Annotated in this window: 62 protein-coding genes and 1 tRNA gene (1 of these 63 only partly in view); 28 read left to right on the plus strand and 35 right to left on the minus strand. The window is 60.6% G+C overall.

Annotation, left to right across the window (positions count from 1 at the left end; translation table 11 throughout):
* Positions 1–249: 249 nt before the first annotated feature.
* Positions 250–954 carry a 6-phosphogluconolactonase gene (gene pgl / locus ABNU55_RS12420; RefSeq protein WP_290754706.1) on the plus strand — a complete coding sequence of 235 codons (705 nt, stop codon included), beginning with the start codon at positions 250–252 and terminating at the stop codon, positions 952–954.
* 13 nt (positions 955–967) lie between these two features.
* Complete coding sequence (pgi, locus tag ABNU55_RS12425; protein ID WP_290754704.1) at positions 968–2515, plus strand: glucose-6-phosphate isomerase; 1548 nt, start codon at positions 968–970, stop codon at positions 2513–2515.
* Positions 2516–2541: 26 nt separating this feature from the next.
* Here pgi and nusG read toward each other — a convergent pair whose 3' ends face one another.
* The 4 genes from nusG to ABNU55_RS12445 all read right to left on the minus strand — a co-directional run bounded on the left by nusG (position 2542) and on the right by ABNU55_RS12445 (position 4667).
* Positions 2542–3087, minus strand: coding sequence for a transcription termination/antitermination protein NusG (gene nusG, locus ABNU55_RS12430; RefSeq protein WP_290754701.1), 546 nt, complete (start codon positions 3085–3087; stop codon positions 2542–2544).
* Between the two features lie 24 nt (positions 3088–3111).
* On the minus strand, positions 3112–3327 hold the full coding sequence (gene secE / locus ABNU55_RS12435; protein WP_119377900.1) for a preprotein translocase subunit SecE: 216 nt from the start codon (positions 3325–3327) through the stop codon (positions 3112–3114).
* 142 nt (positions 3328–3469) lie between these two features.
* Positions 3470–4348 carry an SMP-30/gluconolactonase/LRE family protein gene (locus ABNU55_RS12440; RefSeq protein WP_290754698.1) on the minus strand — a complete coding sequence of 293 codons (879 nt, stop codon included), beginning with the start codon at positions 4346–4348 and terminating at the stop codon, positions 3470–3472.
* A gap of 145 nt (positions 4349–4493) precedes the next feature.
* Positions 4494–4667: a DUF1328 domain-containing protein gene (locus tag ABNU55_RS12445; RefSeq protein ID WP_018146859.1), complete on the minus strand. Its 174-nt coding sequence runs from the start codon at positions 4665–4667 to the stop codon at positions 4494–4496.
* A gap of 145 nt (positions 4668–4812) precedes the next feature.
* Here ABNU55_RS12445 and ABNU55_RS12450 point away from each other — a divergent pair, with 145 nt between their 5' ends.
* A complete protein-coding gene (locus ABNU55_RS12450; RefSeq protein ID WP_290754695.1) occupies positions 4813–4956 on the plus strand; it encodes an entericidin A/B family lipoprotein in 144 nt (47 codons plus the stop codon).
* Positions 4957–5112: 156 nt separating this feature from the next.
* Here ABNU55_RS12450 and ABNU55_RS12455 read toward each other — a convergent pair whose 3' ends face one another.
* A complete protein-coding gene (locus ABNU55_RS12455) occupies positions 5113–5370 on the minus strand; it encodes a hypothetical protein (RefSeq protein WP_290754693.1) in 258 nt (85 codons plus the stop codon).
* A 101-nt stretch (positions 5371–5471) separates the two neighbouring features.
* On the opposite strand from ABNU55_RS12455, the gene ABNU55_RS12460 reads away from it, so the two are divergent.
* Genes ABNU55_RS12460 through ABNU55_RS12470 form a run of 3 tightly spaced genes read left to right on the plus strand, consistent with a single transcriptional unit; the run spans position 5472 to position 7395 of the window.
* Positions 5472–5738: a Rho termination factor N-terminal domain-containing protein gene (locus tag ABNU55_RS12460; protein WP_290754691.1), complete on the plus strand. Its 267-nt coding sequence runs from the start codon at positions 5472–5474 to the stop codon at positions 5736–5738.
* Positions 5735–6589, plus strand: a complete 855-nt coding sequence (locus ABNU55_RS12465; protein ID WP_290754689.1) for a diacylglycerol kinase family protein — start codon at positions 5735–5737, stop codon at positions 6587–6589. The genes ABNU55_RS12460 and ABNU55_RS12465 overlap by 4 nt, the downstream gene beginning before the upstream one ends.
* On the plus strand, positions 6589–7395 hold the full coding sequence (locus tag ABNU55_RS12470) for a metallophosphoesterase (RefSeq protein ID WP_290754687.1): 807 nt from the start codon (positions 6589–6591) through the stop codon (positions 7393–7395). Before ABNU55_RS12465 ends, ABNU55_RS12470 begins: the two co-directional genes overlap by 1 nt.
* Here ABNU55_RS12470 and ABNU55_RS12475 read toward each other — a convergent pair.
* The 3 genes from ABNU55_RS12475 to ABNU55_RS12485 are packed head-to-tail and all read right to left on the minus strand — an operon-like array spanning position 7392 to position 9875.
* Complete coding sequence (locus ABNU55_RS12475) at positions 7392–9050, minus strand: sensor histidine kinase (protein WP_290754685.1); 1659 nt, start codon at positions 9048–9050, stop codon at positions 7392–7394. The two genes, ABNU55_RS12470 and ABNU55_RS12475, sit on opposite strands and share 4 nt — an antisense overlap.
* A 43-nt stretch (positions 9051–9093) precedes the next feature.
* Positions 9094–9696: a sigma-70 family RNA polymerase sigma factor gene (locus ABNU55_RS12480; protein ID WP_290754683.1), complete on the minus strand. Its 603-nt coding sequence runs from the start codon at positions 9694–9696 to the stop codon at positions 9094–9096.
* Between the two features lie 8 nt (positions 9697–9704).
* Complete coding sequence (locus ABNU55_RS12485; protein ID WP_290754681.1) at positions 9705–9875, minus strand: NepR family anti-sigma factor; 171 nt, start codon at positions 9873–9875, stop codon at positions 9705–9707.
* A gap of 168 nt (positions 9876–10043) precedes the next feature.
* Between ABNU55_RS12485 and ABNU55_RS12490 the strand changes: the two genes are divergently transcribed.
* Both ABNU55_RS12490 and ABNU55_RS12495 read left to right on the plus strand, forming a co-directional pair.
* Positions 10044–10835, plus strand: a complete 792-nt coding sequence (locus ABNU55_RS12490; RefSeq protein WP_290754679.1) for a response regulator — start codon at positions 10044–10046, stop codon at positions 10833–10835.
* 39 nt (positions 10836–10874) lie between these two features.
* Positions 10875–12101 (plus strand): Glu/Leu/Phe/Val dehydrogenase, encoded by a 1227-nt coding sequence (locus ABNU55_RS12495; protein WP_290758364.1) that lies wholly within the window; start codon positions 10875–10877, stop codon positions 12099–12101.
* 167 nt (positions 12102–12268) lie between these two features.
* On the opposite strand, the gene ABNU55_RS12500 is transcribed toward ABNU55_RS12495, so the two are convergent.
* Positions 12269–12664, minus strand: a complete 396-nt coding sequence (locus ABNU55_RS12500) for a hypothetical protein (protein ID WP_290753744.1) — start codon at positions 12662–12664, stop codon at positions 12269–12271.
* A gap of 93 nt (positions 12665–12757) precedes the next feature.
* Entirely contained in the window at positions 12758–13534 is a 777-nt protein-coding gene (locus ABNU55_RS12505; protein ID WP_290753747.1) for a Crp/Fnr family transcriptional regulator, read from the minus strand.
* 130 nt (positions 13535–13664) lie between these two features.
* Between ABNU55_RS12505 and ABNU55_RS12510 the strand changes: the two genes are divergently transcribed.
* The 4 genes from ABNU55_RS12510 (at position 13665) to ABNU55_RS12525 (ending at position 15584) form a co-directional block, all read left to right on the plus strand.
* Positions 13665–13997, plus strand: a complete 333-nt coding sequence (locus ABNU55_RS12510; protein ID WP_290753749.1) for a hypothetical protein — start codon at positions 13665–13667, stop codon at positions 13995–13997.
* Between the two features lie 12 nt (positions 13998–14009).
* Positions 14010–14408 carry a hypothetical protein gene (locus ABNU55_RS12515; protein ID WP_290753752.1) on the plus strand — a complete coding sequence of 133 codons (399 nt, stop codon included), beginning with the start codon at positions 14010–14012 and terminating at the stop codon, positions 14406–14408.
* Between the two features lie 63 nt (positions 14409–14471).
* Positions 14472–15128 carry a hypothetical protein gene (locus tag ABNU55_RS12520; RefSeq protein ID WP_290753755.1) on the plus strand — a complete coding sequence of 219 codons (657 nt, stop codon included), beginning with the start codon at positions 14472–14474 and terminating at the stop codon, positions 15126–15128.
* A gap of 120 nt (positions 15129–15248) precedes the next feature.
* Entirely contained in the window at positions 15249–15584 is a 336-nt protein-coding gene (locus tag ABNU55_RS12525) for a hypothetical protein (RefSeq protein WP_290753758.1), read from the plus strand.
* A gap of 16 nt (positions 15585–15600) precedes the next feature.
* On the opposite strand, the gene ABNU55_RS12530 is transcribed toward ABNU55_RS12525, so the two are convergent.
* The 5 genes from ABNU55_RS12530 to ABNU55_RS12550 form a co-directional block, all read right to left on the minus strand.
* Positions 15601–15687: transfer RNA gene (locus ABNU55_RS12530), tRNA-Leu, on the minus strand.
* A 45-nt stretch (positions 15688–15732) separates the two neighbouring features.
* Positions 15733–16947: an acetyl-CoA C-acetyltransferase gene (locus tag ABNU55_RS12535; RefSeq protein WP_290753761.1), complete on the minus strand. Its 1215-nt coding sequence runs from the start codon at positions 16945–16947 to the stop codon at positions 15733–15735.
* Positions 16948–17034: 87 nt separating this feature from the next.
* Positions 17035–17568, minus strand: coding sequence for a hypothetical protein (locus tag ABNU55_RS12540; protein WP_290753765.1), 534 nt, complete (start codon positions 17566–17568; stop codon positions 17035–17037).
* A gap of 37 nt (positions 17569–17605) precedes the next feature.
* Positions 17606–17944, minus strand: a complete 339-nt coding sequence (locus tag ABNU55_RS12545) for a hypothetical protein (protein WP_290753768.1) — start codon at positions 17942–17944, stop codon at positions 17606–17608.
* A gap of 89 nt (positions 17945–18033) precedes the next feature.
* Positions 18034–18810, minus strand: a complete 777-nt coding sequence (locus ABNU55_RS12550) for an enoyl-CoA hydratase (protein WP_290753771.1) — start codon at positions 18808–18810, stop codon at positions 18034–18036.
* 81 nt (positions 18811–18891) lie between these two features.
* On the opposite strand from ABNU55_RS12550, the gene ABNU55_RS12555 reads away from it, so the two are divergent.
* On the plus strand, positions 18892–20577 hold the full coding sequence (locus tag ABNU55_RS12555; protein WP_290753774.1) for an FAD-dependent oxidoreductase: 1686 nt from the start codon (positions 18892–18894) through the stop codon (positions 20575–20577).
* Here ABNU55_RS12555 and ABNU55_RS12560 read toward each other — a convergent pair.
* The 3 genes from ABNU55_RS12560 to ABNU55_RS12570 are packed head-to-tail and all read right to left on the minus strand — an operon-like array spanning position 20564 to position 23162.
* The gene (locus tag ABNU55_RS12560; protein ID WP_290753777.1) at positions 20564–21055 is read right to left on the minus strand and encodes a hypothetical protein; all 492 of its coding nucleotides are present in this window, start codon (positions 21053–21055) and stop codon (positions 20564–20566) included. The two genes, ABNU55_RS12555 and ABNU55_RS12560, sit on opposite strands and share 14 nt — an antisense overlap.
* A complete protein-coding gene (locus tag ABNU55_RS12565) occupies positions 21052–21819 on the minus strand; it encodes a molybdopterin-binding protein (RefSeq protein WP_290753780.1) in 768 nt (255 codons plus the stop codon). The genes ABNU55_RS12560 and ABNU55_RS12565 overlap by 4 nt, the downstream gene beginning before the upstream one ends.
* Before the next feature lie 11 nt (positions 21820–21830).
* Positions 21831–23162, minus strand: coding sequence for a serine hydrolase domain-containing protein (locus tag ABNU55_RS12570; protein WP_290753783.1), 1332 nt, complete (start codon positions 23160–23162; stop codon positions 21831–21833).
* Positions 23163–23317: 155 nt separating this feature from the next.
* On the opposite strand from ABNU55_RS12570, the gene ABNU55_RS12575 reads away from it, so the two are divergent.
* The 7 genes from ABNU55_RS12575 to ABNU55_RS12605 all read left to right on the plus strand — a co-directional run bounded on the left by ABNU55_RS12575 (position 23318) and on the right by ABNU55_RS12605 (position 29602).
* The gene (locus tag ABNU55_RS12575) at positions 23318–23752 is read left to right on the plus strand and encodes an OsmC family protein (protein ID WP_290753786.1); all 435 of its coding nucleotides are present in this window, start codon (positions 23318–23320) and stop codon (positions 23750–23752) included.
* 134 nt (positions 23753–23886) lie between these two features.
* Positions 23887–24102, plus strand: a complete 216-nt coding sequence (locus tag ABNU55_RS12580) for a hypothetical protein (protein WP_290753788.1) — start codon at positions 23887–23889, stop codon at positions 24100–24102.
* A gap of 92 nt (positions 24103–24194) precedes the next feature.
* Positions 24195–25016, plus strand: a complete 822-nt coding sequence (gene map / locus ABNU55_RS12585; RefSeq protein ID WP_290753791.1) for a type I methionyl aminopeptidase — start codon at positions 24195–24197, stop codon at positions 25014–25016.
* Positions 25017–25094: 78 nt separating this feature from the next.
* The gene (gene radC / locus ABNU55_RS12590) at positions 25095–25832 is read left to right on the plus strand and encodes a DNA repair protein RadC (RefSeq protein WP_290753794.1); all 738 of its coding nucleotides are present in this window, start codon (positions 25095–25097) and stop codon (positions 25830–25832) included.
* A gap of 153 nt (positions 25833–25985) precedes the next feature.
* Positions 25986–27971: a DEAD/DEAH box helicase gene (locus tag ABNU55_RS12595; RefSeq protein WP_290753797.1), complete on the plus strand. Its 1986-nt coding sequence runs from the start codon at positions 25986–25988 to the stop codon at positions 27969–27971.
* Positions 27972–28070: 99 nt separating this feature from the next.
* Positions 28071–28541, plus strand: coding sequence for a hypothetical protein (locus ABNU55_RS12600; protein ID WP_290753800.1), 471 nt, complete (start codon positions 28071–28073; stop codon positions 28539–28541).
* 86 nt (positions 28542–28627) lie between these two features.
* On the plus strand, positions 28628–29602 hold the full coding sequence (locus ABNU55_RS12605) for a glutathione S-transferase family protein (RefSeq protein WP_290753801.1): 975 nt from the start codon (positions 28628–28630) through the stop codon (positions 29600–29602).
* Between the two features lie 79 nt (positions 29603–29681).
* Here ABNU55_RS12605 and ABNU55_RS12610 read toward each other — a convergent pair whose 3' ends face one another.
* Complete coding sequence (locus tag ABNU55_RS12610) at positions 29682–29891, minus strand: cold-shock protein (RefSeq protein ID WP_290753803.1); 210 nt, start codon at positions 29889–29891, stop codon at positions 29682–29684.
* Between the two features lie 265 nt (positions 29892–30156).
* Here ABNU55_RS12610 and ABNU55_RS12615 point away from each other — a divergent pair, with 265 nt between their 5' ends.
* The 6 genes from ABNU55_RS12615 to rnhA all read left to right on the plus strand — a co-directional run bounded on the left by ABNU55_RS12615 (position 30157) and on the right by rnhA (position 36480).
* Positions 30157–31107, plus strand: coding sequence for a cyclase family protein (locus ABNU55_RS12615; protein ID WP_290753805.1), 951 nt, complete (start codon positions 30157–30159; stop codon positions 31105–31107).
* Between the two features lie 133 nt (positions 31108–31240).
* Positions 31241–32755: an MFS transporter gene (locus ABNU55_RS12620; protein WP_290753807.1), complete on the plus strand. Its 1515-nt coding sequence runs from the start codon at positions 31241–31243 to the stop codon at positions 32753–32755.
* A gap of 193 nt (positions 32756–32948) precedes the next feature.
* Positions 32949–34436 carry an MFS transporter gene (locus ABNU55_RS12625; protein WP_290753809.1) on the plus strand — a complete coding sequence of 496 codons (1488 nt, stop codon included), beginning with the start codon at positions 32949–32951 and terminating at the stop codon, positions 34434–34436.
* Between the two features lie 9 nt (positions 34437–34445).
* Complete coding sequence (locus ABNU55_RS12630) at positions 34446–35411, plus strand: homoserine kinase (protein ID WP_290758339.1); 966 nt, start codon at positions 34446–34448, stop codon at positions 35409–35411.
* Positions 35412–35433: 22 nt separating this feature from the next.
* A complete protein-coding gene (locus ABNU55_RS12635) occupies positions 35434–35976 on the plus strand; it encodes a hypothetical protein (protein ID WP_290752954.1) in 543 nt (180 codons plus the stop codon).
* A 51-nt stretch (positions 35977–36027) separates the two neighbouring features.
* Positions 36028–36480 carry a ribonuclease HI gene (gene rnhA / locus ABNU55_RS12640; protein WP_290752956.1) on the plus strand — a complete coding sequence of 151 codons (453 nt, stop codon included), beginning with the start codon at positions 36028–36030 and terminating at the stop codon, positions 36478–36480.
* Positions 36481–36555: 75 nt separating this feature from the next.
* Here rnhA and ABNU55_RS12645 read toward each other — a convergent pair whose 3' ends face one another.
* From ABNU55_RS12645 to ABNU55_RS12655, 3 genes are all read right to left on the minus strand, one after another.
* On the minus strand, positions 36556–37551 hold the full coding sequence (locus ABNU55_RS12645) for a nitronate monooxygenase family protein (protein ID WP_290752957.1): 996 nt from the start codon (positions 37549–37551) through the stop codon (positions 36556–36558).
* A gap of 105 nt (positions 37552–37656) precedes the next feature.
* A complete protein-coding gene (locus ABNU55_RS12650; protein WP_290752960.1) occupies positions 37657–39462 on the minus strand; it encodes a tetratricopeptide repeat-containing sulfotransferase family protein in 1806 nt (601 codons plus the stop codon).
* Between the two features lie 70 nt (positions 39463–39532).
* The gene (locus ABNU55_RS12655; RefSeq protein WP_290752963.1) at positions 39533–42715 is read right to left on the minus strand and encodes a TonB-dependent receptor; all 3183 of its coding nucleotides are present in this window, start codon (positions 42713–42715) and stop codon (positions 39533–39535) included.
* Positions 42716–42913: 198 nt separating this feature from the next.
* Here ABNU55_RS12655 and ABNU55_RS12660 point away from each other — a divergent pair, with 198 nt between their 5' ends.
* Positions 42914–43642, plus strand: a complete 729-nt coding sequence (locus ABNU55_RS12660; RefSeq protein ID WP_290752965.1) for an alpha/beta hydrolase — start codon at positions 42914–42916, stop codon at positions 43640–43642.
* A 71-nt stretch (positions 43643–43713) separates the two neighbouring features.
* Positions 43714–44922, plus strand: coding sequence for an acyl-CoA dehydrogenase family protein (locus tag ABNU55_RS12665; protein ID WP_290752968.1), 1209 nt, complete (start codon positions 43714–43716; stop codon positions 44920–44922).
* A gap of 88 nt (positions 44923–45010) precedes the next feature.
* Here ABNU55_RS12665 and rplQ read toward each other — a convergent pair whose 3' ends face one another.
* The 13 genes from rplQ to rpsN all read right to left on the minus strand — a co-directional run.
* Entirely contained in the window at positions 45011–45439 is a 429-nt protein-coding gene (rplQ, locus tag ABNU55_RS12670; protein ID WP_290752970.1) for a 50S ribosomal protein L17, read from the minus strand.
* A 36-nt stretch (positions 45440–45475) separates the two neighbouring features.
* Positions 45476–46495, minus strand: coding sequence for a DNA-directed RNA polymerase subunit alpha (locus ABNU55_RS12675; RefSeq protein WP_348764393.1), 1020 nt, complete (start codon positions 46493–46495; stop codon positions 45476–45478).
* 62 nt (positions 46496–46557) lie between these two features.
* Positions 46558–46947, minus strand: coding sequence for a 30S ribosomal protein S11 (gene rpsK, locus ABNU55_RS12680; RefSeq protein WP_290752975.1), 390 nt, complete (start codon positions 46945–46947; stop codon positions 46558–46560).
* A gap of 12 nt (positions 46948–46959) precedes the next feature.
* Complete coding sequence (gene rpsM / locus ABNU55_RS12685) at positions 46960–47328, minus strand: 30S ribosomal protein S13 (RefSeq protein WP_290752978.1); 369 nt, start codon at positions 47326–47328, stop codon at positions 46960–46962.
* A gap of 137 nt (positions 47329–47465) precedes the next feature.
* Positions 47466–48035, minus strand: coding sequence for an adenylate kinase (locus ABNU55_RS12690; RefSeq protein ID WP_290758327.1), 570 nt, complete (start codon positions 48033–48035; stop codon positions 47466–47468).
* Complete coding sequence (gene secY, locus ABNU55_RS12695; protein WP_348764391.1) at positions 48032–49402, minus strand: preprotein translocase subunit SecY; 1371 nt, start codon at positions 49400–49402, stop codon at positions 48032–48034. Before secY ends, ABNU55_RS12690 begins: the two co-directional genes overlap by 4 nt.
* Positions 49403–49488: 86 nt before the next feature.
* Entirely contained in the window at positions 49489–49968 is a 480-nt protein-coding gene (gene rplO, locus ABNU55_RS12700) for a 50S ribosomal protein L15 (protein ID WP_290752983.1), read from the minus strand.
* A gap of 44 nt (positions 49969–50012) precedes the next feature.
* Positions 50013–50207 (minus strand): 50S ribosomal protein L30, encoded by a 195-nt coding sequence (gene rpmD / locus ABNU55_RS12705; protein WP_290752986.1) that lies wholly within the window; start codon positions 50205–50207, stop codon positions 50013–50015.
* A gap of 20 nt (positions 50208–50227) precedes the next feature.
* Entirely contained in the window at positions 50228–50821 is a 594-nt protein-coding gene (rpsE, locus tag ABNU55_RS12710; RefSeq protein WP_290752987.1) for a 30S ribosomal protein S5, read from the minus strand.
* A 9-nt stretch (positions 50822–50830) separates the two neighbouring features.
* Positions 50831–51193 (minus strand): 50S ribosomal protein L18, encoded by a 363-nt coding sequence (gene rplR, locus ABNU55_RS12715; protein ID WP_290752989.1) that lies wholly within the window; start codon positions 51191–51193, stop codon positions 50831–50833.
* Between the two features lie 4 nt (positions 51194–51197).
* A complete protein-coding gene (rplF, locus tag ABNU55_RS12720) occupies positions 51198–51809 on the minus strand; it encodes a 50S ribosomal protein L6 (protein ID WP_290752991.1) in 612 nt (203 codons plus the stop codon).
* Between the two features lie 17 nt (positions 51810–51826).
* On the minus strand, positions 51827–52222 hold the full coding sequence (gene rpsH / locus ABNU55_RS12725) for a 30S ribosomal protein S8 (protein ID WP_290752993.1): 396 nt from the start codon (positions 52220–52222) through the stop codon (positions 51827–51829).
* A gap of 16 nt (positions 52223–52238) precedes the next feature.
* Positions 52239–52371, minus strand: the final stretch of a protein-coding gene (rpsN, locus tag ABNU55_RS12730; RefSeq protein WP_290752995.1) for a 30S ribosomal protein S14. 173 nt of this gene lie beyond the right edge of the window; 133 of the gene's 306 nt are visible here — the last part of the coding sequence; its start codon lies off the right edge, out of view; the stop codon is at positions 52239–52241.

A 52371-nucleotide genomic window follows, 5' to 3' on the forward strand; every position in this document is an offset into this window, starting at 1 on the left:
CGATCGTGCCGATGTTTACGTGCGGCTTGTTCCGCGCAAACTTCTCTTTGGCCATAACGCGGCCTCCTCTCGCTACTGTCCGGCCCGCCGGACGGGTTTCAGGTTCCTTGTGCCAGCGGGCCTTTGATTCCCGTTGAAGCGGGCGACATACACACGCGCGCGCGTGCTTTCAAGCACCCATGACAATTCCAACGCAGGCGGACCGCTTGGCTCTTGACAGGGATGGGGCTTGGGGTCTCCCTGCGCCCAATGAGCCAGACAACCGCCTTCCACACTTTCGGCACCCCGGAGACGCTGCAGACCGATGCGGCGCACTGGATAGAGACCCGCCTCGCCGATGCCCTGGCGCGCCGGGGCGAGGCCAGCCTGATCTGTTCGGGCGGCTCCACGCCGGGGCCGGTCTATCAGCAGCTTTCCGAGCTCGATCTCGACTGGTCCCGCGTCAGTGTCGGCCTCGCCGATGAGCGCTGGGTGCCCGCCGATCACGACGCCTCGAATGAACGGCTGGTGCGTGAGACCCTGCTTCAGAACCAGGCCGCCGAGGCGAAATTCGTTTCCATGAAGACCTCTCATGCCTCGCCATTCGATGCGCAGGAAGAGGTCGATGCCCTCTACCGGCCGCTAACCTCGCCTGTCGATGTCATGGTGCTCGGCATGGGCGCCGACGGCCATACCCTGTCCTGGTTTGCCGATGCCGAGGGGATCGACACCGCCCTCGACCCGGAAAATCCGCTCAATGTCGCTGCCATCGACGCGCCGAAGACCAAGATCACAGGCGAACATACGCTGCGAATGACCCTCACCCTGCCCGTAGTGGCGCGGGCCCGCTACATCCTTCTCCTCCTCAATGGCGAGAAGAAGCGCGCCGTCTATGAGCGCCAGGACCGCTCCCATCCGGTTACGCTGATGCGCAAGGCAGCCGGCGACGCGCTCACCATCTTCTCCAGTTCCTGAAACAAGGCCTGACATGACCCTCACCGACCACGCCGAACGGCTGCGCGCCCTGCCTTTTCGGACGATACTGAGCATCCGGGCCGCGACAAAGCCGCTGTCGGCTGCCGGATGGACTGTGGACCTGTCGCGTCACTATCTCGACACGGACGCCACCGCCGCCCTCTTCGCTCTGGCTGAGAGGCATGATCTCAAGGGCGCGCTCGCCTCCCTGTTCGATGGCGAAAAGGTAAACACGTCAGAGGACCGCGCCGCCCTGCACTGGGCCCTGCGCGCCGCCCACCCCGAAACCGAAGAGGCCCAGCAGGTGCGCCAGTCCGTGCTCGCGGCTGAAACCCTTGCCCAGGAAATCGCCTGGGCCACCCGCAAGGGCGCCAGCGGGGAGCGTTTCGACACCATCGTCCATATCGGCATTGGCGGCTCCGATTTCGGCCCCCGCCTGATCGCCGACGCCTTTGAGGACAAGCGCCGCGACGATATCGACCTTCGCTACTGCGCCAATCTTGACCCGCTGGACCTCGACCTCGCCCTCAGCGGCCTCGACCCTGCGCGCACCTTCGTTGTCGGCGTTTCCAAATCTTTCGGGACAGAGGAAACGCTCTACAATCTTGGCCGGGCCCGCGACTGGGTCCGCGCTGGCGTCGGCAAGGACTGGGCAAAACACTTCGCCCTCGTCACCGCCAACCCGGCCCGCGCGACCGACTGGCTGGACGGCGCAGAAGGTCTGCTCCTCGACCTGCCCGAATCGATTGGCGGACGGTTTTCTATCTGGTCTGCGGGATCGCTCGCCTGCTCCATCGCCCTGCAAAGCGATGTCATGGAAGACTTCCGCGCCGGCGCGGAAGCCATGGACAAGCATGTCGAGAGAGCCGACATCGCAGACAATCTCGCCATCCGGCTCGCCCTGCTCGACTACTGGAACGCTTCTGTCCTTGGCTTCGGGGCGCGCGCGCTGCTCGCTTATTCCCGCCGCCTGCGACTGCTGCCGGCCTATCTCCAGCAGCTTGAGATGGAATCGAATGGCAAGAGCGTGCGCCCGGATGGGCACGCCGTCTCAGAAGCCACAGCGCCGCTCCTCTGGGGCGGTGAAGGCACCATCGGCCAGCATTCCTATCACCAGTGGCTGCATCAGAGCCCATCCATGGTACCGGCTGAATTCATAATCGCTCCGGGCGCCACCGATGAGCTGGACGGCGTCACGGGCCTGACCGCGCATGCGCTAGCCCAGGCCGAAGTCCTCGCCAATGGGCGCTCCCTTGCCGATGTGCAGGCAGACGAACCGCACCTGCCGCTCGAAATCGCTGCGCAGAAAGTTCACGCAGGCGGGCGGCCGTCGACCATCATGCACGCGCCGCGCCTGACGCCATACCGTCTCGGCAGCCTCATCGCCCTGTTCGAGCACCGCACCTACCTCGCGGGCAAGCTCTGGGGGCTCAACAGCTTCGACCAGTGGGGTGTGGAGCGCGGCAAGACGATGGCGGGCAAGCTGAAGCCGGCCCTGCGCGGTGAGCGTCAGGTAAGCGACGCCATTACCGCCAAGCTGATTGCCCAGATACGGTCCTGACGCCTGATTTTACCGGGAAAGGCCCCTCAGGTGATCTTGTCGACCTGAGAATATTCGAGGTCGACCGGCGTCGCGCGCCCGAAGATGGACACCGACACTTTCAGGCGGCCTGCCGCCTCGTCGACTTCTTCCACGCCGCCTTCAAAGCCCTGGAACGCGCCTTCATTGACGCGCACCTGCTCACCGATCTCGAAGGAGATCTGCGGACGCGGACGTTCGGCTGCCGGCTCATCAGCCGTGCCGAGGATACGGTCGACTTCACGCTGCGGGACGGGCAGCGGCTTCTTGCCGCCTTCGGCACCGAGAAAGCCTGAAACCTTCGGCGTGTCGCGCACCAGGTGATAGACATCGTCTGTCAGCTGCGCCTTCATCAGGACATAGCCCGGAAAGTAGCGCTTCTCGACGGTCTTCTTCTTGCCGCGGACAACTTCCACGACTTCCTCGGTCGGAACCTCGATCTCTTCGATCAGGTCGGAAAGGTTTTTCAGGTTCGCCTGGTCGCGAATGACTTGCGCCACCTTCTTCTCGAAGTTGGAATAGGCGTGAACGATATACCATTTGGCCTCGGCCATGGGCGGGGCACTCCTTGAAAACTGTTAGGCGCCGAGACCGGTTATCAGACCAATCAGGATGGCGATGACCTGATCGGAGAGGAACAGAAACAGGGCGACGATGATCGACATGATCACGACCATGATGGTCGCCTGCACGGTTTCCTGCGGTGACGTCCAGGTCACCTTGCGGCCTTCCGCCTCGACCTGGCGGGCGAAGGTCACAGGGTCCACGCTTTTCTTCTTGTCCTTGTCGGCCATCAATTACGTCCTGAAAGTCCGGGGATTTGTCACGGTCTCGACCGTATCGGTCAACCGCCATACTCTCCATTGCAGTGATTGTGAAGGCATGTGGGTGCAGGAAGTTCGCCGCGCAAGCAGCGAGGCCCCTCCCCGCCTGTGTCTATCGGCCCTTCCATTCGGCCACTTGAAGCCCCGCAGACGCGGTGCGGATGGCAAACAGGCTGCCGGCAAAGGGCTGCGTGTCCATCTGGAATGAGGTGAGGCCCGTTCGTGCCGTCGTGACATAGAGCGTCCTCATATCATCGCCGCCAAAACAGCAGCCCGTCGGTCGGACCGTTGGCATCGCGATCACCCGGTCGACTGCGCCGTCAGGCCTGTAGCGCACGATGCGCGCACCATCCCACTCGGCATTCCAGAGATATCCATCCCGGTCGACCGCGCTGCCATCGGGATAGCCCGCGCCCGCGCTTGTCGTGCAGAAGACACGCCGGTTGCTGAGCGCGCCGCCTTCGCCGACATCGAAGGACAGGATCTCCTGTTCGGTGGTGTCTGCCGTGTAAAAAACGTCACCAGCCGGCGAGAAACAGGCCGTGGACGGAATGATCACGGGCGGAATCTTCAGCTGCGTGATCTTCCTGCCCGTATCTATCCGGTGCCAGGTCGACCGCGCGGCCTTTTCCTCACTGTCCATCGTTGCGAACCAGAAGCTGCCATCCGGCGCGGCCCCGCCGCAGTTGATGCGCAGCGCCTTTGGATCGCCCTCGAGCCGGGCCACCTGCCGGTAATCTTCGGTCTCGATATCAAATATGCCGATTTCCAGCCCCCCGGCCATTAAGAGCTCGCCGCCCGCAATGGCGAGCGCGCTGGCCTTGATCGGCAGGTCATACCGGCGCGTATTGCCGGTCTTGGGCTTGTAGCGGTGCAGCTTCGCCCGGTTGGGATCCACCCAGAACAGCAGGCCCTCACTCGCGCTCCAGACGGGGCTCTGCCCGAGCAGGCAGCTGGTCGGGGCAACACATTGGGGATCGGTTGGCGTCATCCCTTCCCTCTAGTCGCATTCGTGGCGATTCAAAAGCCGCTGCTTTCCAAGGCGGAAGCCCTCTTCTGTGGCGGATATTCCAGACATGAAAAAAGGCGACACCGTTCTGGCATCGCCTTTTTGTCAAAAATCTGATTTGTCCTGTCTACAGGACGCTTCGGCCTCTGACTGCGCGAGCGACAAAGCTCAGCACGAGCAGTGCGAGGAAGATGAAGAAGAGGATCTGCGCGATCCCTGCGGATGCACCGGCAATACCACCAAAACCGAAGACGGCGGCGATGATCGCCAGAACGAAGAAAGTAAGTGCCCAACCGAGCATGTTGATCTCCTAATTTGTTTACCTACGGCCAAGCGCCGATGCAGGAAAAACGGAGAATAGCGCCGGTCAGTTCCGCAAATTATTTTCGGAACCCCGAAGTTTGACCAGCGTTGCATCTGGTCCGCGACTAAAAAGGATTTCAATCATGAAAAAGAACCCATTTCTGGTAGCCGGATTCAGCCTGCTCGCCCTTGCCGCCGCAGCCTGCAACACTGTTGAAGGTGCTGGCGAAGACGTCGAGGCGACCGGCGAAGCAATTGAAGACACGGCGAACGACGCAGGCGCCTGATCTTCAGCTGCCTGATCTTCAGCTCATGATAAAAATTCGATGCGCGGCCCCTTCTGGTGGCCGCGCATTTTTTTGTGCGCGTCGTTCTCGCGGTTCATCTGATTGCAGGAGGAAACAATACGCCAACCATTCCGTCCCGCTACGGACGAAAGGAGTTCAAGCGGTTTCGCTGATCTTGTTTTCGGCAGGAATGTAGGAAAGCAAATATACAGTGGGACGGATCGATACGTTTACCGCCTTGCGCTTGCCATTCCGCAGGCAGGACCAGAAGGCCACACAGCCTACTCCGATCATCGAGCAGACCACATCGAGGCGTGAGAGGCCGCCCAGACGCCTGAAGACGCTTGCGAGGTCGCCCAGCGGTCCGACCGCTGGGACATAGCTATCTGAAGAGGGGATGTCTTTCCGAACCATGTTCACCATACGCCGCCAGAAGGCGGCGGTTCCCGATCTGGAACGAAAATCATCACATGACGTTCGAATGACACAGATTTTCATTTCAGATGAAGGACATCATGGCCAAGGATCACGGTTCATCCATCAAGGATGACGAGACATATGAGGCGCTGATCGACGAGGGTTATTCGAAGTCAACGGCCGCCAGGATCGCAAACGCAAAGGCAAATTCGGACCAGAAACCATCTAAGAAGGGGGGAGAGTCCCCGCCCTATGAGGACTGGACCAAGGATGACCTTTATGACCGCGCCAGCGAACTGGACATCGAAGGGCGCTCCGACATGACGAAGGATGAGCTCATCTCAGCCCTCCGGGAGAGTCGATGAGCAACATCGCAGTCCTGATCAATCCGCGCTCCGGCAGCGTACCAGAAGACGCCGCCAGCGAGATTGAGACAGTCCTTGAGGGCCTTGGCCACACCCCGACAATTACTTTGCTGGACGGCGATGACATTGCCGGGCCCATCAAGGCGTGTCTGGAGTCATCGCCCGATCTGGTGATCGTCTGGAGCGGTGATGGCACAGTGGCCTGTACCTTTGAAAATGCAGGCCCGGACGGGCCGCCGATCCTGCCGCTCCCCGGCGGTACGATGAACCTTTTCCACAAACAGATTCATGGCGGGCCATGCGAATGGCGCGAATGCCTTGAGCGAGGCCTCTCTGACGGCGTGGAGATAGATGTGCCGGCTGGCAAAGCTGGCGACCGGACATTCTATGTCGCGGCCATGGCTGGCAATCTGACAGACCTTACAGGTCCGCGCGAAGCCATGCGCAAGGGCCACCTGATTGAAGCCATCCAGGCTCTCTCCGGTAGCGACCTGCTCGATCTGCGGACCACCATGACCTATGAGCTGGACGGCAGTGATACCGCGCCAGAGACGGGCTATGCCACGGCTGTCTCCGTATTTGTCGGGACACAGGAGGAAACCGAGCTGGAATTTGCGGTGATCGACCCCGACAACCCGATCGAGCTTGCCGCCGCCGGTTTCAGCGCCCTCTTCGATGACTGGCGCAATGCCGCCGGGGTGACGTCCGGCCATGTGCGCTCCATTACCCTCCATCATGAGCGCGGCCACGAATTGCGCGCAACGCTGGATGGGGAACCGGTTCGTCTTAAGTCGGGGACTAGGTTCACCCGTATCGCAAAAGCAGGTCGCGCGATCAGCGCGAAAGTCTGATGTCCAAAATCATCCAGATCGCCGATATTCACTTCGGCACGGAAAACCCGCGCGCGCTCGCCGCTTTCGAGGACGCGATGGACTCCATCGGGCCGGATGCCATTGCTGTCTGCGGAGACCTGACACAGCGGGGCAAGCGCGAGGAATTCGACGCCGCGCGTGAGTGGCTGGACAAGTTCGACCTGCCCCGGCTCGTCGTGGCCGGCAATCACGATACCCCGCTTCTCAACATCTATGAGCGCGTCGTCTCCCCTTTTGAGCGGCATGACCGCTATTTCGAGGATCTGAGCCAACCGGTCGTCCTGGACAACGCCCTGCTGACCGGCATCAACACCTCGCGCGGCTGGCAGACGCGTAAGAACTGGGCCGAGGGCTCAGTCAATCTGGAACAGCTGGAAGAGGCAATTTCGACCGAAAACGCGACGGAAGACAGGACCGCCTTCCTGATCTGCCACCACCCTTTCCTGTCCCCGCCCGACGCACCAATGCGCACGGCGACACGTCGCGGCAGACGGGCCAGCCGCCGCCTTGCCAAGAGCCCGTTCCGGTATCTCCTGACCGGGCATGTGCATTCCCCGTCGGTGACCGTCGTGGACCATGAGGACCATGCCTATATCGCGGTGTCCGCCGGCACACTCTCGACCCGGCTTCGCAATAATCCGGCAAGCTTCAATCTGATCGATATTTCTGGCAGGGATTGCGTGGTCACCATCTTCAACCTGCATGGCGACCGGTTCGTGCCGATGAAGCCGCACGTCCTGACACCCGACTTCGTCCGCAAGGAAACGCACGTCGAGATCGACTAGAACGTGGTCCCGGTCTTCATTTCCCGCTCAGTGGCCGGCATACGCAGCTCCACCTTGTAGCCCTTGCCAGGTTCTGAGTGAGAGCTCATCTCCGCGCGCAGCTGCTTGGCAAACGCTGTCATGAGACGCGAGCCGAGACCCGTCGAGCCTGCCGTCTTCGAATCGTCCTGCTCTTCGCCGAAGCCGTCATCGATGACGGACAGGATGATGTCGTCGCCATCTTCCTTCAGACGCACCAGGATCGTGCCGCCCTCTTCTCCGAAGGCGTATTTCATCGCGTTCGTGACGGCCTCCAGAAGGAAGAGCGCAATCGGGATGGCGTCATCGGCCGGCCGGTCGATATCGGCGATTTCCTGCTTGATGGTGACATGGATCTCATCCATGCCCAGCGCCCCGGCCAGGTGCGAAAGGAGCGCATCCAGGAAGGGCTGCATGTGAACCGTCTCCAGCCGCTCATGCTGATAGAGCGTCTGGTGAACGATCGACAGGGCATCGATGCGGTGACGGGCGGCCGAAATCACATTGCGCGCAGCCGGATCAGACACCTGACGGCGCTGCAGGTTCAGAAAGCTCGCCACGATCTGCAGATTGTTCTTCACGCGGTGATGGATTTCCTTCACCGCCGAGTCCCGCGTGGCGATGGCAGAGCGAAGCGAGCTGTCGCGTTCAGCAATCCGGTTGGCCATACGGTCAAAAGTCTGCGCGAAGGACTGGATTTCATCCGGCGCATTGTCGAACTCATTGCCGATGCGGAAATTATAATGGCCTTCCCCATAAATGAGCGCCAGACGGCGAAGGCGCGAGAGCCATTTCAGCACCAGCTTGTCGACCGCCAGCCAGGCCGCGATCAGCGCCAGCGTAAAGGAAAGCAGCGGAATCCCCACCGACTCCAGCGGCTGCAGCGTGAATTCGCTGATCATACCGGGCGAAGGCCGGGAAATGACAGCATAGATCCTGTCATCGACGATGGAGCGCACCACGACGTCCATGGCCGCTTCGCCCGGCGTCGAGAGGACAAAGAGTTCACCATCCTCATCGCCCGTCGCCCGCTCGATCCGTTCAGCATCGACGCCTGAAATCCGTGCGCTGCCGAATACGCGGCCCGCGCTGTCTGAGAGAGCAAGCTCCACATCCTCTGGCAGATTGGTGAGACGGATGGTGCGGATCAGTTCATCTGTGCGCAGCGGAAATGCCATGGCGCCGCGGAACTGTCCGTCGGGGCCTTCCACGCGCCGCATGATTGAAAACAACCAGGTCTGGCTCTGCGGCCCGAAAAACGCATCCGTGCGCACCTTGGTCTGCCCCCGGCGCAGGAGCTCAAACGCTTCGGGCTGAGCGACAGGCGTCCCCGCCTCCTGCAGGGCCGAGCATTCCGACACGCCGTCCGCATTGAAATAGACGATATTGGAAAGCTGGGGGACGCGCGGCGAGAGCGTGGCATAGACCCCGCGGCAATCGCCCCCGACGATGTCGGCCTCATAGATCTGCTGCAGCGTATCGACCGTCGAGAGAAGCTGCTCGACCTCGTCGATCGCGCGGTCGGATATCTCGATCAGCGTGTTACGCCGTTCGGCGCGGGCGTCCTGCGCGTTGAGATAGGAGCGAAACCCCGCAAAGAGCAGGATTGGAGTCAATGCGGCTGCGATCGTGATCAACAATCGCAGCCGGAGAGAGCCCCTTTTGGGTCCTGTTCTGGTTTCAGACGTCGGCGGATGATCCACTGGAGAGCTCGTCGGCCTGTTTCATGATGTCATCGAAAGCTTCGGAGGCGCGCAGCTTGCCATCCCCGGCATATCCGCCGCTGGAATTCTCGATGATTTCAGCGAGCGCCTTGCGGGCGCGGCTCACGCGGCTCTTGATCGTGCCGACCGCACATCCGCATATTTCCGCTGTTTCCTCATAGGAGAGCCCACCGGCGCCGACGAGGATCAGAGCTTCGCGCTGGTCTTCCGGCAGAACCGTCAGACCGGTGCGCAGCGCAAGAAGGTCAAGCGCAGACGAAGGATCGTCATTGGACACCAGCGTCGCCTCTGCAACTTCCGGGTCCAGCTGCTGGCGGCGCCAGCTTCGGCGTTTTTCCGAATAGAAAAGATTGCGCAGGATGGTGAAGGTCCAGGCCTTGAGATTTGTACCGCTCTGATAGCTCTCGCGCGCTTTCCACGCTTTCAGCATGGCTTCCTGCGCGAGATCGTCAGCAGCAGTGGCATTCCCGCACAGGCTGCGCGCAAAGGCACGCAGGTGCGGGATCAGCCCGGCGAGTTCTGTCTTGAACGCCTGATCGTCGAGTGTCGGCTGGGTCAATACAGTCTCTATTTCTGTTTCTTGCTGCTGTTGTCGGCCTGCTCCAGAAGGTTGAGAAACTCTTCGGGAACGGCCTCCTCTGTAACCTCGTCATAGAGGCGCCGCAGCTGGTCTCCGATTCTTTTCTGACGCAGCTTGCGGCCGCGGTCGTCGTCCGCGCCTCTTGATTGATGATCCATCGGTATGTGACTCGCTCTTTCGCTCATAAGTCCCCGGTGAGTTTGATTAAGTACGTGTAAAGCGCGTCGGAACGCAAAGTTCCACCCTCTGCAGACTTTTTTCCTGGCGGGTTGCAACTTTTGGAACGAGCACAAGTTATAGACCAAACGTAATGTGCGAGGGTTAGCATGAGTCTTGTCGAGCAATTTGGTCCACACCTGCCTTTCCTGCGGCGCTATGCGCGCGCGCTGACCGGCAGTCAGGAGAGCGGTGATTCCTATATTCGGGCGTCACTGACAGCCCTGGCCGAGGACCCAAGCCAGGTCAGCGATGAACTGCCTGCAAGACAGGCGCTGTATCGCTTCTTCCACGTAATCTGGGGCAGCACCGGCGCCCGCCTGGAACGCCCGGATGCGTCTTCCGTCACCCCCGAAACCCGCCTGCAGTCACTGGCGCCGATTGAGCGCCAGGCCTTTCTGCTGACCGCGCTGGAAGGCTTCCAGGTCAGCGAGGCGGCAACGATTCTTGGAAAGACCGTTCAACAGGTTGAAGAGCTGATCGCCAAGGCGCACAGCGACATCGAAGCCACCCTGTCGACCAAGGTTCTTATCATTGAGGATGAGCCGGTTATCGCAGCGGATCTTGAAAGCCTCGTTGAAGAGCTGGGCCATGAAGTGACCGGGAATGCGACGACCCATACAGAAGCCGTGGCCATGGCCCGCGCCAATCCGCCGGGCCTTATCCTCTGCGATATCCAGCTCGCAGACAATTCCTCCGGTATCGAAGCAGCGCATGAGATTCTCGAAGAACTCGACGTGCCGATCATCTTCATTACCGCCTTCCCGGAACGTCTGCTGACGGGTGAACGCCCGGAGCCGACCTATCTCATTCCGAAGCCGTTCCAGGAAAACACCGTCAAGGCGGCTATCGGTCAGGCGCTCTTTTTCCACCCCTCGTCAGAGTCCGTGGCCGCAGAGTAAACCCCTACCCCGCGATGAAGCTCCAGCAAGGAGATCTGAATGTCTGACTTGCTGGAGCAAGCCGTGACCCGTCTTGATCGCCTGGTCGAGGCAGACCCGGATCTCGGGGAAATCAAACGCCTTCTGTCTCTTCCTGGCGAACTGATAGAGCGCGAGCTCATGCTTCGCACAGATGAGGGAAAGACGCGTTTTGCCCGGGCATGGCGTTGCCGCTACAATGCGCTCAAGGGGCCGACAAAGGGCGGTGTGCGGTTTTCGCCCACCTCCACGGCGGATGAAGTCAATCGCCTTGGCCTTCTGATGACCCTTAAATGCGCCCTTCTCGACTTGCCGTTCGGCGGCGCCAAGGGCGCTGTGCGCATTGACGCAGGCGCTCTGTCGCGTAAGGAGCGCCGCCAGCTCGCCATCGCTTATGGCGAGCTTTTTTCCGATATCATAAGGCCGGATAATGACATCGCTGCGCCAGATGTCGCGACCACGCCCGAAGACATGGAGTATATGGTCGAGGGTCTGGAGCCGGCGCATAATAGTGGCTCGCATGGCGCGGTGACCGGCAAGCCGCTCGACAGCGGCGGTCTGAAGATCCGCCAGGGCGCTACAGGGCGCGGCGCGGTTTTCATTCTCAAACAATTACAGGACGATCTTGGTCTCGATCTGACAGATTGCCGGGTCGCCGTTCAGGGGATGGGCAAGGCGGGGCTGGAATTTGCCCGCCAGGTCTGCGCAGAAGGCGCCACACTGGTTGCGATCTCCGACAGCAAGGGCATGGTGCGCTCCGACAGCGGTCTCGATGTCGACAAGGTCGCGCGCCAGAAGAAAGACGGCGAACTGGACTATGATGACGAGTCCGATGCCCTGTTTGGGGTCGGGGCCGATATTCTCTGCCTGGCGGCCATCTCGGATGTCATTACCGAAGACAATGTAGATCAGCTCAATTGCCGGATGGTTCTGGAAATCGCCAACGCGGCAATCACTCCATCTGCCGATGCCAGGCTCGCCGAAAAAGACATCCTTGTAGGTCCGGACATCCTCTTCAATTCAGGCGGGGTCGCGGCCTCCTATCTGGAATGGCTGAGCTTCTGCAAGGGCGGGTCCGACAAGCTCGGCGATATAGAGTCCATGTGGCGGGATCGCCTGACCTCGGCGGCTGGCTCGGCCGCCGCCAGCGTGGAAGAATGTGAAGGTGACTGGCGTAAGGCCGCCCTGCTCTGTGCTCTTCGCGACCTCAACGCCATCGCCCTTGGCCAGGGACTGTTCGAAGCCTAGTCGGACGTTTTCGTTTTTCCGCTTATATCGGCGCGTGAGGTGCCGGCTGAGGCACGCCCTGTCAGTTTCCGGAACGCCTGAACCAGTCCCTTGTCTGGTTCAGCCAGTCTGATCTTTCCAAAAGCCCCCTTGAGGCGCGATGCACGTTTGCTGACCTCACCCATGGTCTAGAATCCTTCAGCGTCCAGCTTGTTGATAGCATCTACCAGCGCCTTTTCCAGGACCTGCGGTGGGCGTCCAGACATGACGGCAGCCTCGCGCGGTGTCATCTCTTCCACCAGAAGCAGGGAGATCGAGAGGCGTTCGACATAGGTGAGATTGTGGACACCGCTCGCCAGGTTTCCATCCTTTTCCATGGGCCGTCCAAGCAGGACAAGTTTGCCACGTCTGTGCACCGCATTGTCAAAGGCGTCGAAGCCCAGCCTGAAAATGTCGCTTTCACTTGCTCCGTCCGGTGGACCAAACGCTTCCGCAGCCATGTTAAAAGCGTCCCGCAGAATGGCATCTGCGGTCTTCTGGTTGCCAATGAGAACGAGCCCCATCCGCCGCAGTCTCTGCAGCAAGGACACATGTCCCGGGTCCGATATCGATGTGGTTTGCACTTTTGTTTCCGGCCTAAGCTTCCGAAAACTTAGCCCCCTCTTCGGAGCCCCGCATTAATCTGCATTAACACCGCTGGATATTTCCTGAATACCATTCTTGCCGTCCTTGCGCAGAAGGTTCAGCTTCTTCAGGTGCAGATAATCCATGTCGAAAAGCGACAGGCGCGCAAGCCGCTCGCGGTCGACAATGGTGATCTCTCCGCCCCTGCCCTCGGAGATCAGACCCGACCGGCGCATTGCCGACATGGTGCGCGAAACATGGACAGGTGTCAGTCCCAGCGCATCCGCAATATCGGCCCGCGTCAGCGGAACCGTGAGCTTTTCGACCTCCAGTCCCGTCGCACCGATATAGCGCCGGTGAAGCTCCAGCAGAAGGTGACCTATCCGCTCGCGCGCCGAGCGCCGCCCGATCCGCACAATCTGCTCGCGCAGGATGGATTCTTCCTGAACGGCCGACCACCAGAAGGCTGAGGCCAGCCGCGACGAATCCTTGAGCATGTCGACAAAAATCCCCGAAGGAATCACAGAGACGTTGCAATGCGTAATCGCGGTGACGGAGTGATCAGCCTTGAGATCGGCAAGTGACTGCAGATCAAAAACATCGCCAGGCAGCATGAAGTTGACGATCTGCCGGCGGCCGTCCTCCAGAAGCCGGTACCGGATCGCCCAGCCCTCATTCAGAATGAAGACACGGCGTGTCTCGTCACCGGCCGTGATCAGTTCATCGCCGGGCAGATAGACCTGCTCCTGGCGTTCCAGCTCATCGAAGATTATCCACGCCTCGTCATGGATGCTGACATATTGTCCAAGCCGTCTCTTGAAGACACTCATCTGTCCTGTGCACCCCCGTGCCGCAAAATCCCTCGGGAAAGCCCGGATGCCGATATTCCACCAGGATGAGGAACGATTGCAAGCCGCTGGCGTTCTTGAACTGTATTAGAATTCACGCTGGGAGTTATCAATGGCTACAAGAACTTCAACGAAAACAAATGGCACAACAGAAACCGCAGCAAAAGCAGCCGCATCCGATTACGACTCCCTCAAGGAGGACATCGCGCAGCTCCGCAACGATCTCCAGTCTCTTGCCACAAATTCTGGCAAGTACATCAAGGAGCGCTCCAGCCAGGAGTATGACCGCGGTGTCGAGCAGTCGAAAAAGTATGCGACAAAAGCTCGTGCGGAAGCTGATAATGCGCGCGATTACCTCGAAACCAAGGTCCGCGAGAACCCGCTCGCCTCGATAGGGATCGCATTCGGGACGGGTGTCCTTCTCGCTGCCCTGAAGCGTAAATAAGTCCTTCCTGTAATGGACATCGCAAAACTCAGAATAATCGCTGGCGCTGGCGCGGTCTTTTTTGGCTTCGCCGGCGTCACCACGTTGACCATCGCTGCCGTGATCGCCCTCATTCCCGTTATCGGGCTTCTATGGGCGACCGTCTGCGTGGCGAGCCTTTTTCTGTTCGTCGCCTGCATCTGCACGCTGGTTTTTCTCAAGCCGGGAAAATCGACGGAAGAGGAGCTGGACCAGTTCGAAAGCGCCACAGCCGACATGCTGGCGGAACTCCCTTTCGACATGATCCAGTCCCTTGTTGAGAAGCGCCCGCTTGCGGCAGCATCGATTGCACTGGCCGCTGGTTATTTCGTTGTATCGAACCCGGCACAGGCATCGAAAGGCTTGCAAAAGCTGATCGATGAATTGATCTAACGGGCCAATGGCCCGCTTTTTTCCGCATTCGACACGCCGGACAATCGCCGGAAGGGCCGCCCCATGTTGAGGACGGCCTTTCTTGTTGTGTCCGCACTGACGACCGGGGTCTCCCTCGGGCGCAAGGCGATCACGAGTGCCGTAAATCGCCGGAAACAGAAGATCATTCATCAGGCCGCGATCGATGCGCGCGAGCGTATTCGCGGCCACGCCGATGAGTATCTGCGCGCAAGCCTTACCGGCTTCGTCCAGTCGGTCTTCATCAAGGCCCTGCTTCTGATCCTGGTCTGGCTTGGTTTCCGTGTGGGACTCTATCCGCACAAGGTGCTGTCCGTCATCACCGTTCCCCTGCTGGCCAGCTTCATCCTGCGCGACATGATCGTAACCTTTCCCACCGCGAAGCTGGTTTTCACCAAACTGCGCGAATATGGCTGGCGCCCCCGCAAGGCCGTCGGTGAAACCGTCGCCGCCCTCGTCTTCGAACAGGTCCTCGCCGAAGCCGAAGCGTTCGAGACCGGCCGCACCACCCGCATCATCCTGTCGCTTTCGGGCCACAAGATGGATGACATGACGCGGGAGATCGCAGAGGAAGTCTCTGCCATTGCCCGCCAGACAAGCTGGCACGACCTGCGCCCCTTCGTCCTGGCAGCGGTGGCAAAATTCGCCGTTCTTTCAGGCCTGTACTCGGTATTTGTCTTCATCCTGGTCCGGACCGCCTGAGACAGCGAATCAGCCGGGCCGGACAAAGAGTGGAGACTTGGTTAAACGGCGCACAAATGGCGGAACCGGCCTCGCGAACCGGCGTTCTTTCTTCAACGTCAATTCAACCTTGTCTGACCGATGACCGCTCGTATCTTTCTGTCCGCTTCGCTTGCCGCCGCCGCCGCCGCGATTTTCGCTGCGCCAGCTTCGGCCGGTGAGCTGCACCTGACCGCCACGCAGATCGAGCAGGCCGGCGAAGCCTGCCGCGCGGGCACACCGCTCATCCCGGTCCGCAGCGATTTTGGCACAGAGACGGGCCAGTACGCCCTCCCTCTCTTTTCCGAGCGGTCCGGCCAGCCAAATTCAGCCATCATTCTCGACAGCGATACGCTTGAGACTCTGCCCGAATGCCAGGCGCAGCTGACCGGCTCCGTGCTGGGCGCGGAGCCTGCGCAGACCACCGCCATTTCCTGAATATAGACCGGAGACTTGGTGCGGGCGGCCGGGCTTGAACCGGCAAGGCCATACGGCCGAGGGATTTTAAGTCCCTTGCGTTTACCAATTTCGCCACGCCCGCACTGTCGGGAGAGCTGCCCGGCAGCCCTGCCCCTGAACGACCGGCCTAGTCTGCCACGCGCTCGAAAATTGCCGCAAGCCCCTGCCCGCCGCCGATACACATCGTCTCCAGGCCATAGCGCGCTTCGCGGCGTTCCATCTCATACAGCATCGTCGTCAGGATCCGAACGCCCGTCGCGCCCACAGGGTGGCCAAGCGAGATGCCAGAGCCATTCGGGTTCAGCCGCTCATAATCCTCATCCTTGAAGCCAAGCGCCTTGGTGCAGGCGAGCACCTGCGAGGCGAACGCCTCATTGAGCTCGATGACATCAATGTCGGAGAGTTTAAGGCCCGCACGGTCCATCGCCTTCTGGCTCGACGGCACCGGGCCAATGCCCATGACTTCCGGGCCGACACCGGCCACCGACCAGGACACAAGCCGCGCCAGCGGCTTCAGGCCGTATTTCTCGGCCGCCTCGCGCGTACAGACGATACAGGCCGCGGCGCCATCATTCTGGCCCGAGGCATTGCCCGCCGTGACCGTCGCACCCGGGTCAACCTTGCCGCGAAGGGCGCGCAGCGTGGACAGCTTCTCCACAGAGGAGTCCGGGCGCACATGTTCATCGCTCTCGACGACCGTGTCGCCCTTGCGGCCCTTCACAGTATAGGGAACGATTTCATTGGCGAACTTGCCGGATTTCTGCGCGGCCGCCGCCTTCATGTGCGAATTATAGGCAAACTCGTCCTGCGCCTCGCGCGAGATGTCATAGTCGCGCCGCAGATTCTCCGCCGTCTCGATCATGCCGCCCTCGACCGGATGATACTTGCCGCCGGCCGTATAGCGCCCGCGCGTGAGGCCGTCATGCAGCATCAGGCCGTCGCCCTTGATCTGCCAGCGCATATGGGTGGAGAAGAAGGGCGCGTTCGACATGCTTTCCGCGCCACCCGCAATCATCACATCGCTGGCGCCTGTCGCAATCTGCATAATGGCGTAGATCACGCCCTGCAGGCCGGAGCCGCAGCGGCGGTCGATCTGGATGCCGCCCGTGCCCGTGGTCAGACCTGCATCCAGCGCCACCACGCGGCCAAGCGCCGGGGCTTCCATGGACGGATAGCATTGCGCGAAAACGCAGTCCTCGACCGCTTCGGCCGGCACGCCGGTCCGCTTCATCAGCTCCGCGACAATGAAGGACGCCATGTCATGGGCCTGCTCTGATTTCAGGCTCCCACCAAAGCCGCCCACAGGCAGGCGCAGCGGCGAACAGATAACGACGTCTCTCATTTTTGATTCCTCCCGGGATTTAGAGTGCCATACAGCCAATCTGGCGGCGGCATGCAACCCGGGATCGCTTAATTGAGGTGCGCTGGATCAGCCCATCACGCGAAGACGCTCGCCGCTCACCTCGATACGGTCACTCTCTATCTGAACGAGATTTGGCGCGCCCTGGGACAGCGTTCTCACCCACACCGCCTCGATTTCGCCATTCGCGCCAGCCTGGACCACGGCCACAGATCCAAGCTCCAGGCCGGACATGGTCTCAACCCGCATACCCGCGCGGGGCCGCGAAGTCTCAGACTGTCCGCGGGTGGCGCTTGCCCCGCCCGTATAGCTCGCCCGGCGCAAATCGTCATTGAGCACATATTGCTCAGCGGCAAAGACAGGTTCGCCCGGCTGGGCGACCGGCCCGCCAAGCAGTTCGTCGGACGCCCGGTAAGCCTGCTGCAGATAGTCGCCGCCACGCGCCCGGTCGGCCGTGCTCCAGCTGCTGACTTCATAGTCGCTGGAATAGCTTCCATTGGCGACATAGGTGCCAGCTGACTGGGCGGCTGCGGTCAGCACACAAAGGCTGGCAGCACTGGCGAGGATGGAAAGACGGGCGATGCGGCGTGTACTGTCTGGCATGGCCGATCAACACCGGCCAGCGCCATCCGGTTCCCGCCTATTCCTCGTCCTCTGCAATGGCGAGGTCACCCTCGGTGATCGGGACCGGCAGACCATTGTCGATCAGCGTCTCGCGGTCGTCAGCGTTAACGGCATCGCGCAGTTTCTGCTGGCGTTGCCGCAGGCGCTCCATCGCCTCGCGGTCACGGTCGACATCGGCGCGCAGATCGTCCAGCGCCGTGCGCGGGCCGAAGCGGCCTTCAGAGGTGAAGGAGGAGTCGATCTCATCGCTATAGGCGCCGGTCGCCCCGTTTTCATTACTCGTAGCAATCTGGGCACCTGCCGGAACAGCAAGTGCGAAGGGCGCCAGGCAGGCGAGCACGAAACGATGGGACATTGGATTCTCCAGGACAGGTGTGTCCTTCCAAATTGGAGTGTCTTTCACAGTTTCCAAGATGCCGCCTGCCAATCTGCGCCGGCCTTGTCCTAGCTGTTCTGGCCGCGTCCGCGCTCGGTCACCGCCTTGCGGGCCTGCTCGACACTGTCGGCGGTCACGCTCTGGGCATGTTCGGCAGAGCGTTTGACTTCCATCTTCATCGCATCGCCAAACGTCGTGGCAAACCCGTCATCGATCAGCGCCTTGTACTTGCGCAGAAGGACCGGGTCGCAGCTTGCCATGTCATGGGCCATCTTCACCGCCGCCGGCACCAGCTCATCGGCCTTGTAGACCCGGTTGACCAGCCCCCAGCGTTCCGCCGTGTCGGCGTCGAGGAAGTTGCCGGTGAAAGACAGTTCCTTGGCCCGGCTGGTGCCGATCATACGCGGCAGTTTCTGGCTGAGGCCCCAGCCCGGCACGATACCGACGCGCGCATGCGTATCGGCAAATTTTGCATTCTCCGACGCCAGCAGCACATCGCACATCAGCGCCAGTTCGAACCCGCCAGTGATGGCAAAGCCATTGATCGCGCCGATGATCGGCCACGGAAACGCGGCGAGGCCCTTGGCAAGATCGATGTCGCCGCCATCGGCGCCAAGCGCGAAACCGGTCTGACCGGCCTCCTTGAGGTCGATGCCAGCGGTGAACGCCCGTCCCTCGCCTGTCAGGACCGCCGCCCGCACGCTGTCATCCTTCGACAGCTCTGTGAACGCCTTGACGATCTCGCTGCGCATCGCGCGGCTTAGCGCGTTCAGCGCGTCGGGGCGGTTCAGCGTGACAATGGCTACGGGGCCGTCTTTTTCGACGCGGACGATATTCTCGGACATCTGGAATTCCTCTCCATGGCGTTTGTTCTGTTTCGCGGCTAGGACTTAAACCGCACGACATCCAAACGCCAAGGCCAGACCATGGGTAAGCCACCCGCCGACGTGAATTTCACCTTCTCGGATGCTGAACTGAAAAGTCTCATGGCTTTCGGTGAGGTCCGTTTCCATGAGGCGGGTGAGCAGCTGATCGATGAAGGCGATGCGGCGGGCGACTGCCTTATCACCCTGTCGGGCCATACCAATATTCTGGTCGAAACCCCGATGGGCGAAAAACGGGTCGGCTGGATGGAGCGCGGACAGTTTGCCGGTGACATCTCCGTGCTGAGCGGCCAGGCCTCGCTGTCACGGGTCGAGATGGGCGAGGCCGGCGAAGTGCTTCACATCTCGCACAGCAACTTCCAGCGCCTTCTTGTTGAAAACTCTCATTTTTCAGACATTTTCGTTCGCACAATGACGGCCCGGCGCGTCTTTGCGCATGACTCCTCCCATGGCGCGGTCATCGTGATCGGGGATGCCCATGACCGCGATGTCTTCGTCGCCCGTGATACATTGTCGAAACATATGATCGCCCATCGCTGGCTCGATCCGGAAACCGACCCGCTGGCCAGGCGCATCATCGAGGCGCGCGATATTGACCCGGCCGACCTGCCGGTCGTCATCCGCGGACGCTCGAAGATCATGTCACGCCCCGATGTCGGAGAGCTTTCCGACGCTTTTGGCCTCGATCTTGTCCCGGACAATAGCTGCGTCGACGTCGTCGTGGTGGGCGCAGGCCCTGCGGGCCTTGCCGCCTCTGTCTATGCCGCCTCCGAAGGCCTCAGCGTCGTCACCCTCGACACCGACGGGCCGGGCGGTCAGGCCGGGACCTCGTCGAAGATCGAAAACTATCTCGGCTTTCCCATGGGCGTGTCAGGGCGTGAGCTTGCCAGCCGCGCCGCGATCCAGGCCCAGAAATTCGGCGCACGTATCGCCTCGCCCGCCACCGCCATAGACCTTTCGCGCGAGGGCAATGATTATTGCCTCTCGCTCAAGGATGGCCGCAAACTCAAATCGCGCGCCGTGGTCATCGCGACCGGCGCGCAGTACCGGCGCCTGCCGATCGAGAACCTCGAACGCTTTGAGGGGCGCGGCATCTATTATGGCGCAACGCCGATGGAAGCGCAGCTTTGCGGCGGGCAGGATGTCTGTATCGTCGGCGCAGGTAATTCGGCCGGTCAGGGCGCCGTCTTCCTCAGCCAGTCGGCGCGCAATGTTCACGTGCTCTACAGGCGCCCCGATATCAGGGAAACGATGTCGGAATATCTCGTCCGGCGCCTAGAGGAGACGGCGAACATCCATCTCCATCCCGAAACCGAGATAGAGGCACTGCATGGCACAGGGTCAGACGACGCACTTACGGACCGCCTGACGCGCGCTACCTTTCACAACCGCAAATCGGGCGAGAGACGCGAGCGCGACATTCCATTTGTGTTCCTGTTTATCGGCGCCCAGCCCTTCACCGACTGGCTGCCGGAACATATGAGCTGCGATGAGAAGGGCTTCGTGAAGACGGGCCCGGACCTCTCCAATCTGGACCTTGTCCGCGCGGGCTGGACGCTGGACCGGATGCCGACGCGGTATGAGACCTCTTGGCCGCGCGTCTATGCCGTGGGTGATGTGCGCATCGGCTCAGTCAAACGTGTCGCCTCCAGCGTCGGTGAAGGCTCGGTCGTGGTGAGCGACATTCACCGCGCGCTCGGCGAGACCTCTGGAACTAGCGATTCCTGAGCGCAAACCGCGCCAGCGCCAACAGTCCCAATATGCCAGCCAGCAGGGCGGCGGCGGCGAACATGCCGAACTTCGCCGGGGTCACAAAGGTCTTCAGCCAGAGCACATCCCCTGCCCCCTTGAGCGCCATCATCTGCGCGGTGTTCTCCACAAGGTCTAGCAGGACCACAAGAGCCGCCGGCACCATGGCAAGCCGGGCAAACCGCGCCGGCGCAAAACGGGCCGCGAGCCCCGCCAGGAAAGCCCCATAGGCAAGCGGATAGGCCGTGTCGATGATCAGCGTTGTCCAGAAATGTGCCGTCCGGCTGGCCTGATCCATTTCCGCAAGGCGCGCCTCAGCTGCCGGGCCGGTCCAGATCAGATCGAGCAGCGTGCCATCGATGGCAGGGGCCGTGAGGCCGAAACAGGCCCCGGCCGCAAGCATGGCGATGCCAGCGATCGCAATGACCGGCAGGCGGGCAAGAAAGGGGCGGCTCAACCGGCCTCCCCCTCAATAAGCTCGCCTTCACCGCCTGCAGACTTCGCCAGTTCGATCAGACGGTCAGCCGCCTGTGCAAGAGCATCGTCATCGGCAGAGCGCGCGATCAGCGAGACCCCATGATCGCTGACGGACCGGAACCAGGGATAGGACCCAAAGCTCACCTCGTCGAAATCCTTGTCCAGAGCGCTCAACGTCTCGGCAATATCGCCTTCGCGCAGGCCCGGCACGCGCACGGTCTTTGCGTTGACGACCCGGCCATGCTCCAGCCGGTGGCCGACGTCCTGCAGCATGCCCTGAACGATGGATGGGACACCCGCCAGGGTGAAGACATTTCCGGTCTGGAAGCCCGGCGCGCCTGAAACCGGGTTCTCGATGAGGCTCGCGCCATCCGGAATCCGGGCCATACGCTGGCGCGCTTCGGTGAATTCCGTGCCCATCTCGTCATAGCGCGCCTGAAGCATCGCCATGACCTCTGGATGCTTGTCGATGCCGACGCCGAACGCTGCTGCGATGGCATCGGCCGTGATGTCATCATGCGTCGGCCCGATCCCGCCCGTTGTGAAGACATAGGTGTATCCTTCGCGCAGCGCGTTCACGGCTTCGACGATACGCGAATGTATATCCGGTACGATACGTACCTCTTCAATCGGAATACCAAAGGGGCGCAGGAATCCGGCGATCTGCTGCACATTGATGTCGCGCGTGCGCCCGGAAAGAAGCTCATCGCCGATAAGGCAGATTGCGGCGTTGGGTGTCGTCATGAAATCTCTCTTCAGGGCTGCAGCGCTTCATAGACCAGACGCATGGAGTCCGCCCGCGGTTCGAATGACACCTCCGGATCTGCGCCAAAGCGCTGGATCATGCCGATAAAGAACAGGTCGTTCTCCGGATCGATCCAGAACCAGGTGCCAGCGGCCCCGCCCCAGTAATAGGTGCCGGTGCCCGCAGGGCTGTTCATTGCTTCCGGATCGGTGATCAGACCGAAATTGAAACCGAACTTATGCGGCTCGCCCTCCTCCGGAGCGCGCTTCGTCCCATCGAAGCTGATACCCATTCCAGAGGGAAGCTGGTCTAGTGTCATGAGATCGACCGACTCGGGTCGCAGGATCCGGTGTCCATTGAGCGTACCCTTGTTCAGCATCATCTGACAGAAGCGCGCATAGTCATCGATCGTGGAGACCAGACCACCGCCACCCGACTCGAAAGGAACCGTGTCCTTCCTGAACTGCACAGTCTCGCTATCTATAGGAATGAAGCGGCCTGCCTCGTCGGAATAGTACATGATGTCGGCAAGCCGGTCATAGTCGGCCTCAGCGACGTAAAAGCCGGTATCGTCCATGTTAAGCGGCGCGAAGACGTTGCTTTCGAGATAGTCGCCAAGACTCATCCCCGAGAACTGCTCGACCAGGTAGCCCTGAATATCCACGGCCACCGAATAGGACCAGCGCTCACCCGGCTGGAAGAGGAGTGGAATCTCGGCCACCTTGTCGATCATCGTCTGCATGTCCGGCGAACGCAGGACCTGCTTCTCGCGAAACTGCTCATTCGCGTAGTCCTGGCCGCCAAGCCCATACGCGAAACCTGCCGTATGGCTCATCAGGTCACGCATGGTGGGAGAGCCTTTCATCTCCACAAGTTTCGGCGAGCCGTCCTCATTCGTACCGTCCAGAACCATCAGGTTCTCGAATTCCGGGATGTACGTTGTGATGGGGTCGCTCAGGTGAAACTTGCCCTGCTCATAAAGCTGCATCAACGCGACGCCGGTAATCGGCTTGGTCATGGAGTAGATGCGGTAGATTGTGTCCTCACCCAGCGGAACCTGCTCTTCCACATCGCGCAGACCGTGGGCCGAAGAATAGACGAGCTCACCGTTCTTCACCAGCATCGCCTCAATCCCTGCGACCTGGCCGGCTTCAACATAGCCAGCCAGCCGCTCATCGAGTGCCGCAAGGCCCTGTTCGCTGAACCCCGCGCTTTCGGCTGACGTCTCTGGGAAAAGTTGGGCCTGCGGCTCGCTCTCTGCGACATTGCTGAAAGCGCTCGCCAGAAACACCGCCAGTGCACCGCCCATGCACCGTCCAGACACCGTGAAATTGCGCTTCATGACCGTTTCCTAACTTACATTTTTCGACTGCACCAAGCGCCATTTTCCACACTGAAGCAACCTCCTCTTCAACCCCCGCGTTTCTGAAGGTGAAGTGCCACCAGACCAGTAAAGGTCCGGTACACAAAACAGTCGCAGCATTGAAAGGACTCCCCATGAAACGCCACGCCACAGCCCACTGGTCAGGCCCCCTCAAGGACGGCAAAGGCACCATCGACACCCAGAGCGGCGCCCTATCCAGCCACGGCTATTCCTTCAAGGCCCGCTTCGAAGACGAAAGCGGCAAGGCCGGCACGAACCCGGAAGAACTGCTCGGCGCGGCCCATGCCGGCTGTTTCGCCATGCAGCTTTCGGCCTTCCTCGCCATGAACGACACCCCCGCCGAAGACCTCGAAGCCAAGGCTGTCGTAACCGTCGAAGAGGTCGACGGCGGCTTTGAAGTGAAGTCGTCAGCCCTCACCCTGACGGGCAAGGTCCCCGGCATCGATGAGGCAAAGTTCAAGGAACTCGCTAATAAGGCCAAGGAAGAGTGCCCGCTTTCCAAGGCTCTTGGCGCTATTGAAGTTACCCTGGACGCCAAGCTCGCCTGAGCCGGGCAAGCCACTTCAAGATGATGGAAGCGGGGCCGCAAAACGGTCCCGCTTTTGTTTTGCGCGGAGGCCATCAACCGGAACAGGAGCACGCCTTAAAGCATTGATTCTTAATAAGCCACGGAGACAGTACTATGGGCATCGAAATCTTCTATTTCATTGGCGCGGTCATCCTTTTTGGCGTGCTTGTCTGGGCCGTCATGCGCTCGCGCCTGAAATCGCCAAAGGCCCGCGCGATCCGCGAGGAGGCCGCCCGTGAAGAGTATGAAAACCCTCAGCAATTCGAGAAAGACAAGGACAAGCTCGCGGCAAAAGCCGAACAGGCCGAAAACGACACCCGCAGGACTTGAAGGGGTCAGCTGCACCGCGCGCCGCCGCAGAGGTGGAAGTCTGCGTGCGGTGCTGCCATATTGCCTGAAAGCCAAGCTGGAGCTTCGATAACATGTCTGACGCCGACCTCATCATGCCTGTTCGAAACGGGGAAATCCGCATTCATGACGAAGCGGGTTTTGAAGGCATGCGCAAGGCCGGGCGGCTGGTCGCAGAATGCCTGGACATGCTGGTTCCGGAAGTGAAACCTGGCGTCACCACAGCGCATCTCGACGATCTGATCCGCGAATTCGTCTATGATCATGGCGCCCAGTCGGCGACGATCGGCTATCGCGGCTATCGTCACGCCTCCTGCGTTTCCCTCAATCATGTGATCTGTCACGGCATCCCCGGCGACCGCCCGCTCAAGGACGGCGATATCGCCAATATCGACGTGACGGTCATCGTCGATGGATGGCATGGCGACCATTCGCGCATGTATTCCGCCGGCACCCCCAAGCGCAAAGCCGAGCGCCTGATGGATGTGACCTATGAATCGCTGATGGCTGGCATCGCTGCGGTGAAGCCCGGCAATCGTTTTGGCGATATCGGCGCAGCTATATCCGAGGTTGCCGCCAAGAACCGTCTCTCCGTTGTTGAGGACTTCTGCGGCCACGGCCTCGGCCAGCTCTTCCACGATGAGCCTAATGTCGTCCATTCCGCCCGCGCCGGAACTGGCCCCGAGCTGAAGCCCGGCATGTTCTTCACGATTGAGCCGATGCTCAATATCGGCCGCAAGGACGCTGCCATCCTCCCCGATGGCTGGACCGCCGTAACCCGCGACCGCCAGCTGTCTGCCCAGTTCGAGCACTCGGTTGGTGTCACTGAAGACGGCGTGGAAATCTTTACCACCTCGCCAAAGGGCTGGCACACCCCGCATACGGTCGACATCTAGCAATCTGCCCAATCTCTGCTTGACAATCAGGCCCGCAGAGAGAACATTAAATGAACATCTGCAACCGGCGGAGTGTTCATGCGCATAGTGGAAGAAGCCCCATTATTCGGTCTGGATCGCCAGCCCCGGCCGCCCCTGGCCGCCAAGCCGCACTGGCAGGGCCATCGCGACAGGCTGCGCACAAAGTTGATTGAGCGGGGTGCAAACGCGCTTGAGGATTATGAGCTTCTGGAAACGCTTCTCTTCGCCTTTATCCCCCGTCGCGATGTCAAACCCATTTCGAAAGCGCTGCTTGCCCGCTTTGGTTCATTGAGCGGTGTTCTGGCCGCCCGCCCGGCCGACCTCATCAAGGTCGCGGGCGTGGGCGAAACGGTCGCCGCCTATCTGAAAGCCACTGCGGAAATCGGTGCACGCGCGACGCGGGAGACACTCAGATCCCGCACCGTCATTTCCAGCTGGTCCGCCCTTACCGACTATGTGAAGCGGGAGCTTCAACATGAGGGCCGCGAACAGTTTCGCGTGCTTTTCCTCGACCGCAAGAACCAGCTCATCGCCGATGAGACCATGGGCCACGGCACGGTCGATCACGCCCCCGTCTATCCTCGTGAGATTGCCCGCAGATCGCTGGAATTACAGGCCTCCAGCATCATCCTCGTCCACAATCACCCTTCCGGTGACCCGACCCCGTCGCGCGCCGATATCGATATGACCCGGGCGGTCATGGACGCGCTCGATGCGCTCGAGATCACTGTGCATGACCACCTCATCGCGGCGCGATCCGGCGTCACCAGTTTCCGCGCACAGGGGCTCATCTAGGGACGCGCATGCCGCGCTGCTGGAATAGATAGCTGACACGCCCAAAACCGGCTATGAGCGGCGCATCGGCCCGACCGGTGCACCATCTATGCACCTGCCCGGGGCCGGGCCGCGATTTGGTTGCGGCCGAGATCATAGACTGAAAGCCCTTCCATGACCGACCAATCCGCCATTGTGCCCGCCCTGGGCCAGGCCCTTGCTGCGCGTGGCTATGACAGCCTAACACCCGTGCAGTCCGCCATGCTCGACCCAGAGATCGAGACGGCAGACCTTCTGGTGTCGGCGCAGACCGGATCAGGCAAGACGGTCGCGTTCGGGATCGCCATGGCGCCCTCGCTACTGATGGGCGCTGAACGTCTGGGACGGCCCGGCGCACCGCTGGCCCTGGTCGTCGCCCCCACGCGTGAGCTTGCAGTTCAGGTTCACCGCGAACTGGACTGGCTATACGCGGAAGCCGGCGCGCGCGTCGTCGCCTGTGTCGGCGGCATGGACCCGCGCGAGGAACGCGCTGAGCTGTCGAAAGGCGCCCATATCGTCGTCGGCACGCCGGGGCGCCTGGTGGATCACCTCAACCGCGGCAGCCTTGTCCTCGACGAGATCCGCGTCGTCGCCATGGATGAAGCCGACGAGATGCTTGATCTTGGTTTCCGCGAAGAGCTGGAAACCCTGCTGAGCGCTGCCCCTGAGACGCGCCGCACCCTGCTCTTCTCAGCCACCGTGTCGAAGCCCATCGCCCGTCTGGCCGAAACATTTCAGCGCGACGCGGTTCGCATCAACACGATCTCGGACACCGACCCGCACGCCGACATCGATTACCGCGCACACGCCATCGCCCCTGCCGATGTGGAAAATGCCATCATCAATGTGCTGCGCTTCCACGAAGCCAAGAATGCGCTGGTCTTCTGCAAGACGCGCGCGAATGTGAACCATCTTCTCGCCCGTTTTCATAATCGCGGCCTTAGCGTCGTGGCCCTGTCAGGTGAGCTTAGCCAGAGCGAGCGGACCCACGCCCTGCAGGCCCTGCGGGACGGACGGGCGAATGTATGTGTGGCAACCGATGTGGCCGCGCGCGGACTGGATCTGCCGGATCTCGACCTTGTGATCCACGCGGACCTTCCAACCAATCGCGAAGCCCTGCTGCACCGCTCCGGCCGCACCGGCCGGGCTGGCCGCAAAGGCGTCAGCGTCCTCATTGTGCCTTTCAAGGCGCGCCGCCGGATTGAGCGGCTGCTACAGGACGCGCGCGTCGACGCCAGCTGGACCGACGCGCCCGGCGCAGACGATATCCGCAAGCGCGACGATGAAAGGCTGCTCAACCACCCTTCCCTGAGCGAACCCGCCAGCGACAGCGATCATGAGATGGCGCGAATGCTGATCGACATTCATGGCGCTGAGCAGGTGGCAGCTGCTTTCGTGGCGCTGCACCGCGCGCGCCGTTCTGCCCCGGAAGAGCTGATGGACGTTCCTGAATACCGCCCGGCCGACAAGCGCGAGCGCCCGCCGCGCGGAGACGGACCGCGGCGCGAGCGCACGGAACGCCGTGAGCCGCGCGCCGAGCGGAACGACTTTGAAGACAGCGTCTGGATCAATCTGTCGGTCGGCCGCAAGTCAGGCGCCGATCCGCGCTGGCTATTGCCAATGCTGTGCAAGGCTGGCGGTCTCCACCGCACGGATGTGGGCGCAATCCGTATCGAGGACGCCCATACACGCGTTGAGCTGAAAGCTGAAAGCGCGCCGGGCTTCCTGGAACGTGTCGGGCCTGATGGCCGGCTTGAGAAATCGATCTCTGCCTGGCGCGAGGGCGAGAAACCAGCCGGCTGGACGGAAGGCTCTGCGCCTGCCCGCCGGGAGCGCCGTGATGACCGCGATTCAGACCGCCCAGCGAAGAAGCGTTCTGGCCCGCCATCCGGCCCACGCTCTGACAAGCGCCCCGGCAAGTTCGCTGGAAAGCCGCGCACCGAAGGAAAACCAGGTGCCGAGGGCAAGCCAGCCCGCAAGCCGCGTCCGGTGCCGCCGTCACAACTTGAGGACCGGCCTGCAGAGCGCGCGAAACCAAAGAAAGCCGGCAAACCGAAGCCCCGCCGGTTCGACCCGTCTGCGGACAAGCCCCCCAAGCGGCGCAAGCCCAAACACGACTAGGCTGGGTGATCTGCCTGAGAGCTGGATCGGGCCCTGATTCCGTGTCAAAAATCGGGATGGCGGGTCCTCTCCGCCATCGACACACTCAGGACCGCGCCTATGGACTGGACACTCTTCGACTTTGTTTTCGCAGGCGTTCTTCTGGGCGCCCTTGGTGTTGCGGTCTTCCTGCTCTTTCGCCTGAAGCGCAGCCGCGCTTATCGTGCCGGCTTGTTTCTGTTCATCGTGACCAGCGTGTTGCTCGTGATCGTGACCGGCGCCGTCGGCCTTGTTGGCGCATCCACAAATGACGCCAACATGCTCTACCTTGCCGCCCTTGGAGCGGCCTGCGTGGGCGCCGTTATCATGCGGTTCCGATCGAACTGGCTGTCGCGTCTGCTGAGCGTGTTGGCCCTCGCCTTTGTGTTTGTTACTGCCGCCGCACTGTTTCTCGGCTGGGGCCAGAATAGCGCGAGCTGGCCGTGGGATGTGCTGGCGGCGGGCGCCGTGTTCGCCATCCTCTGGCAGGTCAGTGCGTGGCTCTTCGGTCTCGACGCCGACATCCGCACTCTCGAAAGCAGCAAGACCTGACGGCGCGCTGGAAATTAGCCCGCTCTCTCATACCTTCGTGAAGGTATGCGCAAAAAGGCGCGCCATATCGATGACAGGAGCGACTTATGGGCCTGCTGAATAACGGCATCTGGCAAGACAAATGGTACGACACCGACAGTACGGGCGGGCGCTTTAAGCGCCATGAGAGCCAGTTTCGCAACTGGATCACGTCGGATGGCTCCGACGGCCCCGATGGACAGCCGGGCTTCAAGGCTGAAGCTGGCCGTTACCACCTCTATGTGTCCTATGCCTGCCCCTGGGCCCATCGCGCGCTGATCTTCCGCAAACTCAAGGGCCTGGAGGACATGATCGACGTCTCCTACACGCACTGGTTCATGGGCGAAAATGGCTGGACCTTTAAAAAGGACCCGGACGGCATCGTCGGCGACAAGCTCTTTGGGTCCGACTTCATGTATGAGCTCTATATCAAGGCGGACCCGCACTATACCGGCCGGGTCACAGTACCCACGCTCTGGGACAAGCAGCAGAACACGATTGTCAGCAATGAGTCGGCCGATCTCATCCGTATGTTCAACACGGCTTTTGACGAGGTAGGTGCAGCTGAGGGCGACTATTATCCAGAAGGCAAACGGGCGGAAATCGACGAGATTAACGAACGCGTCTATCACACTGTAAACAATGGCGTTTACAAGGCCGGCTTCGCCACCGCTCAGGACGCCTATGAAGAAGCCGTCTTCCCGCTATTTGAGTCGCTCGACTGGCTGGACGAAAAGCTCGGCAAGTCGCGTTTCCTGACCGGGGACACACCCACCGAGGCGGACTGGCGGCTCTGGACGACGCTCTATCGCTTCGATCTGGTCTATCACGGCCACTTCAAGTGCAATATCCGACGCATTGTCGATTATCCCAATCTCTGGCCCTATGCGCGCGACCTCTATCAGTGGCCGGGCATTGCCGAGACGGTGAACCCGATGCATGCCCAGCGCCACTATTATGAGAGCCATGACATGGTGAACCCGACCCGCATCGTGCCTGCTGGACCGGATATTGACTGGGAGAAGCCGCACGGACGCGGCTAAACCTGCATACCAGACACAAAAAAAGGCTGCCTTCAGAAGGCAGCCTTTTTCATTTCAGCGGGCCAGAAGGCCCTCAGCGCTAGGCGAGCTCGATCGTGTTGACCGCCATCTTGCCGCTGCGCTGGTCTTTTGCCGTGTCGAAAGACACTTTCTGACCTTCGCCGAGACCGGAGATGCCGCAACGCTCAAGAGCGGTTGCGTGGACGAACACGTCGGTGCCGCCATCATCAGGTGCGATAAAGCCGAAGCCTTTTTGGTCGTTATAAAATTTCACAGTGCCAGAATTCATCAGAATTTCCTTTCAATGCACAGATTATCGCCGGGCGCACGACATTGTGCATCCGGAGTTCGTCTTCTTTGGGAAAATTCTGAGCGTCTGACCGCCGAAGCGGAAGTTGTGCCTGATCGTCCGGCCAAATTCGAACCTCATCCCTAGAGGGTTTGGCACGGCCCTACAAGCGATGATGCAGTAAACCTGTCGCACGGGAAGCGCTGGACCTTTGGCCGGCCCGCTCCCAGACTTGCCCAACAAGATAAAAACCCCGGAGGAACTCGTGAAACATTGGATCCTGGCCCTCACCGCCACCACGCTTCTGACAGGCGCGCCTGCCCTGGCGCAGGACGAAGATGCAGCTGCCGACTGGTACCCGTCAGAATATGGCGCGGACGACCGGCTTGGCGCAGTGGCAAATCTCAGACCCGAGAAAACGGCCAGCGCCGCAGAACTCATAACGACGGGGAAAACCTATGGTCTGGCGCAGGTCACCAGCCGCGAGACGCCCGCCTACGCGCCGCGCCGCTATGACGTCTATATCCTGCAGCCTTCAGATGGCTCCGGCACGCCGCTGGGCGAAAACAAGGCTGTCGGCAATGACGATCTGGTCCAGACCTTTGTCGGCATCGGGACCCATATCGACGGGCTCGGCCATATGGGCGTCGATCACCACTATTATAACGGAGTGCATGTTTCAGACTTCGTGACCCCCTCCGGGCTGACACAGCTTGGGACGCAGGATATTCCGCCGATTGTGACCCGCGGCGTGCTGCTCGACATGACAGAGGTGTTTGGCGAAAGCCCCGTTCCAGACGGCGCCGCCTTCAACCGGGCTGAGATCGATAAAGCCGCCGAACAGGCCGGCCTCGAGATCGAGAAAGGCGATGTCGTCCTCTTTCATACCGGCGCCATGGCCGCGCATGGCGATTCGACAGAGCTGATGGCGACCCATCCTGGTCTCGGTGTCGAAGGCGCGAACTATCTCGCCGATCTCGGCGTGGTGGCCATTGGCGCGGACACCCCCGCGCTCGAAGCCATCCCCTTCGAGAATGAGGCCCGACCGTTCGAAGTGCACCAGACACTTCTGGCAAAACGCGGCGTCTATATTCTCGAGAATATCGTGACCGATGAACTTTATGCCGATGGCGTGGCGGAATTCTTCTTCTCGCTCGGCATTCCGCGCCTCAACGGCACGGTGCAGGCCATGATCAATCCGGTCGCTGTGCGCTAGACCATGACCGGATGCTGGCCGGGCGGCTGGAGCCATGATCCTGCTTCATGGCTCGGCCGGGCTTGCATGCGATCCTGAACTGAACGACAAGAGCTGCGAGTCGTTCGGCCAGAGACGACTGAGGGAGGCGAATATGAGCGATACGACGGCGACTGCCGGTCAGGGCCACATCACCGGTTTCGGCACGAAGGGGTACAGGTCTTACGTCCTGATCGCCCTGATGCTGGTCTACACGCTGAATTTCATCGACCGCACACTCATTACGGTTGTCGCACAGCCGATCATCAATGAGTTCCAACTCTCAGACACGCAGTGGGGCCTCCTCGCCGGACCACCCTTTGCGCTCTTCTATGCGCTGATGGGCATTCCGATTGCGATGTGGGCCGACCGGGCCAATCGCGTCGTCATCATTACGCTCTGCATCATTATCTGGTCGCTCATGACAGCCCTTTGCGGTGTGGCGTCAGGCTTTATCTGGCTGCTTATCTTCCGCGTTGGTGTAGCTGTGGGTGAGGCAGGCTGCACGCCACCTGCCAACTCCATCATCACCGACTATTACCCGCCGCGCAGCCGCGCAGGCGCGCTTGGCATCTATTCCATGGGCGTGACCATTGGCGGGGTGCTGGCCCAGCTTTTCGGCGGGACGATCGCCGGTATTTCGGGTGAGGATTTCGGGGCCTGGCTCGGCTCACTCGGTCTTGGCGGTCTCTTTTCCGGCGTTGACTGGTCCACTGTGGGTGGCTGGCGCATCGCATTTGTCGTGGTCGGTGTGCCGGGCATAATCATCGCGCTGGTGCTTTTCTTCACGATCAAGGAACCGCCCCGCGGCTATTCTGATCCGCCGCTGGAAACCGATACGACAAAGAAAGTCGGCTTCTTCGATGCGTTCAGGGAATTCTCGCCAAAGCCGACTTTCTGGTGGCTTTCGATGGGCGCGGCTGTTGTCGCCTTTGTGGGCTATGGCCTGATCAGCTTCCAGGCCCCCTTCCTGCAGCGGGTACACGGCATTGGCGTTCGCGACGCCGCCATCCTTTATGGCGCCCCGCTCGCTGCTGTGGCTGCCGGTGGCACTTTCCTTGGCGGTTTCCTCTCAGAGAAACTGGAAGGCCGCTTCCCGACGGTGGCTGCCTGGCTCCCTGGCGTAGGCCTGATCCTGTCGGTGCCGGCCTATGTCGGCGCCTTCTTTGCCCCCAGCCTGTCGCTGGCCTTCATCCTCTGGGTTTTTGCGGCGATCTGCCACTATTCCTATCTCGGCGCCCAGTACACGGTGGGGACCGGCATCGTCAGTCCCAAATCGCGCGCGACGACGATCTCTGTCCTGCTGCTTATCGTCAGCCTGATCGGCAACGGTATTGGTCCCCTCTTCACCGGCGTGATGAGCGACTTCTTCATGAATGCGGAAATCGCCGGCGCCGGGCTGACGGAGCTTGCGGCAGACTTCAATCCGCGCCTCTGCGCGACCGATCCTGATGCTATCGGTGCCAACGGGCCAGAGCTTTGCCAGGCCTATGCGGACGGGCTCCGCCATTCGATGGCGGCCACGGCCTGTTTCCTGATCCTCGCCGGCATCTGCTATATCCTCGCCGCGCGGTATTTCGCACGCGACCGTTATAACCCGGCAGCGCCGGCCCCGGGCAAAATCGCCTGACGGAGTTTGACGTCAGCGGGCTGGCCAGTTCTATCCAGATTGGCCAGCCCGAAACTTCACATGTGAACTTTCTTCAGCCGCTCGACCGAATTTTCTGGAAACCGCGGACCCAATTTGCTTCTCTGACCTGAGATATGAAGTCGGACTGCTCCAGATTCGTCAGGGGCAGATTTGACGAGGAGGGAGAAGAAGTATGACGTCGACAGTCGGTCAAACCGCAGATTCACCCAGTGCGCCACTTTCGGGTTTCGGAACCAAAGGCTATCGCGCCTTTGTTCTCAGTTCCCTGCTCCTGGTCTACATCTTCAACTTCATCGACCGCTCGATCATCAACATCCTGACAGAGCCGATAAAGGCCTCATTCGGTGTCGAGGACTGGCAGATGGGCCTGCTTGGCGGCCCGGCCTTCGCGATTCTCTACACCATGCTCGGGATCCCAATTGCCCGGTTCGCAGAACGGTTTCACCGGGTCTGGATCATCGCCATTGCAGTCTTCATCTGGAGCCTGATGACCGCGCTGTGCGGTGTCGCAACGTCCTTCATCGTCCTGTTTCTGTTCCGCGTCGGCGTGAGCGTCGGCGAGGCAGGTTGTACACCGCCTGCCCAGTCGCTGATCGCCGACTATTTCGTGCCCAAGAGCCGGGCGACCGCGGTGTCCATCTATGCGCTGGGTGTCCCGCTCGGGGGCATGTTCGCAGCGGTCTTCGCGGGCTTTATCGTCGGAAATCTCGATGGCCCCTCACTGGCCGCGATGTTTACCGCCTGGGGCTGGGACTGGGCGCTTGGTCTTATGGATTGGCAGTCCGTAGAAGGCTGGCGGGTCGCCTTTATCCTTGTGGGTGTTCCGGGCGTCATCCTGGCTCTCGTGGTGAAGCTGACCATCAAGGAGCCGCCGCGCGGCTATACCGATCCGCCAAACGTCCAGGCCCTGGAAAAAGCCAGCATGAAGGACGTCTTCAAGATTCTGGCCGAAAAGCCGACCTTCTGGCACATCGTCGCGGGTGCCACGGTAGCCTCCTTTGTGGGTTATGGGGTGGCCCAGTTCACAACCTCCTTCCTGGTGCGTACGCACGGGCTTAGCATTGAAACCGCTGCGATCCTGTTCGGCGTCATCATTGGCCTTATGGCGGCGATTGGTGTGTTCCTCTCAGGCTATCTGGCCGACAGGTTTGCGACCCGCCACCCGCGCGCACTCTGCTGGATGCCGGCACTCGGTATGGGTCTTTCTGTTCCGCTTTACGCGATGGGCTATCTGGCTCCGACGGTCTGGCTGGCCTTGCCGCCTCTCATGGCGGCTGCAACGCTCCATTATTTCTATCTCGGCCCAATGTACGCGATTGTCGGCGGCGTTGTGGACAGCCGGATGCGCGCCACGTCGGTTGCGATCACGCTGTTCCTCGTGAACCTGCTCGGCTACGGCCTGGGCCCGCCGCTTATCGGCATCGTCTCCACCATGCTGAAAAGTGCCTTTCTTGCGGGAAATGATCTCGGCATGACGCTGGAAACCTGCAAGGTCGTTTCAGATCTGTCCGCTGAAGCAGCCGCGACCTGTGCCCGCGCCGACAGCGAAGGCCTGCGCTGGTCGATCATCGGCTTCTGCTCGCTCTATGCCTGGGCCGCGCTTCACTATCTGCTGGCTGGCAAGACCCTGATGCGTGACATGATGGCGAAAGAACACTAGCCAGAGCGCATGGCGGTCTACACCCAGGTTTCCGACGAAGCACTTGAGACTTTTCTGGACGGCTATGACATTGGCCGTCCACGAAGTTTCAAGGGTATTGCCGAAGGGGTCGAGAACTCCAACTACTATCTTGAAACAGGCAAGGGGCGGTTCATCCTGACCCTGTTTGAGCGGCGGGCCGATCCCAAGGACCTGCCCTATTTCGTCGCGCTCAAGCAACATCTCGCCGACCGCGATTTTCCGTGTCCGGCACCTGTGCCTGCGCGTAGTGGCGAAGCGCTGCAGACACTTGAAGGCCGGCCCGCGCTGGTGGTGACCTTTCTCGATGGCCTCTCTCCCAGACGGCCCAACGCCGCTCAGTGCCGCTCCATGGGGGCCGCGCTGGCAAGGATGCATGCGGCGCTGTCCGACTTTGACCAGGTGCGTGACAATGCTCTCGGCCCGGCCAGCTGGCCCCTGCTCTGGGAGGGCCGCGCGGCAACGGCCGAAGAGCTTCAGCCCGGCCTCGCGGCCCTGATAGAGGACGACCTCGCCGCGACCGTAAGCGCGCGTCCCCAAAGCCCTCACCTGCCGCGCGGCACAATCCATGCCGACCTCTTCCCGGACAATGCCTTCTTCCTTGAAGAGGACTTCTCCGGGGCCATCGATTTCTATTTCGCCTGTACCGATGTGCTCGCCTATGACATTGCCGTCTGCCTCAATTCATGGGCGTTCGAGGATGGGCGGGAATACAATTACTCCAAGGGCGCGGCGATGCTCGCAGGCTATGAGAGCGTTCGCCCGCTAGAGCCTGCCGAACGCGAGGCTCTCCCCATTCTCTGCAGGGGTGCAGCGCTTCGCTTTTTCCTGACCCGGCTTGTCGACTGGACCGAGACACCCGCCGACGCGCTGGTGCGCCCCAAGAACCCGCTGGAATATGCCGACCGGCTGGCCTTTCACCGGCAGGCAAGCTCTGCCACAGACTATGGCGCCTGACGAACACCACCAAAGCGGACGCATGAAGAGCTCAAAGCGCGATTATAGCCGCTCAAGCCGGCCGCCAACACTCCGCATCGTCTTCGCGATCTTCGTCTGCGGGATGGCCGCAAGCATCCTGGTGGCCCTGATCGCGGCGGTCGGGCTTTTTACCGGCGGGTTCGTTTTGCAACTCGCCGGTTTCGATGGGAGCGCCGCCCTGGACAATGGCGAGGTACTGGCCGGCGCCACGATGAGCCTCATAATGTGTGCGTTCAACTGGTTCCTGTTCTACATGGTCCTGCCAGTCACCTGGCTTGTTCTGGCTGCATCCATCGGCACGTTTCCCTATCGCAGAATTCTGACACGTGGCCCCTATCTGAGATGGGCCACAATCTGGGGCGCCCTGCTGGTTGGGGGTGTGACCGCGAGCCTGACCTTCAGCGAATCGGTAATGGCAGGCATAGGCGCACTGGTGACAGGTGCAGCGGTCGGCGCGCTGGCAGGATATGTCTGCGGTCGCCTCTTTCTTTCATCCGTAAAACCGCAAAGCCACCTTGCGGAACACACAGCCGATGTCTTCTGAATGGGCTTGGGCGCATTGACCCGCCCGTCAAAACAGGCAACCCAAAGCGCCATGTCAAAGCTTGTAGAAATCTGGACGGATGGCGCGTGTAGCGGCAATCCCGGCCCCGGCGGCTGGGGCGCCCTGCTCAAGTCCGGTGGTCACGAAAAAGAGCTGATGGGCGGCGAGTATGAGACCACGAATAACCGAATGGAGCTCATGGCCGCCATTGAAGGGCTAACGGCGTTGAAGCGCCCCTCAAAGGTGCGCCTGCATACCGATTCGACCTATGTGAAGGACGGCCTGACCAAATGGATTCATGGCTGGAAACGCAATGGCTGGAAGACGGCCTCAAAAAAGCCGGTCAAGAACAAGGATCTCTGGCAAGCCCTTGAGGAGGCCTGCAAGCCTCACGAGATCGAATGGGTCTGGGTAAAGGGCCATGCCGGCGATGAAGGCAATGAGCGCGCCGATGAGCTTGCCAGGCTTGCTGCCCGCCAGAAGAAAGACGCAGCCGCCCTTTAGTTGGTTTCCCGCGCACAAAAAAAGCGGCGCAGGACAGCCTGCACCGCTTTCTTCTAAAGCTTCAGTTGCGGCCGCTCAGGCGGTCGCTGCCGTCTTGGTACCGAGGAAGCCGCGCAGACGGTCTTCGATGATCTCGTGCGCCTCATTCATGATGCGGTCGACCAGTTCCTTACATGTCGGAATGTCATAGATGAGGCCGGCGACCATGCCGCACGACCAGGCGCCGGCATCCATTTCGCCATCGACCATGATCTTCGGATAGACACCGGCGACCTCGTCGATGATGTCCTCAAACTTGATGTCGGAGCCGAGGCGCTTTTCCTTCTCCAGAAGGCGCTCGACGCCGGCATTGTTGAGCACGCGCTCTGTATTGCGCAGCGGACGCATCACAAGGCGGGTATCGAGTTCCGTCGCCTTGAGCAGGGCCTGTTTCACATTCTCATGAACCGGCGCTTCCTTCGTTGCGATGAAACGGGTGCCCATATTCATGCCTTGCGCGCCCATGGCCAGCGACGCGACCAGCGAACGGCCATCGGCCTGACCGCCTGAAGACACGAACGGGATTTCCAGCTCATCGGCCGCGCGCGGGAGGAGGATCATATTGGGCACATCGTCCTCGCCCGGGTGGCCGCCGCACTCAAACCCGTCAATCGAGGCCGCATCGCAGCCAATGGACTGCGCCTTCAGGGCGTGGCGAACCGCGGTGCATTTGTGGATGACCTTGATGCCGGCATCCTTCAGGTGGGGCAGTACCTGCGCCGGGTTGTTACCGGCGGTCTCAACGACTTTTACACCGCCTTCGATGACCGCCTTCACGATGCCCGGATAGTCCGGCGGGGTGGTCGACGGCAGGAAGGTGATGTTCACACCGAATGGCTTGTCGGTCATGTCCTTGCAGCGCGCGATCTCATTGGCGAGGTCGGCCGGCGTCTTCTGGGTGAGGGCGGTGATGATGCCGAGACCGCCTGCATTGGAGACGGCTGCTGCCATCTCCGCGAAGCCGACATAGTGCATCCCGCCCTGGATGATTGGATGCTCGATGCCGAACATCTCGGTGATAGCTGTTTTCATGGATCTTTCCTTCGCCAAATCGCTGACCTTAGCTTGCCAAATATCCCTGCTCCGCCGCAAGCCTGCCGAGGGGGAAAGACACTGTTTCTAACCGCTCGCCCGCTGCTAATCGGGACAGCCTTCAAACCGCTTCAGCGTCTCCTGCCCAAGACTCTCCTTTAGGCGCACCAGGAAGGGCTCGACTTTGCGCCACTGGCCGATTCCACCGCGGTTGAGCGGCTGACGGACCTGCTCGCTGCTCGCTGTACGCACAGCACGGGCATTTTCATGGAAGGAAAGGCAGGCAGGCTCAAACTCCACACCGATATGTTCGAGCAAGCTGGGGACATGAGATTCAGGGTCCACGACCAGATCTTCATATGCGAGGTGGAAGACACGCTCTGGAAGCACATCGTTCCAGTGATCCATGAGCGAGAGATAGCCATTATAATAGGTTCCGATCGACGCCTGATCATAACTGTAGCCGACACCCTGGGCGAAATACTGCTTGTAGAGGCTGAGACCGCAATCGAGAGGATTACGCCGGATATCGATAATGATGGCCTGCGGCAGTATCTTATGAATGAGGCCGACATGTTCGAAATTGTGCGGCAGCTTGTCGGTGAAATAGCGCGCACCCTGGGACCTGAACACGGCCGTCTCATCGATATAGCTCTGGCCCAGTTGGGCCAGCGCTGCAGGGGACAGTTCTGCGATCTTGTCGAGATAGTCGCCGCCTGATTGCTCTACGCAGTGTTTATGCGCCCTGCGTTTCACCGCCGGCAGGACAGGAAGCTCCATCGTGCCTTCAATGGCCGGATGGCTGGCGAGCATCTGTTCGACAAGCGTCGAGCCCGATCGCGGCAGACCGAGGATGAAGATCGGAACCGGGCCGCGCGGGACCGGAGCGGCCTGCGCCGCAAGCGCTCGCCGGTCAAAGCCCTGCCTGACACGCTCAACCGCGCGGTTGAACTGCGCCGGGTCAAATCGCTCGCCTGGATAGAAGCTGTTGGCCTTGTCATACCAGGCCATGCTGCGTGCCGGGTCGCCTTGCGCTTCACTGGCCCGGGCGAGTGCGAACGCCGCCTGACACCTGGACACGCGGTCAGCGGAGGGAGAGAGAAGCAGCTCCGCCATTGCCTCTTGATCCGCCTCGCTGAAGTCAAAGGTCTTAAGATCCGCCAGTCCCCACCAGGCCGATGCATTCTGGTGGTTAGCGTCAAGACTGGCCCGCAAGGCCGCAACGGCAGCCTCCCGCCGGCCCAGTATCCGCTGGAGCTGGCCGCGCGCCAGTTCGACCTGGCTGAGCTTGACCCGGTCGCCGTTTGCCAAGCGCGCCGCCCGCTCGCAAGCCGCGAGCGCTTCCTCGTTCAGTCCATAGCGCAGAAGGAGTCCGAGCAGCCGTTGAACAGTGTCGAAGTTTTCCTGCAGCGCCGCCAGCTGGCGCGCCGCTTCGATCGCACGCGCATAGTGCCCCTCATCCTCCAGCGTGCTGACCAGAAGGTCACGTAGCACCGGATTTGCCGGGCCGTGGCGCAGGCCCTCTTCCAGCACGGCGATGGCCGCCTCGAAGTCTCCGCGCGCGCGCGCAAGATGTGCGAGCGTGAAGACAGCCCGCGGATGGCCTGGATAGTGCTTCAGCATCACCTCGGCCACACCGCGCGCCTCATCCAGACGGCGGGCCTGTATGGCTTGCTGGATGCGCTGGAAATCGCCAGACAGGGGATCGAATCGCTCCATCTTCTGATTGGCGGAGACCGCAGCGGCCACTTCTCCGTCTTCGTAGAGAAACCGCGACAGCATCAACCAGCCACGAAACGATCCAGGCTCACTCCGGAGCGCCTTCTTCACCTGTGCGATCGCTGCGGGTCGATCGCCAGATGCAGCCAGCCGGCCTGCTTCCTCGATAAGCGCCTCGATCGTGTTTGCCATGACCGCTCCAATAACAGGAAATGCGGAGGCTTTCGCCTCCGCATTCCGTTTTCTTGCCCCGTCAGCAGCCCTAGCGCGTATAGGTGAGGCCGAGGAAGAAGAACCGGCCACGCGGGCCGACGGGCCAGGCCGTCTGCGTCGCGAAGGGCTCTTCATCCGCAATGTTGTTCACACCGCCATAGAAGGTGAAGGCTTTGCTGAATTCATAGGAGACGTTGGCATCGAAGATATAGGTTTCATCGAAGAACCCATCGTCGCCATAGAGTTCCTGGCTACCATTGAGACCAAGAACATCCTCAATCTCGTCAACGGCTTGCCGACTCAGGTACTGGGTCTGGAAGCCAAGGCTGAGCGGCCCACGTGTCCATGAAAGGTTCAGGTTCCCCGCCAGCTCGGGGTAAAAGAGTTGCTCGACTTCCGGATCGACATCGTCTTCATCAAGCGGGTTGAAATAGCGGTCGAGCTTCTCCTGATAGGAGCCGACAAGGCTCGCGCCGAAGGCATTTTCGCCAACCTCGAACGTGTAGCTTGCAGCAAAATCGACACCGCTTGCCTCGATGGATGCGAAGTTCGTCTGGCCGGTGTCGAGGCCGCTCAGGCCACCATCGGGACGGCGAGTGTAGAGATTACAGAAGTCGAGGCTCGGATAGTTGGAGCTATCAAGGCAGCCATCGAGAATGTCGCCGGAAGCGACAGCTGCAATAGCATCCTCAATGGAGACATCCCAATAGTCCACTGTGACGGAGAAACCGGGCAGGAAGCGCGGGGTGAAAACAGCCCCCACCGTATAGGTTTCTGCCGTCTCGACATCGAGATCCGGATTACCGCCAGAGGTTCCGGAGAAGCGCCCTGTCAGAGGGTTCTGCCAGATATAGTTGCCGCTGCCGTCGACAATCTCGCCCTGCGGCACGCCAGCCGCCTGGAGGTCGGCGATACAATTTGCCTCACGGGCGGCGGTCCCTGCTGTCACATTGCCTGGATCGCACGGGTCTGCGGTCGCGGAAACGGTGATCGGAAGGCGCGGGTCGAACAGTTCGGAGATGTTCGGTGCCCGGACGGCTTCGGACACCGTGCCGCGGATGCTGATATCCTGAATCGGCGCCCAAGTAGCACCAACCTTCCAGGTGGTCGCATCGCCAAGCGTTGAATAGCTCGCCTGCCGCACTGCGCCGTCGAGCGTGAACTCCTTGGTGAATGGACGGTCGCGGAAGATCGGCAGGCGTACTTCGGCGAACACGTCATAGACATCGTAGCCGCCCGCCGTGTTGAACTGCTGCGTGTTGTCGATGCTGGTATAGGAGAACAGCCAGGGACTGACCTCGCTGACCTGGACGCCGGGTGTGAAAGACGTCGTGGGCGGCAAAATACCAAGCGTGATCGGGTCAATACGGTTGTCGCTGCGCTCATCGCGGTACTCAATCCCGCCAGCATAGCCAAGCGGGCCGTCCAGGGCGAAGCCCAGAACCTCGAACTGACCGGTAGCTATCAAGGAAAGAACGGTTTGCTGCAGCTTGAGCTCGTTCTCGAGGTCCGATGTCACGAAATCGCGGGCGGCCTGGCTGGTGGAGTAACGACCAAAGGGATTAAGCGGCGCACATGAGCCATCACCCGGGGTGAAGGAGTAATAACGATCCGAAGAAAACGCGCCGTCAGCGTAGTTGTTATTGAATGTGAAGTAATCGATCTCGTACGCGGCAGTCGGGTCAAGGTCTGAGCGGCAGACAATATTGCCGTTCGTGTCTTCCACCGCATCGATCGCAGCAAAGACGCGGTCGAGGTAAAGACCGGTTGTTTTGGAGCGTCTACGGAACTGACCGTAATTGGCAGACGCTTCGATGAGATGGCCTTCCGCAGGTTCCCACTCAAAACCGCCGACGAACCGCATCGTGTCGCGTTCGAAGACCGACGGATTGTCATCGCTGAAGTCGACAGGGTCCTGGGTGATCAGAAGACCACCAGTTTGCGCAACAACTGGGTCGAGCTGCTCTGGAATGAACGGGTTGTCAGGAAGGATGAACAGGGTGTCGTAGAAAGTATCCTGTTCGCCAAACGTCGTTGATTCAGCGCTAACATACTTGCCTTCGAAGAAAATCGAAAAGTTCGGCTCAAGCTCATAATTCATATTTAGGTTGAGCACGGCCTTTTCAGTTTCGGGATAGAGCGTGTCGCGATTGAAGCTGATCACACCGCCATCCCCGCCAATGCCCCATAGGCCGTTCAGCACAGTGCCGTCCTGGTTCACACGGATCGTTCCATCCGGATTGGTCAGCCAGCAGCCGGCAAGGAATGCGGCACGGCCGCCCGCCGATTCCTGACAGTCTGGCGTGCCATTGCCGTTCACATCAATATAAGTGATGTCCCGCCCGCCAAAGGTGGGGGCAATGGAGCCTTCCTGCGAAGTGAGCCAGAAAGTTGGATTGTTGATGACGGCACGTGGCGGCGCGTCCGGGTCGGTACTCGGATTGGCACGTGGTTCGACGCTGGCAATTCCGTTATCGCGCGACCAGTCGCGGTCGCCGAAAGTGATGGCTGAATCGTCTTCATAGGTCAGCGCGACGACAATGTTACCTTTGTCATTGTCGAAGTTCTGGCCCGCGAGGAGATCGAAAGTGAAGTTCTCGCCATCACCTTCACCAGAGACGCCGCCCCGGAGATCAAGCTGCAAGCCTTCAAAATCGTCCTTGAGGACGAAGTTGACGACACCGGTAACTGCGTCTGCACCGTAGACAGCCGACGCGCCGCCCGTCGTCACTTCCACGCGCTCGACGAGAGATCGAGGGATGGTTCCAACATCCACAGCCTGCGTGCCACGAAACCCGGCAACGTGGCGACGCCCATTCACAAGCGTAAGCGTGCGCTCCTGGCCGAGACCACGAAGGTTCAAGGCATTTCCGCCTGGAATCTCACCGGCAAAGTCGGATTGCTCCGATGTCATGGAAGACACCAGCGCTGGAATGTCATTGACGACATCAATAAGATTGACCTCGCCAGACAATTTGATCGCCCGCTCATCGACCGACTGAACCGGAACAGACGAAATCAAATTCGGGTCTGACGGAATACGCGACCCCGTGACCGTGATGGTCTGCTGGATTGCGGCGTTTTCTTCGACTTCAGGAATTGTCTCGACGTCGTCACGCACCGAATCCTGCGCGGCGGCGGCCGGTACGGCAAATACCATCACGGAAGCCGCAGCCACCCCCGACAGCAGGACACGCTGCAGGTTCATATCCGTTTTATTGCGAATATTCATCTCACTCTCCTCACACACTCACGAGATGTAAGAACGCTGCGTCGAAGCATTAAATTTAGTCAATAAAACTCGCTGTAGTTTCGCAACACGGTTAAAATTGCCTAGGAAGTGATCAAACAGGCCTTTTAGGTGGGCGACCTGTCATACGCCCGTCATGATGCCGTCGAGGATGGCCTATCCGAAGAAAGAACCTGATCCATGACCAAGATACTTGTTCACGGCGTGCCCGATACACCCGAGATGTGGCAGCCTCTCATCGCCGCGCTGGGTGAAGACCACACAGAAGGGATCGAGGCGCCCGCCCTGCCCGGCTTCACGGCACCTGTTCCGGATGGATTCGACAGCTCAAAGGAGGCCTATGTCGGCTGGCTCATCGAGCAGATGGAAGCGGCGGGCGAGCCGGTTCATCTGGTGGGGCATGACTGGGGCGCCATTCTGGTCGTGCGCGCAGCGAGCCTTCGCCCAGATCTGGTGCGTAGCTGGGCGGTGGCCAACGCCCTGCCGGAACGCGATTATAAATGGCATAGAACCGCGCGGATATGGCAGACACCCCTTCTCGGTGAACTGGCCATGGCGATAACAACAAGAAAGGCTTTGGCGGACGGGCTGAAGAAAGCCGGCATGCCGGACGCGCTGGCCGAGCATGAAGCCCGTCACTGGTCGCCCAGCATGCGTCAATCGATCCTGCGCCTCTACCGCTCTGCGAAACATGTTGCGCAGGAATGGACCGGCGATCTTGGCCGCCTGCCGCAGCAGGGCCTCGTCTTCTGGGGTGATGATGATCCCTTTGTGCCGCCGGAGACGGCAGAACGGTTCTGCAGGATCACCAATACGCCGCTCTACCGCAACGCAGATACAGGACACTGGTCCATCGTCGAGAAGGCCGACACCTTCGCGGCGCTGCTCAAGGACCACTGGGCGAGCTGACGCGCGGTCACGGCTTGAACGCTTTGCGGGCAGCGCCATCATGACGAACGACCCAGATGCGGAGGCCCCAGATGCAGCTCACCTTCAGCCCCGAGGAAGAAGCCTTCCGGCAGGAGGTTCGCGATTTCCTTGCCGACAAGCTGACGCCGGAGCTGAAGCGCTATGCGTCCCGCATGACCAGCGTCTATGCGGACAAGGAGACCGCGCTCGAGTGGCAGGGTATACTGGTCGAAAAGGGCTGGGCAGCGCCCTCCTGGCCGGTGGAGCATGGGGGCTGCGACTGGAGCGTCGCGCAGCACTACATCTTTGATGTCGAAATGGCGCGCGCGGGCGCGCCGCCGCTCTCGCCAATGGGGATAGGCATGTGCGGGCCCGCTCTGATCGGCCACGGCTCAAAAGAGCAGAAGGATTTCTACCTGCCGCGCATCCTGTCGGGTGACGACTTCTGGTGCCAGGGCTATTCAGAGCCGCATGCCGGGTCTGACCTCGCGGCGCTGACCATGAGCGCTGAGGATGATGGCGATGCGTTTGTGTGTTCGGGCTCGAAGATCTGGACCACGCATGCCCATGAAGCCAACATGATGTTCTGCCTGATCCGCACGGATACAAGCGGCAAACCCCAGACGGGCATCACCTTTATCCTGATCGACATGACGGCGCCCGGCGTGACGGTGGACCCGATCATCATGCTGTCTGGCGAACATATCCAGAATGCCGTCTTCTTCGACAATGTCCGCGTGCCGAAAGCCGATGTAGTCGGTGAAATCGACAAGGGCTGGACCGTAGCGAAATACCTGCTCGAATTCGAACGCGGCGGCTCGTCCTACGGCCCGCGCCTGCTCCAGCGCATTGCGGGTCTGCGCCGCACAGCGCGCGAGCTTGGCCGCATGACACCGGATCTGGAGGCCCACCTCACACAGGCCGAAATCGATGCGTCAACGCTGGAAGCGGCCGAACTCATGATGATGGCCGAGCTCGCCGGCGGGGGGACGCCCGGTCTCAAAGCCTCCATGATGAAGGTGCGCGGCACCGAACTCAGCCAGCGCCTGACCGAAATCGGCCTGGACCTTGCCGGTATCCACGTGGAGCCTTTCCAGCCGGAACATACAGAGCCGGGCGGCCCTGTCGTCACGCATGCGCCGTCCAATCTGGGCCTGGTCGGCCCCGACAGCCTCGTCACGATTGCGCCGAAATACCTGAATGACCGCGCCGGATCGATCTATGCGGGATCAAACGAGATTCAGCGCAACATCCTCGCCAAGGGCCAGCTGGGGCTGTAACCGCAACACCAGTTTGCAGGCCACCAACGAAAAACCCCGCCGGACAACTGTCCAGCGGGGCATTTTGTTCTTAACGGTCAGACAGGACCTACTCGTACTCGTCCATGGCTTCGAGTTCAGCCTCATGGCGGGCACGGTCTTCCTTGCCCTTGGCTTCCTCGTCGCGGTCGACCAGTTCGATCACGGCAACCGGTGCATTGTCGCCATGGCGGAAGCCGGCTTTCAGCACGCGGGTATAGCCGCCATTACGGTCCCTGTAGCGCTCGCCGAAAACTTCAAAGAGTTTCGAGACGGCATCCTTGTTGCGGACCTGCGCAATGGCGCGGCGGCGCGAAGCAAGGTCACCCTTCTTGGCAAGCGTTACCAGCTTGTCCATGATCGGCTTCAGCTCCTTGGCTTTCGGGAGCGTCGTCACAATCTGCTCATGCTGGATCAGCGAAGCCGCCATGTTCGCGAACATCGCCTTACGATGAGCGCTGGTGCGGTTCAGCTTGCGGTGTGCAATTGCGTGGGCCATTTTCCTGGTCTCCTGCGCGCCCTCACGGGCGGACGTTTAGAGGTGATCGTCGTATTTCTTGGCAAGTGCCTCGATATCTTCCGGCGGCCAGTCCGGCACTTCCATGCCGAGGTGCAGACCCATGCCAGCGAGGACTTCCTTGATCTCGTTGAGCGACTTGCGGCCGAAGTTCGGCGTGCGAAGCATCTCGGCTTCCGACTTCTGGATGAGGTCGCCGATATAAACAATATTGTCGTTCTTCAGGCAGTTTGCCGAACGCACGGACAGTTCAAGCTCGTCAACCTTCTTGAGAAGGACCGGATTGAAGCCAAGGTCAGTCTCTTCGCTGGAAGAGGCGCTCTCGGTTTCCGGCTCGTCGAAGGTGATGAAGAGCTGAAGCTGATCCTGGAGAATGCGGGCCGCATAGGCCACGGCATCTTCCGGCGTGATCGCACCGTCGGTCTCAACCGAAAGCGTCAGCTTGTCATAGTCGAGCACTGTGCCTTCACGCGTGTCTTCCACGCTGTAACCAACGCGGCGGACCGGCGAATAGATCGCATCGACCGGAATAAAGCCGATCGGAGCATCTTCCGGGCGGCTCTGGTCGGCGGGCACATAGCCCTTGCCGGTCGCCACGGTGAATTCCATGCGGACGGAGGCGCCCTCGTCGAGGGTACAGATGACGAGGTCCGGATTGAGGATCTTCACATCGCCGGACGTCTCGATCTGGCCAGCCTTGACCTCACCCTTGCCGTCAGCCTTCAGGATCATGCGCTTCGGCGTATCCGAAACCATGTCGATGGCGATCTGCTTGAGATTGAGGACAATGGTGGTGACGTCTTCGCGCACGCCCGGGATGGACGAGAACTCGTGGACAACACCATCAATCTGGACGCCGGTGATCGCAGCGCCCTGGAGCGAGGAGAGAAGAACGCGGCGAAGCGCGTTGCCGAGTGTCGTGCCAAAGCCACGCTCAAGCGGCTCGATGACGAGCTTCGCATGACGACGCGGGTCACGGCCTGCCTCGACCTTCGGACGGTTCGGGCGGATCAGTTCTTTCCAGTTACGGTCATTCACACTGGTCGCAGTATCGGCCATTCACGGCCTCCTTGGTCTTGCTACAGGACGGGCACTCTAACCTAGACGCGGCGGCGTTTCGGCGGGCGGCATCCATTGTGCGGAATTGGGGTCGTGTCGCGGATCGACGTGATGGTCAGGCCAGCAGCCTGAAGCGCACGCAGGGCGCTCTCGCGGCCGGAACCGGGACCACGCACATTGACCTCGACCGTCTGGAGCCCGTGCTCCTGAGCCTTCTTTGCAGCGTCTTCAGCAGCCACCTGAGCCGCATAAGGGGTCGACTTGCGCGATCCCTTGAAGCCCATCGTGCCAGCGGACGACCAGGAGATTGCGTTCCCCTGTGCGTCGGTGATGGTCACCATGGTGTTGTTGAAGCTCGAATTCACATGCACAACGCCGGAAGAAATGTTCTTGCGGGCGCGGCGGCGAACGCGGGTCGTATCACGAGCCATATCGGTCCTGTCCTATTTCTTCTTGCCGGCGATGGGTTTCGCCGGACCCTTGCGGGTGCGTGCGTTCGTATGGGTGCGCTGACCACGGACCGGAAGGCGCTTGCGGTGGCGAAGACCACGATAGCAGCCAAGGTCCATCAGACGCTTGATATTCATGGAGACTTCACGGCGAAGGTCACCCTCGACGATGTGATCGGAATCCACGGTCTCACGGATCTGGATGACTTCCGCATCGGTAAGATCAGCCACGCGGCGGTGCGGCTCAATACCGATCTTCTCGGTAATCTCGCGCGCCTTGGCCGGGCCAATGCCGTGAATGTAACGAAGCGCGATTTCGACACGCTTGTTCGTCGGAATGTTTACGCCTGCAATACGGGCCATTGGGCCTCTCTCCTGAACTGCCGAAAGCGGGTCCGGCGCGAAACGAAACCAACGCTCCGCGCGCGCGAACCCGACCTCTTAACGAAGTGCGTCGTTATAGACGTGCAATTCACCGCGTCAACTGGTGAATTGCGGCTTTATGCGGTCTCTTTCAGCGCCTTTTCCACGCCTTCCGTAACCGCCTCGATACTGGCCATTCCATCGACTTCACGAAGGATTCCGCGCTCTGCGTAAAACGGCAGAAGCGGCGCCGTATCCTGATTGTATTTCTCCAGCCTCGCGGCAAAGGTCGCCGGATTGTCATCCTTGCGTCCCTGCTCATTGAAGCGCTTGGTAACACGCGCCATCAGCTGGTCTTCATCGACTACAAGACGAATCACTCGGTCCACCTGCGTCCCGCGAGACTTCAAAAGGTCGTCCAGAGCCTTCGCCTGGCCAAGGGTGCGGGGGAAGCCATCAAAGATAAATCCGGCCGCGCCCTTGTTCTGCTCAAGCTGGTCGTCAATCAGATCAATGACAATCTCATCGGAAACGAGACCACCCTCATCCATGATCTTGGCAACACGGTCACCGAGCTCTGAGCCTGATGCACGTGCCGCGCGGAGCATGTCGCCAGTCGACAGTTGCACATAGCCATATTCCTCAACGAGGCGTTTGGCCTGTGTGCCCTTGCCGGCAGCGGGCGGTCCGAAAAGTATGAGATTCATCGTCTGCGTTTGCCTCCCAGCCGAGATTTCTTGATCAGCCCCTCATACTGGTGAGCGATGAGATGGGACTGGATCTGGGTCACTGTATCCATCGTGACCGATACAACGATCAGCAGTGAAGTACCACCGATGTAGAACGGAATTTCCGGCATATACCGCCGAAGCACCTCCGGCAACAGACAGACAAAGACAAGATAGACTGCACCAATCGTTGTGAGGCGAGTCAGCACATAGTCGAAATAGGCCGCTGTATTCTTGCCGGGACGGATGCCGGGAACAAAGCCGCCATATTTGCGAAGATTGTCCGCCGTCTCCTGCGGATTGAACATGATCGAGGTGTAGAAGAAGCAGAAGAAGGCCACCAGCACGCCATAGGTGACGATGTAGGTCCAGCTGCCTGGTGAGAAATTGATCGCCAGCCATTGCAGGATACCCGGATCACCTGCTGCCATCTGGCCGCCTGCACCCGCTGCCGTATTGCCGCCCAGCAGGCCAACCGCCGTCATTGGAAGCATCAGGATCGCGATGGCGAAGATCGGCGGGATCACACCAGACGTGTTAATCTTCAGCGGCATGAAGGAGCTCTGCCCCTGGCTCATCTTGTTGCCCTGCTGGCGCTTTGGATACTGGATCAGGATCCGGCGCTGCGAGCGCTCGATGAAGACGATGAAAAGAACCAGCGCAATGACAAGTACAAGAATGCCCAGCACGAAGACGACATTGACCCCCTGCTCCCGGCCGCCGGAGAACAGGTTGAAAATCGCCTTTGGCATCTCTGCGATAATGCCTGCGAAGATGATCAGCGAAATACCGTTACCGATCCCGCGCGCGGTGATCTGCTCACCCATCCACATCAGGAACATCGTGCCGCCCACAAAGGTCGAGACAGCTGTCAGGACGAAGAACCACTGGGCAATCCCGTCATAGGCAACCTCGGAAAGACCCATCGCGATCCCGAAGCCCTGGAAGAAGGCAAAACCCACTGTCAGATAACGCGTATACTGATTGATCTGCTTGCGACCCGCCTCGCCCTCTTTCTTAAGTTTCTCAAGCGAAGGCACCGCGCTCGTCATCATCTGCACGATAATCGAGGCGGTAATATAAGGCATGACGTTGAGCGCGAAGACACTCATGCGTTCGACAGCGCCGCCTGCAAACATGTTCAGCGAGCCGAGCATACCGCCCGACTGTTGCGCGAAGAAGCGTTCGAACTGGGAGGGGTCGACGCCCGGGACAGGGATATATGTCCCGAGGCGGAAGAGGATCAGGATGAAAAGCGTGAACAGGATACGCGCCTGGAGATCCTTCGCCTTCGCAAAGGTTCCGAAGTTCATGTTACGCGCCATTTGCTCTGCAGCTGTGGCCAAGAGACCCTCCTACCCGAAATGAAATCGCCGCCAACATTGGCGGCGAGATCGTGTTTGTGAAGGTGTATAGACGAAAAAGACCCGGCTTACTCAGCTTTTTCCGCAGCTGCCGGACCGGTTACCGTTACCGAGCCACCTGCTTTCTCGACCGCTTCGATGGCTGCCTTGCTCGCGCCCGTCACGGTGATCTTCGCATTCTTCGGCGCATCACCCTTGGCGAGGAGGCGGATGCCATCCTTGCTGCGGCGGACAACACCCGAGGAGATCAGCGTCTCTTCGGTAATGTCGTCGGCTTTCAGCTTGCCGGCTTCAATTGCCTTGTTCAGGCGGCCAAGATTGACCCATGCATGCGTCTTGGAGCTGCGGGCCGTAAAGCCGCGCTTTGGCAGACGCATATAGATCGGCATCTGGCCACCCTCGAAGCCATTGAGGGCGACACCCGAACGGGCCTTCTGACCTTTGACACCGCGGCCGCCAGTCTTGCCCTTGCCGGAGCCGACGCCGCGGCCAACGCGGTGACGGCTATGCGTCGAACCTGCGTTTGGAGAGAGTTCGTTGAGTTTCATCGCTCTGTTCCTGACTGGCGTTTGAAAGGGTCGCCCCTATACGCCTACTCTTCTACGACTTCAATAAGGTGTGACACCTTCGCGATCATGCCCTGCACGGCCGGCGTATTGGTGAGCTCACGCTCACGGCCGACCTTGTTGAGGCCGAGGCCGATCAGCGTGTCACGCTGACCAGGCTTGCGGCGAATCGGGCTGCCGATCTGGCGAACCTTGATGGTGTCTGCTTGCTTCTTGGCCATCATCAGAGTCCTTTTCTAAATCAGGCGGTTTCGGAGATATCGGCTTCCGACGCGCCATCGGTGCGCCGTGCGACGATATCCTGGACCTTCAGGCCACGCTTGGAAGCGACAGAGCGCGGGCTCGCCTGCTCCTTGAGCGCCTGGAAGGTCGCACGGACCATGTTGTACGGGTTGGACGAGCCGTTCGACTTTGCAACGACATCCTGGATGCCGAGCACTTCCATCACGGCGCGCATCGGGCCACCTGCGATCACGCCGGTACCGGGAGGCGCCGCGCGAAGGAGAACCTTGCCTGCGCCCCAACGGCCCTTGCCGTCATGGTGAAGCGTGCGGCCTTCGCGAAGCGGAATGCGGACGAGGTTGCGCTTGGCATCCTCGGTCGCCTTGCGGATCGCTTCCGGCACTTCGCGGGCCTTGCCCTTGCCGAAGCCTGCACGGCCCTTCTGGTCGCCGACAACCACGAGGGCTGCGAAACCGAAGTTCTTGCCGCCCTTCACGGTCTTGGCAACGCGGTTGATGCCGACGAGCTTGTCTGTGAGCTCGCTCTGCTCTTCGTTGCGGTCGTCTCTGCGCCCGCGTCCGCGGCCGCGTCCTCTGCCCTGTTCGTCTGCCATAATGGCCTCCTAGAACTTCAGGCCGCCCTCACGGGCGGCGTCTGCCAGGGCTTTCACCCGGCCGTGGAACATATAGCCGCCGCGATCGAAGACGACGTCCTCGACACCGGCCTTCTTGGCGCGCTCTGCGATGAGTTCGCCGATCTTCTGAGCAGCTGCTACGTCGCTCGTCGATTTCAGCTCATCGCGCAGGTCTTTTTCCAGCGTCGAAGCCGCAGCCACCGTCAGGCCCTTCTCATCATCGATGATCTGGACTGAGATGTTCTTGTGCGAGCGGGCAACCGACAGACGCGGCTTGCCTTCAGCAACCTTGCGGAGCTTGGCACGGACGCGCTGGGCGCGGCGGAGTGTCTTTTCGCGTGTCGTCTTCATGGCGTTACTTCTTCTTGCCTTCCTTGCGGCGGACATATTCGCCGGCATAGCGCACGCCCTTGCCTTTGAACGGCTCTGGCTTGCGGAACTGGCGGATCTCAGCGGCGGCCTGGCCGACGGCCTGCTTGTCGGCACCCGACACGATGATCTCGGTCGGCTTGGGTGCTTCAAGCTTGATGCCGTCAGGCGCCTTGAAGATCACGTCGTGCGAATAGCCGAGCGACAGTTTGAGGTCTGTGCCCTGCATCTGCGCACGATAGCCGACGCCGACGAGTTCGAGCGACTTTGAGAAGCCCTCGGCAGCCCCGTGGACGACGTTCGCAGCGTTTGCGCGCGCCGTGCCCCACTGGGTGCGGACCTTGGGGTCCAGCGCCTCGGCGAAGGTCATCTTCTTCTTGCCCTTGGCGTCGTTTGCCTTGATGCGCTCATTAGCCTCGGAGACATAGTCTTCGCGCGGCATGATCGACAGCTCACCGTCTTTCAGCTCAGCTGTGACGAGTTCGGACACGGTGAAGGCAAGCTGGCCTTTCGGGCCCTTTGCCTCAACCTTGTTGCCCTCAACCGTCACGGTCGTGCCGTTCGGGACGGGAATGGGGAGTTTTCCAATACGGGACATGTCAGTTCATCCTCGTCCTAGAATACCCGGCAAAGGATCTCGCCACCCACATTCTCGTTCCGCGCGACGGCGTCAGAAATGACACCCTTCGACGTGGAGAGAATGGAGATACCCAGCCCGTTACGGACCAGCGGCAGATCATTCACCGACGAATAGACCCGGCGGCCTGGCTTCGAGACCCGGCGGATCTCGGAGATGACAGGCGCGCCATCGAAATACTTAAGCTCGATCTCGACATTGCGATGACCGTCTTTCTCAACTTCCGTGTAGCCACGGATATAGCCTTCGCTCTGCAGCACATCGAGAACGCGCAGCCGGAGCTTTGAGGCCGGAGAGACAACCTTCGTCATGCCACGCATCTGCGCATTGCGGATACGGGTCAGGAGATCGCCAAGGGGATCGGAAATATTCATCTTGGTTCCTCCTTTCCTACCAGCTTGACTTGACTAGGCCCGGAACCATGCCGAGCGAGCCAAGCTCACGCAGCGCGATACGGGACATTTTCATCTTGCGATAATAACCGCGCGGACGGCCTGTGACCTGGCAACGGTTACGAACGCGG

Origin of the sequence: uncultured Henriciella sp., assembly GCF_964005855.1 — a bacterium.
Classification (GTDB): domain Bacteria; phylum Pseudomonadota; class Alphaproteobacteria; order Caulobacterales; family Hyphomonadaceae; genus Henriciella.

Excerpts from the sequence above, each read along its gene's own strand:
- ABNU55_RS12535 (WP_290753761.1), bottom strand. The coding sequence starts at position 16,947 with ATGAGAGACGTCGTTATCTGTTCGCCGCTGCGCCTGCCTGTGGGCGGC.
- rplO (WP_290752983.1), bottom strand. The coding sequence starts at position 49,968 with ATGAAACTCAACGAACTCTCTCCAAACGCAGGTTCGACGCATAGCCGT.
- ABNU55_RS12690 (WP_290758327.1), bottom strand. The coding sequence starts at position 48,035 with ATGAATCTCATACTTTTCGGACCGCCCGCTGCCGGCAAGGGCACACAG.
- ABNU55_RS12470 (WP_290754687.1), top strand. The coding sequence starts at position 6,589 with ATGTCCAAAATCATCCAGATCGCCGATATTCACTTCGGCACGGAAAAC.
- ABNU55_RS12460 (WP_290754691.1), top strand. The coding sequence starts at position 5,472 with ATGGCCAAGGATCACGGTTCATCCATCAAGGATGACGAGACATATGAG.
- ABNU55_RS12570 (WP_290753783.1), bottom strand. The coding sequence starts at position 23,162 with ATGAAGCGCAATTTCACGGTGTCTGGACGGTGCATGGGCGGTGCACTG.
- ABNU55_RS12655 (WP_290752963.1), bottom strand. The coding sequence starts at position 42,715 with ATGAATATTCGCAATAAAACGGATATGAACCTGCAGCGTGTCCTGCTG.
- ABNU55_RS12580 (WP_290753788.1), top strand. The coding sequence starts at position 23,887 with ATGGGCATCGAAATCTTCTATTTCATTGGCGCGGTCATCCTTTTTGGC.
- rpmD (WP_290752986.1), bottom strand. The coding sequence starts at position 50,207 with ATGGCCAAGAAGCAAGCAGACACCATCAAGGTTCGCCAGATCGGCAGC.
- ABNU55_RS12450 (WP_290754695.1), top strand. The coding sequence starts at position 4,813 with ATGAAAAAGAACCCATTTCTGGTAGCCGGATTCAGCCTGCTCGCCCTT.
- ABNU55_RS12660 (WP_290752965.1), top strand. The coding sequence starts at position 42,914 with ATGACCAAGATACTTGTTCACGGCGTGCCCGATACACCCGAGATGTGG.
- ABNU55_RS12645 (WP_290752957.1), bottom strand. The coding sequence starts at position 37,551 with ATGAAAACAGCTATCACCGAGATGTTCGGCATCGAGCATCCAATCATC.
- pgl (WP_290754706.1), top strand. The coding sequence starts at position 250 with ATGAGCCAGACAACCGCCTTCCACACTTTCGGCACCCCGGAGACGCTG.
- ABNU55_RS12610 (WP_290753803.1), bottom strand. The coding sequence starts at position 29,891 with ATGAATTCTGGCACTGTGAAATTTTATAACGACCAAAAAGGCTTCGGC.
- secE (WP_119377900.1), bottom strand. The coding sequence starts at position 3,327 with ATGGCCGACAAGGACAAGAAGAAAAGCGTGGACCCTGTGACCTTCGCC.
- rpsM (WP_290752978.1), bottom strand. The coding sequence starts at position 47,328 with ATGGCCCGTATTGCAGGCGTAAACATTCCGACGAACAAGCGTGTCGAA.
- rnhA (WP_290752956.1), top strand. The coding sequence starts at position 36,028 with ATGTCAAAGCTTGTAGAAATCTGGACGGATGGCGCGTGTAGCGGCAAT.
- map (WP_290753791.1), top strand. The coding sequence starts at position 24,195 with ATGTCTGACGCCGACCTCATCATGCCTGTTCGAAACGGGGAAATCCGC.
- nusG (WP_290754701.1), bottom strand. The coding sequence starts at position 3,087 with ATGGCCGAGGCCAAATGGTATATCGTTCACGCCTATTCCAACTTCGAG.
- ABNU55_RS12665 (WP_290752968.1), top strand. The coding sequence starts at position 43,714 with ATGCAGCTCACCTTCAGCCCCGAGGAAGAAGCCTTCCGGCAGGAGGTT.
- rpsH (WP_290752993.1), bottom strand. The coding sequence starts at position 52,222 with ATGAATATTTCCGATCCCCTTGGCGATCTCCTGACCCGTATCCGCAAT.
- ABNU55_RS12515 (WP_290753752.1), top strand. The coding sequence starts at position 14,010 with ATGGACATCGCAAAACTCAGAATAATCGCTGGCGCTGGCGCGGTCTTT.
- ABNU55_RS12630 (WP_290758339.1), top strand. The coding sequence starts at position 34,446 with ATGGCGGTCTACACCCAGGTTTCCGACGAAGCACTTGAGACTTTTCTG.
- ABNU55_RS12495 (WP_290758364.1), top strand. The coding sequence starts at position 10,875 with ATGTCTGACTTGCTGGAGCAAGCCGTGACCCGTCTTGATCGCCTGGTC.
- ABNU55_RS12605 (WP_290753801.1), top strand. The coding sequence starts at position 28,628 with ATGGGCCTGCTGAATAACGGCATCTGGCAAGACAAATGGTACGACACC.
- ABNU55_RS12595 (WP_290753797.1), top strand. The coding sequence starts at position 25,986 with ATGACCGACCAATCCGCCATTGTGCCCGCCCTGGGCCAGGCCCTTGCT.
- ABNU55_RS12540 (WP_290753765.1), bottom strand. The coding sequence starts at position 17,568 with ATGCCAGACAGTACACGCCGCATCGCCCGTCTTTCCATCCTCGCCAGT.
- rpsK (WP_290752975.1), bottom strand. The coding sequence starts at position 46,947 with ATGGCTCGTGATACGACCCGCGTTCGCCGCCGCGCCCGCAAGAACATT.
- ABNU55_RS12550 (WP_290753771.1), bottom strand. The coding sequence starts at position 18,810 with ATGTCCGAGAATATCGTCCGCGTCGAAAAAGACGGCCCCGTAGCCATT.
- ABNU55_RS12650 (WP_290752960.1), bottom strand. The coding sequence starts at position 39,462 with ATGGCAAACACGATCGAGGCGCTTATCGAGGAAGCAGGCCGGCTGGCT.
- pgi (WP_290754704.1), top strand. The coding sequence starts at position 968 with ATGACCCTCACCGACCACGCCGAACGGCTGCGCGCCCTGCCTTTTCGG.
- ABNU55_RS12625 (WP_290753809.1), top strand. The coding sequence starts at position 32,949 with ATGACGTCGACAGTCGGTCAAACCGCAGATTCACCCAGTGCGCCACTT.
- ABNU55_RS12455 (WP_290754693.1), bottom strand. The coding sequence starts at position 5,370 with ATGGTTCGGAAAGACATCCCCTCTTCAGATAGCTATGTCCCAGCGGTC.
- ABNU55_RS12545 (WP_290753768.1), bottom strand. The coding sequence starts at position 17,944 with ATGTCCCATCGTTTCGTGCTCGCCTGCCTGGCGCCCTTCGCACTTGCT.
- ABNU55_RS12575 (WP_290753786.1), top strand. The coding sequence starts at position 23,318 with ATGAAACGCCACGCCACAGCCCACTGGTCAGGCCCCCTCAAGGACGGC.
- ABNU55_RS12520 (WP_290753755.1), top strand. The coding sequence starts at position 14,472 with ATGTTGAGGACGGCCTTTCTTGTTGTGTCCGCACTGACGACCGGGGTC.
- rplQ (WP_290752970.1), bottom strand. The coding sequence starts at position 45,439 with ATGGCCCACGCAATTGCACACCGCAAGCTGAACCGCACCAGCGCTCAT.
- rpsE (WP_290752987.1), bottom strand. The coding sequence starts at position 50,821 with ATGGCAGACGAACAGGGCAGAGGACGCGGCCGCGGACGCGGGCGCAGA.
- rplF (WP_290752991.1), bottom strand. The coding sequence starts at position 51,809 with ATGTCCCGTATTGGAAAACTCCCCATTCCCGTCCCGAACGGCACGACC.
- ABNU55_RS12565 (WP_290753780.1), bottom strand. The coding sequence starts at position 21,819 with ATGACGACACCCAACGCCGCAATCTGCCTTATCGGCGATGAGCTTCTT.
- ABNU55_RS12485 (WP_290754681.1), bottom strand. The coding sequence starts at position 9,875 with ATGGATCATCAATCAAGAGGCGCGGACGACGACCGCGGCCGCAAGCTG.
- ABNU55_RS12525 (WP_290753758.1), top strand. The coding sequence starts at position 15,249 with ATGACCGCTCGTATCTTTCTGTCCGCTTCGCTTGCCGCCGCCGCCGCC.
- ABNU55_RS12555 (WP_290753774.1), top strand. The coding sequence starts at position 18,892 with ATGGGTAAGCCACCCGCCGACGTGAATTTCACCTTCTCGGATGCTGAA.
- rplR (WP_290752989.1), bottom strand. The coding sequence starts at position 51,193 with ATGAAGACGACACGCGAAAAGACACTCCGCCGCGCCCAGCGCGTCCGT.
- ABNU55_RS12620 (WP_290753807.1), top strand. The coding sequence starts at position 31,241 with ATGAGCGATACGACGGCGACTGCCGGTCAGGGCCACATCACCGGTTTC.
- ABNU55_RS12465 (WP_290754689.1), top strand. The coding sequence starts at position 5,735 with ATGAGCAACATCGCAGTCCTGATCAATCCGCGCTCCGGCAGCGTACCA.
- ABNU55_RS12510 (WP_290753749.1), top strand. The coding sequence starts at position 13,665 with ATGGCTACAAGAACTTCAACGAAAACAAATGGCACAACAGAAACCGCA.
- ABNU55_RS12490 (WP_290754679.1), top strand. The coding sequence starts at position 10,044 with ATGAGTCTTGTCGAGCAATTTGGTCCACACCTGCCTTTCCTGCGGCGC.
- ABNU55_RS12600 (WP_290753800.1), top strand. The coding sequence starts at position 28,071 with ATGGACTGGACACTCTTCGACTTTGTTTTCGCAGGCGTTCTTCTGGGC.
- ABNU55_RS12445 (WP_018146859.1), bottom strand. The coding sequence starts at position 4,667 with ATGCTCGGTTGGGCACTTACTTTCTTCGTTCTGGCGATCATCGCCGCC.
- ABNU55_RS12440 (WP_290754698.1), bottom strand. The coding sequence starts at position 4,348 with ATGACGCCAACCGATCCCCAATGTGTTGCCCCGACCAGCTGCCTGCTC.
- ABNU55_RS12505 (WP_290753747.1), bottom strand. The coding sequence starts at position 13,534 with ATGAGTGTCTTCAAGAGACGGCTTGGACAATATGTCAGCATCCATGAC.
- ABNU55_RS12635 (WP_290752954.1), top strand. The coding sequence starts at position 35,434 with ATGAAGAGCTCAAAGCGCGATTATAGCCGCTCAAGCCGGCCGCCAACA.
- radC (WP_290753794.1), top strand. The coding sequence starts at position 25,095 with ATGCGCATAGTGGAAGAAGCCCCATTATTCGGTCTGGATCGCCAGCCC.